The 57,671-nt window shown below is 40.3% G+C and carries 60 protein-coding genes (1 of these 60 running past the window's edge); 28 read left to right on the forward strand and 32 right to left on the reverse strand.

All coding sequences use genetic code 11. The features are described 5' to 3' along the window. On the forward strand, positions 1 to 1,158 hold the 3' portion of the coding sequence (locus ABC361_RS09585) for a motility-associated ABC transporter substrate-binding family protein (protein ID WP_413073773.1). It extends 831 nt beyond the left edge of the window; only the last 1,158 of its 1,989 coding nucleotides appear in the window; its start codon lies off the left edge, out of view; it ends in the stop codon at positions 1,156 to 1,158. A 24-nt stretch (positions 1,159 to 1,182) separates the two neighbouring features. Here ABC361_RS09585 and ABC361_RS09590 read toward each other — a convergent pair whose 3' ends face one another. The 7 genes from ABC361_RS09590 to ABC361_RS09620 all read right to left on the reverse strand — a co-directional run bounded on the left by ABC361_RS09590 (position 1,183) and on the right by ABC361_RS09620 (position 9,082). Then, entirely contained in the window at positions 1,183 to 2,538 is a 1,356-nt protein-coding gene (locus ABC361_RS09590) for an aminotransferase (RefSeq protein WP_413073774.1), read from the reverse strand. Between the two features lie 18 nt (positions 2,539 to 2,556). Further along, complete coding sequence (locus ABC361_RS09595; RefSeq protein WP_413073775.1) at positions 2,557 to 3,780, reverse strand: Zn-dependent hydrolase; 1,224 nt, start codon at positions 3,778 to 3,780, stop codon at positions 2,557 to 2,559. Further along, entirely contained in the window at positions 3,781 to 3,990 is a 210-nt protein-coding gene (locus ABC361_RS09600) for a hypothetical protein (protein WP_413073776.1), read from the reverse strand. A gap of 9 nt (positions 3,991 to 3,999) precedes the next feature. Then, on the reverse strand, positions 4,000 to 5,412 hold the full coding sequence (gene hydA / locus ABC361_RS09605) for a dihydropyrimidinase (protein WP_413073777.1): 1,413 nt from the start codon (positions 5,410 to 5,412) through the stop codon (positions 4,000 to 4,002). Positions 5,413 to 5,424: 12 nt separating this feature from the next. After that, positions 5,425 to 6,699, reverse strand: a complete 1,275-nt coding sequence (gene preA, locus ABC361_RS09610) for an NAD-dependent dihydropyrimidine dehydrogenase subunit PreA (RefSeq protein WP_413073778.1) — start codon at positions 6,697 to 6,699, stop codon at positions 5,425 to 5,427. A gap of 11 nt (positions 6,700 to 6,710) precedes the next feature. Continuing rightward, a complete protein-coding gene (locus ABC361_RS09615) occupies positions 6,711 to 8,057 on the reverse strand; it encodes an NAD(P)-dependent oxidoreductase (RefSeq protein WP_413073779.1) in 1,347 nt (448 codons plus the stop codon). A 329-nt stretch (positions 8,058 to 8,386) separates the two neighbouring features. Beyond that, entirely contained in the window at positions 8,387 to 9,082 is a 696-nt protein-coding gene (locus tag ABC361_RS09620) for a GOLPH3/VPS74 family protein (protein WP_413073780.1), read from the reverse strand. 281 nt (positions 9,083 to 9,363) lie between these two features. On the opposite strand from ABC361_RS09620, the gene ABC361_RS09625 reads away from it, so the two are divergent. The 4 genes from ABC361_RS09625 (at position 9,364) to ABC361_RS09640 (ending at position 12,501) form a co-directional block, all read left to right on the forward strand. Then, positions 9,364 to 10,758, forward strand: coding sequence for a M28 family peptidase (locus tag ABC361_RS09625; protein ID WP_413075749.1), 1,395 nt, complete (start codon positions 9,364 to 9,366; stop codon positions 10,756 to 10,758). Positions 10,759 to 11,047: 289 nt separating this feature from the next. After that, positions 11,048 to 11,281 carry a helix-turn-helix domain-containing protein gene (locus ABC361_RS09630; protein ID WP_413073781.1) on the forward strand — a complete coding sequence of 78 codons (234 nt, stop codon included), beginning with the start codon at positions 11,048 to 11,050 and terminating at the stop codon, positions 11,279 to 11,281. Positions 11,282 to 11,535: 254 nt separating this feature from the next. Then, positions 11,536 to 12,312 (forward strand): hypothetical protein, encoded by a 777-nt coding sequence (locus ABC361_RS09635; protein WP_413073782.1) that lies wholly within the window; start codon positions 11,536 to 11,538, stop codon positions 12,310 to 12,312. Positions 12,313 to 12,330: 18 nt separating this feature from the next. Then, positions 12,331 to 12,501 carry a hypothetical protein gene (locus ABC361_RS09640; protein ID WP_413073783.1) on the forward strand — a complete coding sequence of 57 codons (171 nt, stop codon included), beginning with the start codon at positions 12,331 to 12,333 and terminating at the stop codon, positions 12,499 to 12,501. A 198-nt stretch (positions 12,502 to 12,699) separates the two neighbouring features. Here ABC361_RS09640 and ABC361_RS09645 read toward each other — a convergent pair whose 3' ends face one another. Beyond that, the gene (locus ABC361_RS09645) at positions 12,700 to 13,056 is read right to left on the reverse strand and encodes a hypothetical protein (RefSeq protein WP_413073784.1); all 357 of its coding nucleotides are present in this window, start codon (positions 13,054 to 13,056) and stop codon (positions 12,700 to 12,702) included. 269 nt (positions 13,057 to 13,325) lie between these two features. On the opposite strand from ABC361_RS09645, the gene ABC361_RS09650 reads away from it, so the two are divergent. From ABC361_RS09650 to ABC361_RS09660, 3 genes are all read left to right on the forward strand, one after another. Then, positions 13,326 to 14,027 (forward strand): GntR family transcriptional regulator, encoded by a 702-nt coding sequence (locus ABC361_RS09650; RefSeq protein WP_413073785.1) that lies wholly within the window; start codon positions 13,326 to 13,328, stop codon positions 14,025 to 14,027. 233 nt (positions 14,028 to 14,260) lie between these two features. Then, positions 14,261 to 15,337, forward strand: coding sequence for a tartrate dehydrogenase (locus tag ABC361_RS09655; protein ID WP_413073786.1), 1,077 nt, complete (start codon positions 14,261 to 14,263; stop codon positions 15,335 to 15,337). A 113-nt stretch (positions 15,338 to 15,450) separates the two neighbouring features. Further along, positions 15,451 to 16,725, forward strand: coding sequence for an SLC13 family permease (locus ABC361_RS09660; RefSeq protein WP_413073787.1), 1,275 nt, complete (start codon positions 15,451 to 15,453; stop codon positions 16,723 to 16,725). Between the two features lie 137 nt (positions 16,726 to 16,862). On the opposite strand, the gene ABC361_RS09665 is transcribed toward ABC361_RS09660, so the two are convergent. After that, positions 16,863 to 17,171, reverse strand: a complete 309-nt coding sequence (locus ABC361_RS09665) for a winged helix-turn-helix transcriptional regulator (protein ID WP_051990764.1) — start codon at positions 17,169 to 17,171, stop codon at positions 16,863 to 16,865. 191 nt (positions 17,172 to 17,362) lie between these two features. Here ABC361_RS09665 and ABC361_RS09670 point away from each other — a divergent pair, with 191 nt between their 5' ends. The 9 genes from ABC361_RS09670 (at position 17,363) to ABC361_RS09710 (ending at position 27,056) form a co-directional block, all read left to right on the forward strand. Then, on the forward strand, positions 17,363 to 18,211 hold the full coding sequence (locus tag ABC361_RS09670; RefSeq protein WP_413073788.1) for an aldo/keto reductase: 849 nt from the start codon (positions 17,363 to 17,365) through the stop codon (positions 18,209 to 18,211). A 13-nt stretch (positions 18,212 to 18,224) separates the two neighbouring features. Beyond that, positions 18,225 to 19,406, forward strand: coding sequence for an iron-containing alcohol dehydrogenase (locus tag ABC361_RS09675; protein WP_413073789.1), 1,182 nt, complete (start codon positions 18,225 to 18,227; stop codon positions 19,404 to 19,406). Between the two features lie 508 nt (positions 19,407 to 19,914). After that, entirely contained in the window at positions 19,915 to 20,883 is a 969-nt protein-coding gene (locus ABC361_RS09680; protein WP_413073790.1) for a LacI family DNA-binding transcriptional regulator, read from the forward strand. Between the two features lie 162 nt (positions 20,884 to 21,045). Next, entirely contained in the window at positions 21,046 to 23,196 is a 2,151-nt protein-coding gene (locus ABC361_RS09685; RefSeq protein ID WP_413073791.1) for a glycoside hydrolase family 3 N-terminal domain-containing protein, read from the forward strand. A gap of 18 nt (positions 23,197 to 23,214) precedes the next feature. Further along, positions 23,215 to 24,453, forward strand: a complete 1,239-nt coding sequence (locus ABC361_RS09690) for an extracellular solute-binding protein (RefSeq protein WP_413073792.1) — start codon at positions 23,215 to 23,217, stop codon at positions 24,451 to 24,453. Then, entirely contained in the window at positions 24,454 to 25,380 is a 927-nt protein-coding gene (locus ABC361_RS09695) for a carbohydrate ABC transporter permease (protein ID WP_413073793.1), read from the forward strand. Between the two features lie 10 nt (positions 25,381 to 25,390). Then, a complete protein-coding gene (locus ABC361_RS09700; protein ID WP_413073794.1) occupies positions 25,391 to 26,218 on the forward strand; it encodes a carbohydrate ABC transporter permease in 828 nt (275 codons plus the stop codon). A gap of 256 nt (positions 26,219 to 26,474) precedes the next feature. Next, entirely contained in the window at positions 26,475 to 26,684 is a 210-nt protein-coding gene (locus ABC361_RS09705; RefSeq protein ID WP_413073795.1) for a hypothetical protein, read from the forward strand. Between the two features lie 213 nt (positions 26,685 to 26,897). Then, positions 26,898 to 27,056, forward strand: coding sequence for a hypothetical protein (locus ABC361_RS09710; protein WP_413073796.1), 159 nt, complete (start codon positions 26,898 to 26,900; stop codon positions 27,054 to 27,056). 371 nt (positions 27,057 to 27,427) lie between these two features. Here ABC361_RS09710 and ABC361_RS09715 read toward each other — a convergent pair whose 3' ends face one another. Then, complete coding sequence (locus ABC361_RS09715; RefSeq protein ID WP_413073797.1) at positions 27,428 to 28,249, reverse strand: SMI1/KNR4 family protein; 822 nt, start codon at positions 28,247 to 28,249, stop codon at positions 27,428 to 27,430. Between the two features lie 375 nt (positions 28,250 to 28,624). Between ABC361_RS09715 and ABC361_RS09720 the strand changes: the two genes are divergently transcribed. From ABC361_RS09720 to ABC361_RS09740, 5 genes are all read left to right on the forward strand, one after another. Then, on the forward strand, positions 28,625 to 29,704 hold the full coding sequence (locus ABC361_RS09720; RefSeq protein ID WP_413073798.1) for a DUF91 domain-containing protein: 1,080 nt from the start codon (positions 28,625 to 28,627) through the stop codon (positions 29,702 to 29,704). 84 nt (positions 29,705 to 29,788) lie between these two features. Then, positions 29,789 to 29,971 (forward strand): hypothetical protein, encoded by a 183-nt coding sequence (locus ABC361_RS09725; protein ID WP_413073799.1) that lies wholly within the window; start codon positions 29,789 to 29,791, stop codon positions 29,969 to 29,971. 171 nt (positions 29,972 to 30,142) lie between these two features. After that, positions 30,143 to 30,520 carry a hypothetical protein gene (locus tag ABC361_RS09730; RefSeq protein ID WP_413073800.1) on the forward strand — a complete coding sequence of 126 codons (378 nt, stop codon included), beginning with the start codon at positions 30,143 to 30,145 and terminating at the stop codon, positions 30,518 to 30,520. Positions 30,521 to 30,689: 169 nt separating this feature from the next. After that, entirely contained in the window at positions 30,690 to 30,911 is a 222-nt protein-coding gene (locus ABC361_RS09735) for a hypothetical protein (protein WP_413073801.1), read from the forward strand. A 1,293-nt stretch (positions 30,912 to 32,204) separates the two neighbouring features. Further along, positions 32,205 to 33,089, forward strand: a complete 885-nt coding sequence (locus ABC361_RS09740) for a serine hydrolase domain-containing protein (RefSeq protein WP_413073802.1) — start codon at positions 32,205 to 32,207, stop codon at positions 33,087 to 33,089. Positions 33,090 to 33,416: 327 nt separating this feature from the next. Here ABC361_RS09740 and ABC361_RS09745 read toward each other — a convergent pair whose 3' ends face one another. From ABC361_RS09745 to ABC361_RS09815, 15 genes are all read right to left on the reverse strand, one after another. After that, positions 33,417 to 33,545, reverse strand: coding sequence for a hypothetical protein (locus tag ABC361_RS09745; protein WP_413073803.1), 129 nt, complete (start codon positions 33,543 to 33,545; stop codon positions 33,417 to 33,419). Further along, a complete protein-coding gene (locus ABC361_RS09750; protein ID WP_413073804.1) occupies positions 33,542 to 34,627 on the reverse strand; it encodes a response regulator aspartate phosphatase in 1,086 nt (361 codons plus the stop codon). The genes ABC361_RS09745 and ABC361_RS09750 overlap by 4 nt, the downstream gene beginning before the upstream one ends. 357 nt (positions 34,628 to 34,984) lie before the next feature. Beyond that, positions 34,985 to 36,346, reverse strand: a complete 1,362-nt coding sequence (gene ulaA, locus ABC361_RS09755) for a PTS ascorbate transporter subunit IIC (protein ID WP_413073805.1) — start codon at positions 36,344 to 36,346, stop codon at positions 34,985 to 34,987. Positions 36,347 to 36,366: 20 nt separating this feature from the next. Then, complete coding sequence (locus ABC361_RS09760; protein WP_413073806.1) at positions 36,367 to 36,633, reverse strand: PTS sugar transporter subunit IIB; 267 nt, start codon at positions 36,631 to 36,633, stop codon at positions 36,367 to 36,369. Position 36,634: 1 nt separating this feature from the next. Continuing rightward, positions 36,635 to 38,716: a BglG family transcription antiterminator gene (locus ABC361_RS09765; RefSeq protein ID WP_413073807.1), complete on the reverse strand. Its 2,082-nt coding sequence runs from the start codon at positions 38,714 to 38,716 to the stop codon at positions 36,635 to 36,637. Between the two features lie 283 nt (positions 38,717 to 38,999). Then, entirely contained in the window at positions 39,000 to 40,322 is a 1,323-nt protein-coding gene (locus ABC361_RS09770; RefSeq protein ID WP_413073808.1) for a TRAP transporter large permease, read from the reverse strand. Continuing rightward, a complete protein-coding gene (locus ABC361_RS09775; RefSeq protein ID WP_413073809.1) occupies positions 40,323 to 40,841 on the reverse strand; it encodes a TRAP transporter small permease in 519 nt (172 codons plus the stop codon). Then, positions 40,838 to 41,869 (reverse strand): DctP family TRAP transporter solute-binding subunit, encoded by a 1,032-nt coding sequence (locus ABC361_RS09780; protein ID WP_413073810.1) that lies wholly within the window; start codon positions 41,867 to 41,869, stop codon positions 40,838 to 40,840. Before ABC361_RS09780 ends, ABC361_RS09775 begins: the two co-directional genes overlap by 4 nt. A 65-nt stretch (positions 41,870 to 41,934) precedes the next feature. Beyond that, positions 41,935 to 43,320, reverse strand: a complete 1,386-nt coding sequence (locus ABC361_RS09785) for an FAD-binding oxidoreductase (protein ID WP_413073811.1) — start codon at positions 43,318 to 43,320, stop codon at positions 41,935 to 41,937. After that, positions 43,308 to 43,637, reverse strand: a complete 330-nt coding sequence (locus ABC361_RS09790; RefSeq protein WP_413073812.1) for a Zn-ribbon domain-containing OB-fold protein — start codon at positions 43,635 to 43,637, stop codon at positions 43,308 to 43,310. The genes ABC361_RS09785 and ABC361_RS09790 overlap by 13 nt, the downstream gene beginning before the upstream one ends. 3 nt (positions 43,638 to 43,640) lie before the next feature. After that, positions 43,641 to 44,780: a thiolase C-terminal domain-containing protein gene (locus tag ABC361_RS09795; RefSeq protein WP_413073813.1), complete on the reverse strand. Its 1,140-nt coding sequence runs from the start codon at positions 44,778 to 44,780 to the stop codon at positions 43,641 to 43,643. Continuing rightward, on the reverse strand, positions 44,777 to 46,261 hold the full coding sequence (locus ABC361_RS09800; RefSeq protein ID WP_413073814.1) for a class I adenylate-forming enzyme family protein: 1,485 nt from the start codon (positions 46,259 to 46,261) through the stop codon (positions 44,777 to 44,779). Before ABC361_RS09800 ends, ABC361_RS09795 begins: the two co-directional genes overlap by 4 nt. Further along, entirely contained in the window at positions 46,258 to 46,740 is a 483-nt protein-coding gene (locus ABC361_RS09805; RefSeq protein WP_413073815.1) for a PPC domain-containing DNA-binding protein, read from the reverse strand. The genes ABC361_RS09800 and ABC361_RS09805 overlap by 4 nt, the downstream gene beginning before the upstream one ends. A gap of 24 nt (positions 46,741 to 46,764) precedes the next feature. After that, positions 46,765 to 47,538: an SDR family NAD(P)-dependent oxidoreductase gene (locus ABC361_RS09810; protein ID WP_413073816.1), complete on the reverse strand. Its 774-nt coding sequence runs from the start codon at positions 47,536 to 47,538 to the stop codon at positions 46,765 to 46,767. Between the two features lie 20 nt (positions 47,539 to 47,558). Further along, positions 47,559 to 48,323 carry an IclR family transcriptional regulator gene (locus ABC361_RS09815; RefSeq protein WP_413073817.1) on the reverse strand — a complete coding sequence of 255 codons (765 nt, stop codon included), beginning with the start codon at positions 48,321 to 48,323 and terminating at the stop codon, positions 47,559 to 47,561. A gap of 194 nt (positions 48,324 to 48,517) precedes the next feature. Between ABC361_RS09815 and ABC361_RS09820 the strand changes: the two genes are divergently transcribed. Further along, positions 48,518 to 48,844, forward strand: a complete 327-nt coding sequence (locus ABC361_RS09820) for a hypothetical protein (RefSeq protein WP_413073818.1) — start codon at positions 48,518 to 48,520, stop codon at positions 48,842 to 48,844. Positions 48,845 to 48,898: 54 nt separating this feature from the next. Continuing rightward, complete coding sequence (locus ABC361_RS09825; protein ID WP_375078548.1) at positions 48,899 to 49,057, forward strand: hypothetical protein; 159 nt, start codon at positions 48,899 to 48,901, stop codon at positions 49,055 to 49,057. A 962-nt stretch (positions 49,058 to 50,019) separates the two neighbouring features. Here ABC361_RS09825 and ABC361_RS09830 read toward each other — a convergent pair. Together ABC361_RS09830 and ABC361_RS09835 are read right to left on the reverse strand one after the other, a co-directional pair. Beyond that, complete coding sequence (locus tag ABC361_RS09830) at positions 50,020 to 50,532, reverse strand: hypothetical protein (RefSeq protein ID WP_413073819.1); 513 nt, start codon at positions 50,530 to 50,532, stop codon at positions 50,020 to 50,022. Positions 50,533 to 51,116: 584 nt separating this feature from the next. Continuing rightward, positions 51,117 to 51,425 (reverse strand): hypothetical protein, encoded by a 309-nt coding sequence (locus tag ABC361_RS09835; RefSeq protein WP_375078543.1) that lies wholly within the window; start codon positions 51,423 to 51,425, stop codon positions 51,117 to 51,119. Between the two features lie 95 nt (positions 51,426 to 51,520). On the opposite strand from ABC361_RS09835, the gene ABC361_RS09840 reads away from it, so the two are divergent. After that, positions 51,521 to 52,378, forward strand: a complete 858-nt coding sequence (locus ABC361_RS09840) for a hypothetical protein (RefSeq protein WP_413073820.1) — start codon at positions 51,521 to 51,523, stop codon at positions 52,376 to 52,378. A 345-nt stretch (positions 52,379 to 52,723) separates the two neighbouring features. Here the strand turns inward: ABC361_RS09840 and ABC361_RS09845 are convergent, their stop codons facing one another. Together ABC361_RS09845 and ABC361_RS09850 are read right to left on the reverse strand one after the other, a co-directional pair. Further along, positions 52,724 to 53,017, reverse strand: a complete 294-nt coding sequence (locus ABC361_RS09845; RefSeq protein WP_413073821.1) for a hypothetical protein — start codon at positions 53,015 to 53,017, stop codon at positions 52,724 to 52,726. A 150-nt stretch (positions 53,018 to 53,167) separates the two neighbouring features. After that, complete coding sequence (locus tag ABC361_RS09850) at positions 53,168 to 53,329, reverse strand: hypothetical protein (protein WP_413073822.1); 162 nt, start codon at positions 53,327 to 53,329, stop codon at positions 53,168 to 53,170. A gap of 329 nt (positions 53,330 to 53,658) precedes the next feature. Between ABC361_RS09850 and ABC361_RS09855 the strand changes: the two genes are divergently transcribed. Next, the gene (locus ABC361_RS09855; RefSeq protein ID WP_375078539.1) at positions 53,659 to 54,258 is read left to right on the forward strand and encodes a TetR/AcrR family transcriptional regulator; all 600 of its coding nucleotides are present in this window, start codon (positions 53,659 to 53,661) and stop codon (positions 54,256 to 54,258) included. 69 nt (positions 54,259 to 54,327) lie between these two features. After that, positions 54,328 to 54,993 carry a hypothetical protein gene (locus ABC361_RS09860; protein WP_413073823.1) on the forward strand — a complete coding sequence of 222 codons (666 nt, stop codon included), beginning with the start codon at positions 54,328 to 54,330 and terminating at the stop codon, positions 54,991 to 54,993. Positions 54,994 to 55,308: 315 nt separating this feature from the next. Here ABC361_RS09860 and ABC361_RS09865 read toward each other — a convergent pair whose 3' ends face one another. After that, on the reverse strand, positions 55,309 to 55,506 hold the full coding sequence (locus ABC361_RS09865) for a hypothetical protein (protein WP_413073824.1): 198 nt from the start codon (positions 55,504 to 55,506) through the stop codon (positions 55,309 to 55,311). Positions 55,507 to 55,673: 167 nt separating this feature from the next. Here ABC361_RS09865 and ABC361_RS09870 point away from each other — a divergent pair, with 167 nt between their 5' ends. Then, the gene (locus ABC361_RS09870; protein WP_375078536.1) at positions 55,674 to 55,862 is read left to right on the forward strand and encodes a hypothetical protein; all 189 of its coding nucleotides are present in this window, start codon (positions 55,674 to 55,676) and stop codon (positions 55,860 to 55,862) included. Positions 55,863 to 56,313: 451 nt separating this feature from the next. Here ABC361_RS09870 and ABC361_RS09875 read toward each other — a convergent pair whose 3' ends face one another. Beyond that, positions 56,314 to 56,676 (reverse strand): GrpB family protein, encoded by a 363-nt coding sequence (locus tag ABC361_RS09875; RefSeq protein WP_413073825.1) that lies wholly within the window; start codon positions 56,674 to 56,676, stop codon positions 56,314 to 56,316. A gap of 86 nt (positions 56,677 to 56,762) precedes the next feature. Further along, positions 56,763 to 57,524: a class I SAM-dependent methyltransferase gene (locus ABC361_RS09880; protein WP_413073826.1), complete on the reverse strand. Its 762-nt coding sequence runs from the start codon at positions 57,522 to 57,524 to the stop codon at positions 56,763 to 56,765. Positions 57,525 to 57,671: the final 147 nt, after the last annotated feature.

The following is a 57,671-nucleotide window of genomic DNA, read 5'->3' on the forward strand; positions in this document are numbered from 1 at the left end:
GGAGACGGGAAATCTGCTTTTATCGGCGACTCATCCCCTGTAGAAGATATCACTCCGAAATATCGAAATGAAGAACACGGTGGACAAAAACGAACGTATGATGGTTTTATTGATCGCGACAATGGCCCATTGCTAGTGAATGTCGTGAATTGGCTCGCGGAGCAAGAGGACTATCAAACGTTTTCAGACATTGATTTGCCGTTAGACGAGCCATCTCCTATTTTAGATATGGAGACACCGGAGCAATCAACGGAACCTCAAATGGAACCATGGCGTGCACCACAGTCTGGCTACTTATGGTATGACCAAAGCACGTTCGCTGACGGAGCGTTTGGTTCGGATGAAGCCCCTCCAGTTGAGATTAGCTATGAGATTGAGACACCTAGCGTACTTCCAGTCGATGGCACACCTTTTGAAGTGAGGATACGTCTTTTAAACATGAATCCGAATCAAGAAATAAACAATGCTGACATGCAAGTCTATCTTCAAGGAGGAACGGCAGTCTCGCAAATTCAACAAGCAGACGGTTCTTGGCCGAATGGCTTTGGGTATCAACATGTAGGTGCGATTAAGGCAGATGCATCAGGGAGTGCGGAAACAACCGTGATGATGCGTCTCGGCAATGGTGTAACAGAAGGGCAAGCCAACATTAGACTGCGTGTCGGCGCGGGCAATAATGTTCTGACTAAAGCAGTAACGATTGGTCAGGGAAGCAGTGAAGAGGTGCCACCAATTGAAGAAGGGACATATGAGCTCAACTATGCTGAGACACTTCCTTTAGGAGGGGTGCCTTTTCCAGTAGAGGTCATCCTTAATGACCTAGAACCAGGTACGACGATCACAAATGCGCAAATTCAAGTGTATCTAGCTGGTGGTCAAGCCATCTCGCACATTCAACGAGAGGATAGTGCCTGGCCGTCACATTATGGGTACTTTAATGTAGGTGAGATTACGGCCGACCAAAACGGCCGCGGGAGTAAAACCATTCAAATGCGGTTAAACCCATCCATTCAAGCGGATAAAGCGCAGATTAGGCTTCGTTTAGGTAGTGGAAACAATGTCTTAACAGAAGCGGTATCCCTTGGAGCTGTAAGTACGTCATCAATCAATTTTCTCACATTTCAACCTTACCGTTCTGTCATGGATCTTGCTAGCTAAAAAAAGACCCTCGAGGGTCTTTTTTTATTCATAAGCAGCGAGAACGTCGAAAAGAGTCTGAACTAAGAAACTCAACTCTTCACTCGTTGACGTCAGGGGTGGCGCAATGATCAGGACGTTGCCGCCAGACGGGACGGTATCGCCATTTTTCCCAATAATGAGGCCTTTCTTTTGACATGCCGAGACGATGGCTTTCACATCGACATCATCAAGTGGTTCTTTTGACTCTTTATTTGAAACAAGTTCAATCCCATATAGAAAACCAACCCCGCGAACATCCCCAACGACACGATGAGAAGACAGCTGTTTTAATTTACGTAAAACATCCTCTTCTAATTTTGCGACGTGGTCGACAATCCCTTCTCGCTCGATGATCTCAATCGTCTTCAACGCAACGGCGCACGAAGCTGGATGTCCGCCATACGTGGAAACATGTCGGAAGTGCGATGTGGAGTCATGTTCTTTAAAAGGTTCGTAAATGGACTCTTTCACGCATGTCGCCCCAAGGGGGAGGTACCCTGCTGTAAGGCCTTTAGCAAATGTGATGATATCCGGATAAAAGCTTTCTTCATGCATATAGCCAAACATTTTTCCTGTTCGACCGAAGCCAGACACGACTTCATCTAGAATAAGTAAGACATTGTAACGGTCACAAATCTCGCGGACTTTCTTATAGTAAAGCGTAGACTGGGGTGGGATTACACCGCCGCCAGAGATAACAGGTTCCATTATAAAGGCAGCTACAGTCTCCGCGCCTTCCCACAGTATGGTTTGTTCAAGGTATTCAGCCGCAAGCAGATCATCATTAGCATCTGACCCGAAGCTACTTCGATAGGCATAGGGGGGAGGAATATGAATAAATCCAGGTACATTGACTTCATATTTCATTTTTCGATTTGCTTGTGCAGTAGCAGCTAAAGCGCCAAGGGAGTTTCCGTGATAAGCACGATAACGAGAAATGATTTTTGTTTTCTCAGGATTTCCAGATTGCTTATGATATTGACGGGCGATTTTAAAGGCTGTTTCATTTGCATCAGAACCACCGTTAGCAAAAAAGGAGCGATAGCCGCCGCCTAGTAATTGATCTAATTTCTCCGCTAGATCAATCGCAGGTTTATGTCCAAATGAGAGAGGAAAGTATGCTAAGGCTTTCATTTGCTCTGTCGCGGCATCAATAATTTCAGATTGACCGTGTCCGAGATTTAAACACCATAGTCCTGACACGCCATCAAAGTAGCGCTTGCCTCCTGTATCTGTAAACCAAGCTCCTTGACCGCTTTCTGCAACCAATGGTGAGGCGTCAGCTTGATACGGTTTTAAGGCGTGCCATACGTGAGCTTGATCTTTCTCGCTGTATGTCTTTTTTGTCTCTGCTTCCATGTCGAAACCTCCCCAAATCTAGTTAATTTTATTTAAAACCGTTTCATAAAGAATCGTTGCGCCATTTGCGCAGTCTTCCCAAGAGGTGTATTCTTCCTCCGCGTGACTAATGCCCCCAGTACTCGGAACAAACAACATCGCGGTTGGGGCCATACCAGCGATAAACTGGGCGTCATGTCCAGCGCCACTAACCATTCTTTTATATGAGAAGCCATGTGTACGCGTTGCTTCTTCAACGCTGTTTACTAGATCGGAATGAAACCACACAGTGTCTCGTCCCCAAAGCTTCGTCGCTTGAGCAGGGAGAGACGCTTGTTCTACAACTGACAGTATGATCTGTTCCACTTCTTCGATTACTGCCTCGTCCTTATGTCTGGCTTCGATGGAGAAGACGACTTTATTCGGAATGACTGTATGAATATTTGGGGATACGGAAAATCGTCCCATTGTATAAACAACCTCTGAATCGAGAGCAGGAAGCTTTTCGTGAAAAGCAGTCAGACATTGAGTAGCTGTCGTTAAAGCATCGCTTCGCATCGTTTGCGGTGTTGTACCTGCATGGTTGGATTTGCCTGTAATCTCAATCTCATAACAGCACATTCCAACAACACATTCGACAACACCGATCTGTAAATCTTCTTGCTCTAGAACTGGACCTTGTTCAATGTGCAACTCAATAAATGCTTCTGCCTTGTTGAGGCGGTTCTTTTTATCGCCAACGAAACCACTGGATTGAAGTGCCTCAGCGAACGTCACGCCAGAAGGATCTTGTTTTGTGAACATTGCATCTTTATCAAATTTACCGGAGACGATTCCTGAAGCCATCATAGAAGGCTCAAAACGAGCCCCTTCTTCATTGGTGAAATTAATAATGCCTACAGGTCTGTTAGGTTCGATTCCTTGCTCAATCAGAGTGGTGACGACCTCTAGTGCTGCTGCAACGCCAAGCACGCCGTCAAATCGTCCACCTTTTTTTACTGTATCTAAATGAGAGCCCATATAAATAGGGGACTTCTCTGGGTGCTTCCCCGGAAGAACGGCATACATGTTCCCGAGATCATCAACTGTGACATGTAACCCTAAAGCTTCACATTGTTCTTGAAAATACGTACGAGCCTTAATGTCCTCGTGCGATAAAGCTAAACGGGTGACACCGTTGTTTAGTGTTTTGCCAAAAGTGGAAAATGTGCTCAAAGAAGCCTTTAAACGTTCCATACTGATGCTCGTTTTTTTGGTCTCCATTTACTTTTCTCCTTTATGGAAAAATAATGTTGACGCGTATTTTCGTGCGTTTGCGTTTCCGATTGTGATTGTATGCTGATCTTGTTGGTTGTTGACAAACTGAACATCTGAACCATTTAAATGATCGGTAATCGCTGCAATCGTAAACCCACCTGTAATATACTGGTCAATTTTTTCGCGTTCTTCTTCGTAGTGGATCTGTTCTGCCATAAAGTCCTCCTATTGTTTCACTTTTTCATTCGAGAGGGTAGCGCCATACCGTGCTCGTTTAATAAATGAACCATCTCCTGGGGAACCGATATACGTCCCGTCTTGGATAATCACTTGGCCACGTGATAGGACCGTTTTCGGTAAGCCTTTTATGCTCATTCCTTCAAATGCGTTGTAATCAACAGCTAAATGGTGCGTTTTTGCAGATAACGTGCGTTCTACTGACGGATCAAACAAAACGATATCTGCGTCTGCGCCAACTGAAATGGTTCCTTTTTTCGGATACAAGCCAAATAATTTTGCTGCTCTTGTCGAGGTCACATCAACAAATTGATTTAAACTGATTCTACCTTTCTCCACACCTTCTGAATAAATGACGCTCATACGATCTTCGATGATCGGACCACCGTTAGGAATTTTAGTAAAATCATCTTTACCGAGACTTTTTTGCCCATCAAAATCAAACGAACATTGATCACTTCCGACTGTTTGTAGTGCGCCTGTTTTTAAAGCGTTCCACAAAACGTCTTGATGCGCTTTAGGGCGGAGTGGAGGGGACCATACGTACTTCGCTCCTTCAAAATCTGGTTTTCGTAAAGCATCTTCATCAAGAACTAAATATTGTGGACACGTTTCACCCCAAATATCAGCACCTTGCTTTCGAGCTTCTTCAATTTGTTTGACTGCTTCTGCGCATGTAACGTGTACAACGTAAAGCTGAGAGCCGGCTAATGAAGTTAATCGACACGCCCGTCCAGTCGCTTCACCTTCCGCTTCAACAGGACGGGTCAGGGCGTGGTAAATCGGATCGGTCTTGCCTTGTGTGAGGGCTTGTTTTGTCAAATAGTCAATAACGTCCCCGTTTTCCGCATGAACCATGACGAGCGCTCCTAATTCCTTTGCTTTGATTAACGTTTCAAATAACGTGGCGTCGTCTGCTTGAAACACATTTTTATATGCCATAAACACTTTGAAAGATGTAATGCCTTCATTGGAAATCACGTCAGGAAGTTCTTCTAAGACTTCATCTGTCATTTCACCAATCATTAAGTGAAAGCTAAAATCAATCGCTGCTTTTCCTGATGATTTGTTATGCCACGTTTGAATCGCTTCTTGGAGCGGTTTGCCTTTTTCCGTCAAACAAAAATCGACAATGGTTGTTGTACCTCCGAATGCAGCACCTATTGTTCCTGTTTCAAAATCATCTTTCGTTACAGTACCGCCGAAAGGCATGTCGAGATGGGTATGGGGATCTACGCCACCTGGGAATACATAACATCCAGTGGCGTCAATCGTTTCATCCACGGTGCCAAACGCAGCGGCTTCACCAATGGCTGCAATTTTGTCGTTTTCAAGCAAAAGATCTGCTTGATACGTTTCTGAAGCTGTGACAATTGTGCCGTTTTTTATAAGTTTTTTCACGGTTATCACTCCTTAAGATTGAGAGGTTTTCAGAGAGGCTAATGCGTGTTGACGTTCATTCCAAGACATAGGCGGTAACCCGTTTTCTTTTACGACCATATCAATCGCGCCGTCTACCGGGCAAACAATGGAACATAAATTACAGCCGACACACTCGTCTTCGTTTACCTTTAAATACGGCGCACCGTTTTCATCTGTTAGACGTTCAATGCATTGATGAGCAGTGTCTTCGCAAGCGATATGACATTTGTTGCAGTTAATACACACGTCTGTATGGATATTGGCAACAACTTGATGATTTAAATTGACATTGCCCCAATCTGAGTAGGTTTGAACGGATTTTCCTGTAAGATCTCGTACAGACGCAAGGCCCATATCATCAAGATAACTGGATAAACCATCAATCATATCTTCAACGATACGAAACCCATGGTGCATAGCAGCAGTACAAACTTGGACATTGGTGGCTCCCATTAATAAAAATTCAACCGCGTTTTGCCAAGTAGAAATGCCGCCAATTCCTGAGATTGGAACATGAACGTTAGGGTTACGGGCACAATCTCCTAACATGTGTAAGGCGATTGGCCTTACGGCTGGCCCACAATAGCCGCCGTGGGTGCCAAGTCCATCAACATTCGGAACGGTTTGCCACGAATAGATATCCACGCCAGCAAGACTATTGATCGTGTTAATCATACTTACAGCGTCAGCGCCACCTTGAACAGCTGCTTCAGCGGTCACGGTAATGTCGGTAATATTCGGTGTTAGTTTGACGATGACAGGGGTCTGGGCGACTTCTTTTGCCCATTCGGTTTGTTTCCTCACTAGTTCTGGAACTTGACCAGATGCGGCACCCATTCCGCGCTCCGCCATGCCGTGCGGACAGCCAAAGTTAAGTTCTAATCCATCTACACCAACTGATTCTACTTTCTTCACGATTTCGTGCCACTTGTCTTGCTGTGGTTCGACCATCAATGATGCGACAATGGCATGGTCTGGAAACCGTTTTTTCGTTTCTTCAATTTCCCGTAGATTTGTTTCAAGAGGGCGATCAGAGATCAATTCAATATTGTTAAAACCCGCTACACGTTGACCATTAAAATGAACAGCCGCAAAACGGGAGGTTGAATTAATAATCGGTTCACCTAATGTTTTCCAGACAGCGCCACCCCAACCAGCTTCAAATGCGCGTTGAACTTGATAACCAGAATTTGTAGGTGGTGCACTTGCAAGCCAAAACGGATTCGGGGACGAAATTCCTGCAAGATTGCAATATAGATCAGCCATCATTTGCCTCCTTATGCGCTTGTTTCTGAGCGCTTTCCAAGTAGTTGTTCGTGAATTGCGTATGCAGTTTGTTTTCCTTGTTCAGCAGCAGAAACAACCATCGCTTCACCTTGCCCATCACCGAAAATGACGTCACCGCATGCATAAATCCCTACAGCAGTGGTTTGGAATTGTTCATCAATGGTAATCACACCTTTATTGGTCATCACTTCAGCATGATCAAGCCAGTCGTAGCGAGATTGTCCAATTGCTTTGATGATGAAATCCACTTCTATTCTTTTCACGTTCCCGGTTGGAATAGGGCGTCGTCGACCATCTTCAGCTGGATCTCCTAACGTCATTTCCATACATTCAATGGCTGTAACCTGTCCATTTTCGTCTTGAAGAATTTGAGTAGGTGAGTGGAGCCATCTAAATTCCACGCCATCTTGTTTGGCAAATGTATATTCAAAATCATAAGCAGTCATTTCTGCTTCCGTCCGGCGGTAAAGAATCTTCACGTTATTCGCTCCTAAGCGAACTGCACATGTTGCACCATCAATAGCAGTATTTCCTGCACCGATAACAACACCACGTTTTCCGTGAAAGTCTTTTGAGAGAGCGCCCGTTTTCGTCGCTTTAACAAATTCAATTGCATCATACACATCTTGAGCGTCTTCTCCAGGGATGCCTAGCATCGGTACGTTCGCCATGCCAACTGCTAAAATGACGGCATCATAGGAGTCTTGTAATTCTTTTAACGAGATATCTTGTCCAACGGTTGTATTGGTTTGAATCGTTACACCGACGGACTTCACCTGTTCTACTTCCCAAAAGGAAATCCGTTTTGGTAGACGAAACGAAACAATGCCATACGTATCTAAACCGCCAGCTTCTGTATCCTTTTCAAAAATGGTAACGCTGTATCCAAGCAAAGCGAGTTCTCGTGCAGCCGATAATCCTGCAGGACCACTCCCGACAATCGCAACCTTCTTATGAGTTTGTTTGCCTGCTTTAAAAAGGATTTTGTCATTATGAATCGCCCAATCAGTGGCAAAACGCTGTAATTTCCCTATAGATATGGCTTTAGAAGAGTGATTTAACACACATGCCCCTTCGCATAATTCTTCAGTAGGACAGACCCGTGCGCAACTTGCACCAACAGGGTTTGCTTCCATAATGGTTCGAGCCGATCCAAGTAAATTTTCTGTTGTAATTTTTTTAATAAACGTAGGGATATCAATGCCAGTAGGACAAGCTGTGATACAAGGCGCGTCATAGCAGTAAAGGCATCTTGTCGCTTCATCCATTGCTTCTTGGTTGGAGAAAGGTGGTTCGACTTCTTCAAAATTGAGCTGTAACTTGTCTAACAAATGCATGTAAACGCCTCCTTTTTGTAAAATTACAAAGACATGCTACATCTTGCGGTTGTTGCATGAAACGATCTACTTATAATATAAGCGGAAAATTCTAAATTCAACAACAGTGTTAGATTATATGTTACAAAACGTGAAAAATGAATGGAAAGACGAGCCTCCTTTCCTGAATGGTAGGAACGGTCTCATGGTGATCGAATCATTGGGGGAGTGTGTAGATCTTTATTGAAGGGAATCGTGATGAATAGTACTAGTATAACCATAGACAAGCATGAAAAGCTAGATAGAACCATATGACCTGTCCTGAGAAGGAGACAGGTCAAGAGAATAATCTATGAATCTGAAGAAGAGCTGGAAGATGTAATAACAGCTGTTGTTAATGCGACCCCTAACGATGCGTGAATGGTATCCGTCGTGACTTTGACAGCTTTTGATACTGGTAAGTCATGCGTAAGTCGTTTGAGTTGTTTTTCAATGTCGGTTGCTTGTTTACGGTCAGGAAAAATAATATGAATCAATTGACTTGAATGTACGAGTGATAAAAGCGTCACTACTCGCTCATCTTCTTTATTAAGAGCCTCGTTTTGTTCTGTTTTGGTAATCACGTCGGAGAAACGATTTTGTACAAGTTCAAGTAGATTTCCTTGTTCAAAATGATACGAATACGATGGGAATAAACCAAAGACACGTTTTTCTTTTAACGTCAGATAGTTTGATTGATCGAGCTTTTCTCCAATTTTGTGGGGCATATTCTTATATGTAGTAGGCAAAGACGACACCCAATGCTTTGCAGATTTCGGCTTTTTTTCATTCATGAGTGCTAGCGTCTCATTCAGAAGGGGGTCTTCAGCATCCTTTTGTAAGATCACAATTTTCTTCTGCTGTACTTCAACATAGGCATGTAACATAAGGTCAGCAAGTAGAGCACCTGCCAAAGAATAGGGCAAAGATGTTGTTGTTCGCGCATAAGGCTTATTTGTCTTTGGGTCAATTGCTAACATAAACAGTTGTTCCGCAAGTAATTGCATAAACAGTACTCCTTCACATGAAATTATTTTTGTTTTCTTACGAATAGTATGACGAATGATTTCATTATAAGCAAATGAATGATCTTACAATATACAATCTTATTGGGAAATATATAATTTTCGACTCATTTTATAGGTGGAAATTGCGCGGTATTTGAAGAAGAAACGTTTATATTTTAATCTGTTCTTCAACTTATTTCCCAAAAGGATATTCTCTAAATGAAACGAAATGCTTAAGGGAGATTAAGGAGGATGATGAATTGAGACGATTACAGAAATCTATGGCCGTTGTTGCACTAACAGCACTTCTCTTTACTGGTGGATCTGTTTCAAGCCCGCAAGCAGATGCATCTAGTAGTAAAGGGCAGACTGTGGAGGCTTCTCTACACCAGTTTGATTTGGACAAATTATTTTTAAAGCATTTTAACGCAGAGAACACGTACGATCATATTTATCATTTAAGTGAAACAATCGGACCGAGAGTAGCGGGCAGTGAGGAAGAGAAAGCGGCAGCTGCGTATTTAAAAAGAGAATTCCGCAAGAACTTGTATGTAGTAAAAGAGCAAGAATTTTCCATTCCTGATCGCTTACAAGGAACATTAGAGGTCAGCGGAGAATCCATTGCGATTGGTACTGCGACTGGAGCGGCACCTACAAGTGAAGCAGGATTAACGGCAGCACTATATGATGCAGGATTAGGCGCGCCTGAAGAGTTTAGTGAAGAAGCAGAAGGGAAGATCGCATTAATTTCAAGAGGAGGCACGACATTTGCAGAGAAAGCATCAAACGCTGTAAATGCTGGAGCCGTCGGCGTGATCATTTACAATAATGTTGACAGTTTAGTACCGTTGACGCCAAACCTTGCAGGGACAGAGATCTCAATACCAGTTGTAGGCGTTAGTCGTGAAGATGGGCAACATCTGTTACAAGAGCAAGAAGCAACAATGACATTAGAAGCATTAACAAATCAAACGTCTACAAATGTAATCGCAACTCGAAAACCGCTAATTTCCAAACCTAACCCAGAGATTGTCTATATCACCGCGCATTACGATAGTGTCCCAGGCGCACCGGGAGCAAATGACAACGCATCGGGAACAGGTACGATGCTTGAGATGGCTCGTGTATTAAAATTCCTACCAATTGACAAAGAAATTCGTTTTATTGGTTTTGGTGCTGAAGAAATTGGCTTAGTTGGTGCGAGGGAATACGTCAATCAACTTTCTGACAAAGAAATTGAGCGTAGCGTCGCAAACTTTAATATGGATATGGTCGGCACCAACTGGGAGAGAGCCGATACGTTGTTTGTAAACGTAACAGACGGAGAGCCAAATCTTGTATGGGAAGCCTCGCAAAAAGCAGCTCAAAAATTAGGTTATGAGGACGAAATTGGATTAAAACGAGGCGGCTCATCTGACCATGTTGCGTTTCACGAAGTCGGCATTCCATCTGCTAACTATATCCGCCAAGAGCGTGCCACTGGTTCATTAGAGCCATGGTATCACACACCTTTTGATACAGTTGAGAATATAAGCGTTGATCGATTACAAGTAGCAGGTGAAATTGTTGGTCAAGCTGTTATCAGTACGATTAAAAAAGAGTTTAAGTGGAACAAAGGGAAACGTGGCGAAATGAACAACCTTAAAGATGAAGAGATTTACACAGAAATCAAATAAGTTAGAGCCTGCTCGTTTTTTAAGCAGGTTTTTTTACGTTATACTAAAGGGAGATTTCATAGTAGGGAGGGATTTACGATGAAACAAAAGACAAAACTCCTTATGTTAAGTGGACTAATCATCTTGTTACTCTTCATAATAAGTATCGCAATAACGGTATCTGTCATCCAAAACCCGACAACAAATTAATAAAGAAAACGACTTTAAACGAATTTAACATTCCTTAAAAGGGAAAAGTGGTACAATTATCTTAATATGACGAATCATTCTAAATCTTGGAGGGATGTAAATGGAAAAAATTACAGAACAAGATTTGCAAGTCATGATTGAGAAAATGGTACAAATGAGGAAGCAACTAGGGATTAGCCGCGCAGAATTATCGAAGCGTACCGGCCTTAATCAACGAACGATAAGAAAAATGGAAGCAAGTCTAAATCGAACGTATGCCTATGATTACTTAAAAATTGTGGATGTCTTAACGATGCAAATGCTCGAAAATGATTTAAAAAAGGGTGTGCTTTAGAACATCGTTGCTGATAGAAAGGATGGTACGCCATGCTTTCTTTTTTATGTTTTTATCGAAGCAGAGAATACTTTATCGGACTTTTTGCCCTTAAATAGGCGAACAAAACCTAAAAAATCATCAAAATGATTTTTGGGATTTGCTTCCTGTGCGTATACCCTGTAAGATTAATCATCCGTCACTAATTAAACGAACGAACGATATAGATGATCGCATAGACAATAGAATATGACACACATTTAGAAAGGAGACGGATGTTTAGTCCAATCGATTGGTTTCGCCTGTTTATGGCAGCGCTTTTTATTCTTCCAATCGTAACGGTTATTCGGGAATCAGGCTATTATTTGGCTGCAACCTTGTTAAAAGGCGAAAACAAGCACTTAATCATTGGTAGTGGCCCCACGTTATTTAAGATTCCTACAATAGAAGTTAGACGATATTTTTTTATGTTTAGTTGGATGGAGTACGACGAATTAAAACCTAGTAACCGCATTTGGCATGGGATAATCTATGCTGCACCGATCATTACGACAGGGACCTTTGCAGTTGTCGTTAATTCACTAGTGTTGAATGAAGTGCTACCAGCTAATATTTTCTGGACCACGTTTATTTTTTACTGTTTCTATTACATGCTTTTTGATGTTATTCCTGTCTATTTACCAGATGGACAGCCGACAAATGGCAGGGCGATCTTTGACCTTATTTGGCATGGTGAACGCTCAGACTATAAAAAGCTACGATTAGAAAAGGAAAAAAATGAGCATTCAGATACTAAAGAAACGAAAACAAAGCGTAGTAATACTGATGCACAAGAGGACACGATGGAAAACCGTGATCGAGATGATCAAGAACGCGGCGACCACACAAATCCTGAAAAAACCGAAGAAGAAAAAGAAGAACAAGATCACCTTACTAAACAGGAGCAGAATACAAAAACGAAGCGAAGTTATACCGATTCTCAAGAAGAGACAAAAGAAAATCGAGATCGAGATGAAAAAGAACGTGACGATCACACTCAACCTGAGAAGTGATAAGGAGTGTAAGCCCCAATGTTTAAAGTTGTACGAAATGTAGATGGGGTAACTGAAACATTTAAAGATGCAACTAGCCATCTGGAAATTTACTTTGATGATTATGCTACTGCTGAAGTACAAGCCAGAAAATTGAATTTAGATTTAATCTTACTTGATTCAGACGACTGGCGAGTAGAGAAGGTATAAGACTATATGACAAAGAACTTGGTTCACGAAACCAAGTTCTTTTTTAGGGTGGGTGCAATTAGACTTATTGATTACATTAAAATGACCATGATAATCACCTTTAAGATTGGAGACGACTCTCACGGAAGCATATTGAATACAAAATAAGACCCCGCTTTTCAGCGAGGTAAGTGATAAATGTTCAAAGTTACGTAAAGATTAATCAATAGCTGTATAGGTGACTGTGTTTGTTGACATAGTTGACCCATACTCTAAAGTGATTCTTACCCGTTGGTTGTTGGCATAAGCTTCTTCAATAACCTCTTGAGCATCAACCATGTGAGTGCCATTAGCAAAAGTAGCTGCTAATCCGGCCCAACCTGGTAATTCTCCCAATGCTGCGCCAATGTTTCTTCCGTTTTGCATGCTTTCCCGCATGCCTGCAACTTCATCTCTTGAAAGATATTGATCAATGGTTTCACCTTGTACTGCCTCAGCGTAATTTTGTGAGCCGCTTGTTTGACCAAAACTCGCTACACCACCAAAGGTTAGTACTAAAGCTACGGGAATTGACAATAAAAATTTGGTGTTAAAACTTCTATATCTAATTTTTAACGCCTCCTTATATACTTGTTACCCCAGAAGATTATACCAAAACTTAAAAGTGGAAATTCTTTGAGAAAAATATATAAACGATTAATCATTTTGAAAACAAAGTAGCAAAATAAAAACAACTATTATACTTTTTCAAAAGGTAATGTAGATAAATTTAGAGGTTGATAGTAGTATGATGATAAAAGTCTTATAAGTGAGCGTATTAAATAGAAGATTATAGGAGAAGCCTCATGAAAATGAACGTTTCATTAGAAACATTAAAAGAGAAAACACAAAATTTAGAGCGTGTTAAGTTACCGCAACAAGCCTATCTTATTTTGAGAAAAGCTATAAGAGAGCTTCATTTTGCTCCGGGAAGTATGTGTTTAGAGCGAGAGGTTTCTGACTTTCTAGAAATGAGTAGAACACCTGTCAGAGAAGCTCTTATCCGTTTAGAAACGGAAGGTTTCATTCGTTTAGTACCTCGTAAAGGGTTTGTAGTAGAATCAATCAATCCTGAAGATTTACAAGAAATTTATGCCGTAACAGTAGCCCTCGATGGAATCGCTGCTGAAGCTGCAACGGAACAAGTGTTTGAAAACGATTTAATTAGACTTCAACAGCTAATTGATAAACAAATAGAAGCCCTAAATAGTGAAGATTTGGCTACTTGGTCTCGCCTTGATGATGCGTTTCACCAAGAGATTATTAATTTGGCTTCAAATAGTCGTCTTTCCATTACTTATGAATCATTTGATGATCAATGCCATAGAGCTAGACTTTTTACAATAAATGAACGGCCATTACCTGAACAATCCATTCAAGAGCATAAAGCAATCATTGAATGCATGCGAGCTAAAAACGGACAAGCTGCTAAATACATTATGCAAGAACACCGAAATCGCTCACATAAAGAAATTTTAAACGTTCTACGAGAAAAAGAACGTTTGTAACTAAAAATTGGATTAAAAGTATAAAAGAATAAGCAAACTGTTGCGAGGATTTATCTACGCAAATCATTGTCATACCAAAAAATAAACCCTATTCCAATGTGAATAGGGTTTATTTTTATTTTTAATTAATACATTATTGGTTAAATTAATCTATTTTAACGAATTAAAATAGAGTATTGACATTTAACGTATACATTAATTACACTGAATATATTAAATTGGAGGTGGATCGAATGACTAAAACGTATAAATTAGCTGTCATTCCTGGAGATGGAATTGGAAAAGAAGTCATTGATGCTGGCATGAAGGTTTTATTACATATGGAGAAGCAATCAAAGGGTGCTTTCGTTTTTGAAAGCGATTACTTTGATTGGGGTAGCGATTATTATCTAAAACATGGTCGCATGATCCCTGAAAGTGGGGTCGATCAACTGATAAACTATGATGCCATTTATTTTGGTGCCGTCGGAGATCGAAGAGTGCCAGATCACGTTAGTTTATGGGGATTACGAATTGCAATATGTCAAGGGTTAGATCAGTGGGCGAACATTCGACCAGTTGAATTTTTGCCTGGTATCCCTCATCGTTTGGTGCACCCTAACCCTGAAAGTTTAAATTGGATCCTTGTGCGAGAAAATTCAGAAGGAGAATACTCTGGAATCGGTGGTAGAAATTTTAGTGCTCGACCTGACGAGCGTGAAGTAGCCATTCAATCGTCTGTCTTTACTGAATACGGCTGTGAACGTATTATCCGTTTTGCTTTTGAGCTTGCCCGTACAAGAACCCGAAAAAAGGTGACGAGTGTTACAAAAAGCAATGCCCAACAATATGGCATGGTCTTGTGGGACGAAGTTTTTACACGAGTAAGCAAAGATTATCCAGATATTGAAACCGATCAATGGTTAGTTGATGCAATGGCCGCTCGATTTGTGTTGCATCCAGAAGATTTAGATGTCGTCGTTGCTTCTAATCTATTTGCAGATATTCTGTCTGATTTAGGGAGTGCATTAGCTGGTAGTCTTGGTATTGCTTCAAGTGCAAACTTACAAGTAGATAAACGCTTTCCAAGTATGTTTGAATCTGTCCACGGTTCTGCACCAGACATTGCTGGTCAAGGAATTGCAAACCCAATTGGTACCATTGCAAGTGCAGGATTACTTCTCGATGATCTAGGCTTACATGATGAAGCCGCGAAACTAAACCAGGCCATAAGACAGACTACATCAGAAGGTGTGGTAACAAGGGATATAGGTGGTACGTATACGACTGAAGAAGTGACTAATTCAATTATCAAAAACCTTTCAACGTAATTCTTTGTCTATGTGTTCGGTACTTAGATTATTGTCTGAGTACCAAACACGCACTAAAAATTATGAAAGCGTATTCATTGCGGAGTAAAAATATGGGAAGCAGAGGTGAGGAAATGAGTCCAGAAATTATAACAATCCTGTTCTTAATTTTTGCAATCGTAATGTTTGCTATGGAGAAGATCCCATTACCTGTGACAGCTATGATTGTTGCTGTTGGTTTAATTCTTACTGGGGTATTAGAACCAAGTGATGCCTTTGGTGGGTTTGTTGACAACAATGTGCTCCTATTTATGGCTATGTTTATTGTTGGGGCGGCTTTTTTTGAAACTGGTATGGCTCAAACAGTAGGGGGCATAATCACAAAGTTCGCTAAATCAGAGAGAATGTTAATCGCTGTCATTATGATCTTAACAGGTCTCATGTCCGGTTTGTTATCAAACACTGGGACCGCTGCTGTATTGATTCCTGTCGTTATTGGCTTAGCTATCCGATCAGGTTTTGCCCGTTCAAGACTGTTGCTACCACTAGTATTTGCGGCAGCAATGGGTGGGAATCTCAGTCTCATCGGCGCCCCCGGTAATATGTTTGCTCAATCGGCATTGCAAGATATTGGTCTTTCTTTTGGTTTTTTTGAGTATGCAAAAGTAGGTTTACCAATATTAATTATTGGAATTTTATATTTTTGTTTCTTTGGATACCGCCTGCTGCCTAATCGTAATGATGAGCAGGTAGATAACGATTCTGTATTTAATCAAAAGGTCAATTATTCTGCTGTGCCTGCATGGAAAAGATTTCTTGCCCTAATTATTCTCGTAACGACCGTTCTTGCTATGATTTTTGAGGATACAATTGGTATCCCTTTGCATGTTTCAGCTTGGACAGGGGCATTAATATTAATTGCCACGAGAGTTATCACTGAAAAATCCGCGATAAAATCAATCGATATGGGAATTATCCTTCTATTTGTTGGCTCATTAGCACTTGCTAGGGCAATTGATCAATCTGGAGCAGGAGAGTTGATTGCGAACACATTTATTGGTGTAGTTGGAAACGAACCTTCACCATATTTATTACTATTTCTCATTTTAAGTCTTTCCTCACTTATGACTAACTTTATGTCCAATACAGCAACGACTGCTTTGCTTGTTCCAATTAGTTTATCGATTGCAGCATCAATTGGCGCAGATCCAAGAGCGGTTCTTATGGCAACAGTCATAGGAGGTTCATTAGCATTTGCAACACCAATTGGCATGCCTGCGAATGCAATGATTTATAACATTGGAGGCTATCGATTTATCGATTATGTTAAAGCTGGTGTTCCAATGATACTCGTTGCCATTATTGTTTCGATGATTTTACTTCCTATCTTTTTCCCTTTTTATCCATAAATGAAATCGATTACAACTTTAATGTCTATAATTCTGTAGCCTTTGATCGAATCACAAAATAAAAGATGGGCGAGGAAAATTTTTCATGCTGGAAATTAAAAATGTCTCTTAATTTATTGATTGTGCAAACCAAGCCCTTACTTCGCGGACCACTCCTTACCCCATTTTTTCATTTCTTTAATAATTTTATGAAACGATTCGCCTTTTTCGGTAACTGAATATTCGACTGTCACGGGAACCGTTGGGATGATCGTGCGATTGATCATGCCTTCGTTTTCGAGATGACGCAATGATTTCGTTAGTGCGGTAGGGCTAATGCCATTAATGAGCCGAGATAACTCATTGAACCGTTTTTTCTCATCGTACAGTTCTCTTAAAATAAAGAAAGACCATTTGTTTCCAATAACTTTTAATGCAGCTTCGATTGAACAAGGTACGTCACTCATTGTTCCGGTCAACTCCCTAGTATAAAAAGTGTAGTATGTACACATAAGTGTATAACATAACAAATAATTCACTCCTTTTATTTTATTAGTAAACGTTTAAAATAACAATGAGAGATCTTTTCTCCGTTTTTATATGAAAGCGGATTCGAACGAACTGGTTTACAATCAGGCAGTGAGGGAGTAGATGGAAGATGAATAGCGTTACGTTAAACAATGGGATAAGCATGCCACAGCTTGGCTTCGGCGTGTGGAAAGTAGACAATAACCAGGCAGAGGAAGCTGTTACATATGCGCTTAATACGGGCTACCGTTCCATCGACACAGCGATGATTTATCAAAATGAAGGTGGAGTCGGAAAAGCGATTGCCGCGTCCTCAGTTCCTCGCGAAGAGCTTTTTATCACAACGAAAGTGTGGAACGCTGATCAAGGATACGATTCGACGATTAATGCGTTTGAGCAAAGTTTAGAAAGATTAGGACTAGACTATGTTGATCTCTATTTGGTTCACTGGCCAACGCCAAAATTTGATAAGTATGTGGAGACGTACAAAGCACTGGAGAAACTGTATCATGACGGGCGCGTGAAAGCGATTGGCGTCTGCAATTTTGAAGTTGAGCATTTGGAACGAATCCTTGACGAGTGCGACGTCGTGCCTGTTTTAAACCAAGTGGAGTGTCACCCGTACCTGGCTCAAACGGAGCTAAAGGCGTTTTGTGAAAAACATGCTATCTATCTAGAAGCGTGGAGTCCGCTTGATTCAGGTGGAGAAGTGCTTCAGGATGAACAAATTCAAGCGATTGCTTCTTCATATAACAAATCAGTCGCACAAGTCATTTTGCGCTGGCATCTTCAAAACAAGACGATTGTCATTCCAAAATCGGTTACGCCAAGCAGAATCGAAGAAAACTTGGATGTGTTTGATTTTGAATTAACGCCTGACGAGATGAATGTCATCCACGCATTAGATCGTGGTCAGCGCCGAGGAACGCATCCGAACGAAATGAACAAATTTCAACCGCTATATCAACCAAAATCGTAAAGGGGTAGAAACGATGAATGAACTGTCTTATTATTACACACCAACGAAAGTTGTTTTTGGAAAAGCTGCTGAACATCAGGTCGGAACAGAACTCGAGAAACTTGGAGTAAAAAAAGTATTGCTTCATTACGGTGGGAACAGCGCGAAAAAATCAGGTTTGTTGGATCGGGTTAAGGATTCATTGAGCGAAAACGGCATTCAAAGTGTCGAGCTTGGCGGCGTAGTTCCAAATCCGCGCTTGTCGCTTGTATATGAAGGCATCGAATTAGTGAAAAAAGAAGAGCTCGATTTCATCCTCGCGGTAGGTGGAGGAAGTGTGATTGATTCGGCTAAGGCGATTGGGTACGGTGTGGCGAACGAAGGCGATGTATGGGAACTGTATCAGTCCAAACGTCGAGCAACAGCCTGCTTACCGATTGGGACGGTCTTAACGATTGCCGCTGCCGGGAGCGAAATGAGCACCGGTTCCGTTATTACAAAAGAAGAGGGCTGGGAAAAGAGAGCCTATGATGATGACTTAGGTCGTCCGGCCGTCTCCTTTTTAAACCCTGAATTGCTTAAGACGCTTCCGTGGTACCAAACGGCAGCGGGAAGTGCTGACATTTTAATGCATACGATGGAGCGTTATTTTAACCAAAGCACGAATATGGCTTTGACTGATGGATTAAGCGAGACGATCTTGCGGACCGTGATGGAACAAACGATGATTGTAAAAGAAGATCCGCAAAATTACGAGGCGCTTGCTGAACTAATGTGGGCCTCAAGCATTTCGCACAACGGTCTTACTGGTTTCGGTACGGACGGGGGCGACTGGGCGACTCATATGTTAGAGCATGAACTTAGCGGCATCTTCGACGTAACCCACGGCGCAGGTTTAGCTGCGATCTGGGGAAGCTGGGCGCGCTATGTCTACCAGAATCGACTCGATCGCTTTGTGAAATTTGCCGTCAACGTCATGGGGGTTACGCCTGAACAAACAGACGATGAGACCGCAATTGCTGGGATTGAAAAGATGGAAGCCTATTACCGCAGCATTGACATGCCGGTATCCGTCTCTGAAATGGACGTTCACTTGACGGATGAACAGATTACAGAAATGGCCGATAAGTGTACGGAGGCAGCAGGTGGAACTATTGGCGTTGTTAAGCCGTTAGGCAGAGACGATATGATTGAAATCTATCAAGCTGCACGATGATGGTTTGGGTGGAAGTAGGAAGAGACCTTTGTTTGGTGAAGGTCTTTTTTTTGTGAACACATACTCTAAAGTTTAAGGCAAGGCCATCGAAGATTACAGTAGTTGTTAGCTAGCGACAACAAGCAATCAAAGGGGATCATAAATACTAAAAAAGATTTTGCCCTTTTCAGCATTGAATCTTTAAGGAAAAAATCTTTGGTCTCATCAGTGTAAGCCTTGCGCCCCAAACCTGTTGTAAAAGAGAGCTTACACAGTAAGTCAAACATTCTTTTTAAAGAGTAAAAGACAACTCAACTGGCGATGAGGCTTTTCCTAATTCAAAGAATACAGAAAGTGCTAAGATCATGTCACGAAGAGATGGTTTAAGTCTCAGATGTGAAATCTTTAGAACGGTTTTTACGATGAACTTATTAGGGCTAAAGACGCTTTTGTGGAATGCCAAACATTGACAACGGTCTAAACTGCTGTAACATAGAAACGATACCACTCAAAAGGGGGACATGCGTACATGGTAAGCATTCGAGACATTGCAAAAAAAGCAGGCGTCTCTATGACGTCTGTTTCGTATGCGTTAAACGATAATCCAAAAGTGTCGAAGAAAACAACGGCACACATTAAGCAAATTGCCGCAGAGTTAAACTACCGTCCAAACGCCGCTGCCCGTACACTCAAAGCAAGAAAAACGAGAAAACTGGGCGTCTTTATTAAAGAGAACAAAGGGATCTTTTACGGCGATATCTTAGCGGGTATTATCGAAACGAGTGCACAAGCTGGCTTTGATACGGTTGTGTGCACGGGCGAAAATGCCACCGATGCACTGGCAGATGGCTCCGTAGATGGGGGTATTGTCATGGATGATTTGATCACCTCAGACGAAATTATGAGACTCGCTGATGGTGGCAAGAAGATGGTTGTGCTCGATCGCACGTTTTACCACAAACATGTGCGACAAGTGTTGCTTGATAATCAAAAAGGAGCCACGCAGATGATTGCTCATCTTCAGGCGCTTCAAGGGGAGAAAACCTTTATAGTTACGGGGAGCCCGAACAATTTTGATAGTCAAGAACGATTAAAAGCGGTTCAAGTATTTTTTAGTAACCATGCACCTACGTATCCAGTTGACATTTTGGAAGGCGAGTTTGAGCTAGATGGTGGGCTGGACGCTGCGAGACGCATTCATGCTCAGTGGGATGGCAAACCCATCCGTGTTTTTGCGCTATCAGATAGCATGGCGGTTGGAATGCAGCGCTATTTTCAAGAGAAGGGGTTGACGATCGGGAACGATATCAAACTGGCTGGTTTCGATAATAGCTTATTAAGCCAGTATATTACGCCACCATTAACGACCGTGGATTATTCAACAAAAGAGTGGGGCAATGAAGCTGCTCACGTGTTGATGGCTTTAATCGCAGACGAAGAAGCGCACGATTCCCTTATCGCAACGACTTTAATGATACGGGCCTCTACCCATACATAATGTGGCGAGGCCTTTAAAATTTCTCTTGCATTCTGTTTTCATTCAGACGTATACTAGTCACAACATAGAAAGTGAAACGTTAAACCTAATAAAAATAGATGGTATGTATATTTTTTTGCATATAAGGTGAAACGTTTCACCAAAAAGGTATGAGGTGTACGAATGAAACAAGAACAACTTGAACAATTGCTTTTGAAGATGAGCGTTAAAGAAAAAGTGGGGCAACTTACCCAGTTTGCAGGAGCCTTTTATATGAAACATGACGATGGCACCCCGGTGACGGGACGAATTGAATTTCCAGTAGAGGACGACATGCTTGACGTTAGCGGCTCGGTTTTAGGGATTGCTGGATTTGAAAAAGTCAAAGCCATTCAAGAAAACCATTTACATCGTAGCCGTCTCGGGATTCCGTTGTTGTTTATGGCGGATGTAATAAACGGATTTCAGACCATCTTTCCGATTCCCTTAGGACTTGGTGCGACGTGGGAGCCATCGCTTATCGAAAAATTGCAAGCGGTTGCATCAAAAGAAGCATCAAGCGCAGGTTTACATGTAAGCTTTGCACCAATGGCTGATTTAGTGCGCGATCCTCGGTGGGGACGGGTTATGGAATCGACTGGAGAAGATCCTTATTTAAATGAACGCTTTGCTGCGGCGACCGTTAGTGGTCTTCAAGGGCGTAGCGAGACGATTTCCAATGATCATATTGGCGCATGTGTCAAGCATTTTGCAGCGTATGGGTTGTCAGAAGGCGGACGTGACTATAATACCGTGGACCTGTCAGAGCGAGAGTTAAGAGAAATGCACATGCCTGCATATAAGGCGGCTCTTCAAGCAGGCGCAAAATTAGTGATGACGGCCTTTAATACGGTTAATGGCATGCCGGCAAGTGGGAATGCACCGTTATTACGAGGGATGTTACGAGACGAACTCGATTTTGAAGGCGTCGTCATTTCCGATTTTGACGCTGTGGAAGAGTTGGTGGCACACGGGGTAGCAGAGAACGAGTCCGTTGCGGCACAAAAAGCCCTACAAGCAGGGGTTGATATTGATATGATGAGTCTTTCCTATGCGCGATCGTTATCGTCTCTTGTGGAACAAAACCTCATTGATGCGTCTCTTCTCGATGAAGCTGTTCTGCGCGTGCTTGAATTAAAAAACGAGCTTGGTTTGTTTGAGGACCCGTATCGCGGAATGAGTGTAACAAATGAGCAAGCCGTGCTGAATGCAGCAGAGCATCGGAAATTAGCATGTGAAGTGGCAGAGAAAAGCATGGTATTGTTGAAAAATCAGAACGTTCTCCCACTAGAACGAAACAGATCGATTGCGCTTGTAGGTCCTTATGCCGATAACCCCGATTTGTTGGGGGAATGGTCCATTTTTGGCAATATGGAGGAGACCAAGACGCTAAAAGATCGCTTGCCAGACGCACGTTATGCGCAAGGGTCGGCACTTTATCACCGGGAAGAAACGCTGCTACTTGAAGCCCTTGACGTCATGGCTCAGGCAGATGTGATCGTGCTCGCTTTAGGCGAAGGGCGAGATCGAAGTGGAGAGGCGAGAAGTCGGGCATCGATTACGCTTGCGCCTTGTCAAATCGAGCTCTTGAAAAAGGCACATGAGACAGGAAAGCCGGTTGTTGTGACACTATTTAACGCACGACCAATAGATCTGACCGACGTAGAACCTTATGCTGATGCGATTTTAGAATGTTGGCATCCTGGTTCTGAAGGAGCACAGGCAGTCGTGAATGTGTTGTTCGGCAAGACCAATCCAAGCGGAAAATTAACGATGTCGTTTCCACGAGCCACAGGACAAATTCCGGTTTATTATAATGCCTATAAAACGGGTCGCCCGTTACCTGAAGGCAGTGAGGAGCGTTTCTATTCGCGCTATATTGATATTCCAAACGAACCGCTTTACCCGTTTGGCTTTGGACTGAGCTATGCTGCGTTCACCTATAGCAATCGCCGAATCAGTCAGTCGGAGTTGAATCCATCGTCTACGTTAATCGTTTCAGTCGATGTAACCAATACAAGTCTTGTTGCAGGGGAGGAAGTGGTTCAGCTCTATATCCAAGATGTGGTCGGTGAAGTCGTGCGGCCGGTAAAAGAATTAAAAGGATTTGAGAAAATCTCGCTTTTACCGAATGAAACAAAAACCGTTTCATTTGAGATCGATTCGGAGATGCTTCGTTACCATCATAGTGATTTATCTTATGCGAGTGACCCTGGGCTGTTTCATGTATGGATGGATGGAAGTAGTGTCTGTGAGGACGAAGGAAAATTGACGTTTACGTTTCACACGTCTTAAAGGAGAGGGGTATGACCAGTGAAAAAACGTTTTTTAGGCACAGCCGGGCTTGCTATGTTGTTGGCTGGGTGTTCCACAGCAGATGATGAGGGAGTAACCCTGGACGTTTGGGCGATTGGTTGGGAAGCGGAACAGCTTGTCAATGAAGGCTATATCCAAAGATTTGAAGACGAAAACCCAGGTGTCACGGTGAATTTGCAAGCCATTCCGTGGGGGAACATCTATGATAACCTGCTAACCGCAGTCGCATCCGGCAATGGCCCAGATGTCGTACAAATGGGGACGTCCTACATGGCTGATTTCGCGAGCACAGGATCGTTCTTGCCTTTGGACGCTTATGTGGAGGACTTCCCAAACTTAGACCCTGATCATTTCTTTGAAGGTGCAGTCGATTCATCGATTTACAACGGAGAGCTCGTCGCCGTTCCGTGGTACGTCGAAACACGCGTTCTTTTCTACCGAACCGATTTACTCGCAGAGGTTGGGTATCCTGAAGGACCAGATTCTTGGGAAGAATTATACGATGCGGCAACAGCTTTATACGATCGAGGTGATGGGTTGTACGCCATGACCATACCAGAAAATGACGACACGCTTCCGTATATTTTTGCTTGGCAAAATGGGGTTGAGTTTGAAACGGCTGATAAAGGCGTCGACTTCTCGGATCCTGCTTTCGTTGAATCCGTCGATTTTTATACGCGATTTTTCAAAGAAGACCTTGCGCCACTTGGCCTCGGTTTAGATCCGATGCAATCGTTTGTAGACGGCATTCAACCGATGACGTTTGAACCGCCATTTCGCTACCAACAGCTCATTGATAATTATCCGGACTTTGATGATTGGGATACACGAATGATGCCAGGGAAGGAAAATAACCTGTCTGTCATTGGTGGGTCAAATATGGCCATCTTTGAATGGACCGACCATCCTGAAGAAGCGGTTACGTTCCTTTCGTTTCTGACCGATCGCCAGACGCAGATTGATTATTTTACTGATGTTCGAGTGCTGCCTCCGCGTATGGACGCGTGGGACGATCCTGCGCTTCAAGAAGATGAGCGGTTTTACACGTACTATGAACAGCTTCAAAACGCCAGGGCACAGCCGCAAGTCTTAAACTGGAATCGAATCAATGATGAATGGAAGCGTTCAGAACAACGAATAACGAGAGCAGGCGCTGACGTGGAAGAAGAGATTGAAGATTTTCGATCGCGCATCGAACCAATGATCATAACCGATGATGGCAAGGAGGCCAATTAAATGGAAATCGTGCGAAAGAAAGCAATCAAACCATCTCATGAGGGGAAACGCCCCATCTCGTCTGTTCCCTATGTGTTTATTGCGCCAGCTGTACTCTTACTGCTCGTTTTTGCAGTGCTTCCCATTATCATCGCACTCGGCATTAGTTTTACAGACATGGATTTGCGTGGGATTTCTAACTGGACCAACATTTCCTTTGTCGGAATTGAAAATTATCGTGTCTTAATGTCCGATCCGATTTTTTGGACCGCCATGTATAATACGTTTTTTTATGTCATCATTGGCGTGCCGCTTGTCATTTTTAGCTCGTTAGGGGCCGCTTTATTGTTGAATTATAGTGCAACGAAAGTGTTTCGCTTTTTTCGGGTCATCTATTATATGCCGGCAATCACCAATATTGTCGCGATTGCTGTAATCTGGGGGTTTCTCTATAACGTCTCCTACGGGTTGTTCAACCAAATGCTCAGCGTCTTTAACGCAGGACCGATTCCGTGGTTAGAAGATCCAACAATCGCCAAGCTCTCGCTTATCCTGTTAGCTGTTTGGAAAGGCATTGGGATTAACATGTTGATTTACTTAGCCGCGCTTCAATCAATTCCAAAAGATTATTACGAGGCGGCAACGATTGATGGGGCGAGTCGCGTTCAGCAATTTTTCAAAATTACGTTTCCGCTGTTAGGGTTTGCGACATTCTTCATTACCGTGACCACACTTATTGGTTGGCTGCAATTTTTCGAAGAACCGTTCGTCATGACAGAAGGGGGACCATTAGATGGCACAATTTCGATTGCGCTCTTTATCTATCAAGCTGGTTTTAGCTACAGCAATTTTGGCTATGCTGCCGCTGCGTCCTTTGTGCTCTTTATTATTATCATCATCGCGACACTAATACAGTTTAAACTACGCCGTAAACAAGGCGAGATGTAAGGAGGAGGCCATGGCAACGAAACAACGCTCAAAAGTCGAAAAAGGTTTTGTATCCGTTCTTCTCATAGGAATCGGGTTTATTCTATCCATTCCGTTTATCTGGATGCTTCTCTCGGCGTTTAAACCCAATCCAGAGCTTATTCAAATACCGGTCCGTATTTTCCCAGAAACATGGACATTTGAAAACTTTACTCGTCTCTTTACAGAGATGAATTTTGGTACCTATCTACGCAATACATTGATTTTAGTTGGATGTGCTCTGATCGGGCTTATCTTCAATGCAATGGCAGGTTATAGTTTTGCGAAGTTCGATTTTAAAGGCAACCGGCCTTTGTTTTTCTTAGTGCTTGCGACTATGATGATTCCCGGACAAGTGACCATGATTCCGGTTTATCTCATCCTTAATCAAATGGGGTTAACGAATACCATGCCCGGCATCGTGTTACCTGGTCTTGTGGCCGCATTTAGCATCTTTTTGTTCAAACAATTTATGACCACCATTCCTGATGCCTTATTAGAGGCGGCTAGACTTGATGGAGCGGGGGAGTTTTTTATCTTTTTTAAGTTGGTGCTTCCAATGGCAAAATCGATTCTCGCCGTTCAAGGAATTTTGGCGTTTATTGGCGCATGGAACAGTTTTCTTTGGCCTCTCATTGTGGCCAATTCACAAGAACTTTACACTCTCTCGGTCGGACTTGCGCTCTTGCAAGGACAGGCAGGGGAAAACTACGCCTTGCAAATGGCTGGTTCCGCAGTGATGGTTGTGCCGATTTTAATCATCTTTGCGATTTTTCAAAAGTATATTGTCGATGGGTTTACCATGTCAGGCATTAAATAGCGGGAGTGTTTTAAACGAATATAAGACTGATACAGTTCAATGTGTTGGTCAGTTGGTTTGTGAAAAGGTGGCCGCAATTTGATGAAGAGAATGATCGCGAATATGGAAAGCGGCAAGTGACTGCTTTTCATATGGATCGTTCTCTTTTTTTGTCTAGCAAAGTATGGACTCGATTCGGTTAGACTGCGAAAGAAAGTGTTTTGTTTTTCACTTTTTGGGAATATCATCCATAAGTCGAAATGATGGAGGATCTTATATGGCTTCTTTTAAAGAAAGAGCGCGACATTCAAGATTCCAAGGCATACTGGGTACTATTTTTGTCCTCCCTATTATTGCTGTTCTCGGTTTACTAGACGTTATTCCAGTTTCTAATACGCTGTCATGGCTAGCTCTAGGTGCATTTGTTGTCGGTGTAGTCGTATTTATTGTTTCTTTTAAAGGCAAAAACCCAGCAGACGAATCATGACACAAAGCCATTCACGTCGAATGGTTTTTTAAATGTTTAGTTTATGGATACTACGAAGTATATCGAACTACAACGGAACTTTTTAATGCTCAATAAAAGGTGCATTTTGCTTGCTGGAGAACTGAAATTTTTCTAAAAAGAATGGAATCATGGATGCATAGCACACACTGCATAAAGACCTATTTTATGTTATTGTGATCGTGAGGTGAAAAAATGTCCAGAAACCAGAAAGCGCTGTTCGTAATTGCTATGGGTGTGGCAGTTGGTGTTTTAGGTTATTTTCTCGTAATGAAAGTGTGGTTACCCAATATGATGGGGCCGACTGAAATTAATTTTTCCTCCCTTTTTCGTTTTATTTACTCTACACTTTGACAAAAAAAAGGTGAGTGAAACCTGTGTAATGGGTTTATTGGAGCGTTTGCACCTAAAACGAAAACGATTAGCTGCTTCTCCATAGCTAATGAATTAAGCGTAACATTAAAGATGTAGGTAGTGAAAATTGAGTTAAAAAGCGATTAATGGGATGCCTTTTTATAGATGGCAATAGGAACGTCGAGGTAATCTCTTCAGTTCAAACATGTACACCTCACCAAGTGGCGAGGCTTAAGGGACTATATGTACAATAAAGCCATGAGGGCCATTCCATGAACCTGCCTTGGATAGTCAGCATTTACCCTAATTGAATTTTTTATATACTTTAAATAAAAAGAAACCGCAATTTTGGTTTTTTTTGCTATGTGTATTCATTTTTTCTGGATATGTAGCTGTTCAATTTTTTCTGCGTATTTCTGTATCTCATAATCTCTGTGATTTTTCATGATAGAAATTGAATCAGTTATTGTTTTGTCTTTAGCAATAATTTCTGAATTAGCTTTATTTATTGTTTTGTACAACTCTTCAGCAGCCTCTGAGATAATACCTTCATTGAAATCACCTTTGGTATTAATTACCGTGTTAATTTGCACAAGCAGCCAATTTGTATCTGTGTTAAGGTCGTTCGCGTATTGAATTAGAGCAAAACTTTTATCGCTGATTGTTCCGTGTTCAAAAGCTTCTTCAGCTTCTTCAACAGAAAAATGAGTTTTATCACCCTCAAAAATAATATCGTCTAAATTGATTTGGTCATTTTCGCTATTGCCGTAGAGATTCTCTATAAAATCTTCAAAGTTATCGGCAAGAATAAAGTCTTCTTCTGTTTCAACATCGAAGTAGGTTACGACTGGGTTCATGCTCTTTCTATAATCAAGTGCAATCCAAATCTCACCTTCACCGCTGAGTAGTACAATATTATCAGGTAAGCCCCATTCATTTTTGAAATATTCGCTTTGTAAGATTCCCTCATCAGAATCTTTACTTGCGCCCATAAGGTAATTAATCGTTATAGTGTTTTGGTCAATTGTTATTTTGTTTTTATTTAAACTACCGCCATTTTGAAGCATCATTAAATTCTTATAGCTCTGAGGTAGTTTTAACCCAATTTTATTTTCAACAATAGTAAAATCATCGCTTTTTACTTCTTCTAACTGATAAGGATCCATAACCATATCCTTAAATAAATTCACCATTTTAAAACCTCCTAAGTACAATTATTTTAACAGATATTGGTTTGAGAAGGGATGAGGATTGGATACAACTCGATAGAGACTGCTTTAAGAGATTAAAGGATATAAAGTGAGTCTTACATAAAAAAGAAATCGAAGGATTAAGTTCATGGAGGTGCATACTGGGGAGTATAAGACGATAATATAGTAGTTAAATTTGTCCATTACACTACGCATTTGCTTTCACATACAAACAAATAAGGTCTCGAATCATCGGGCTCCATCTATAATGATTGTTGAAATGTCGTTCGTAGAAAGTACTATCGTGAAAAGTGTCAATCGAATCACGATGGGACATGTGCTATAGTAAATCAAACTGAGTGAATGAGGGGTGGCGTGATGCCGGTAGAAGTAGGGGTTTGGAGAGTGTCAGGTGAACAAGTAGATAAAGTTAATTTTTCATCTATTGAGTCCGAACGACGCTTGGAAGAAATTTTGATTAAAGATCTAACCGTCCTATCTGAAGATTTAATCTTAATTGGGAGTCAAGTTTTAACCGATTACGGTAAATTCATTGACTTGCTGGCGATGGATGCAGAAGGGGATTTACATATCCTTGAATTAAAACGGAACCGAACACCGCGTGATGTCGTCGCTCAAACGCTAGATTATGCTTCCTGGGTGGAAGGGTTAACGTTTGAACAAGTGATTGAACTGTTTGAACAAAAGAACGAAGGAGCGCGACTCGAAGAAGCATTTGAAAGCAAATTTAATGAACCATTGCCAGAGACGCTAAATACCTCACATCAGATGACGATTGTTGCTTCTTATTTAGATGTGGAAACGGAGCGTATCATTGGCTATTTATCGTCTCACTACAATGTGCCCATAAATGCCGTTTTCTTTCGTTATTTTGAAAGTGAAGGCAATGAATACATCACCCGAAGTTGGCTCATTGATCCAAACACGGTGGAGGATAAAGCGGAATATACAGCGAACGAGAAGAAAAAGGAAAAATGGAATAAGCAAGATTTTGTTGTAAACTTTTTAAATGATGTGCCAAATCGAAGCTGGGAAGATGCGCGCACCTATGGCTTTGTCTCTGCAGGGGGTAACCGCCGTTATTATTCTACTTTAGGACGACTATTCGTAGGAGCGAGAGTGTTTGCCTATATGCCAGGTGCCGGCTACATGGGGGTTGGTACCGTGACGGAAACGGTTAAGCCACTGAAAGATGTCACATTTTACATAGATGGGGAAGAGTGTTCCATATGGGATTTGGATCTGCAAGCCAAAGAAATCACCTATGGAGCGGATGATCCCGATGAATGTGAATACATCGTTAAGATCGACTGGACCGCAACCGTACCTGTTGAGAAAGCTTACAAAGAAAAAGGACTAAAAGCGAATCAAAACATTGCGTTTAAACTCAACAGCCAGTTTACCATTGATAAAGTGACCAAATTCTTTAATCTCTAAATCGTCTTAACCGTGTATTTATTCATACTCATAACCTAACTGCAAGAGGAACGCTCAAAATTTTTTGTGACAAGGAGGGGACTTATGGAAGCTGTGTTTTTAATTCTAGCCATTATCTTTTTTGTGTCAGCGCTAGCGGCACTTATTAGTACCGTGTTAAACAAGGGATTTAAATCATTACTTCGTATACAAGATACGAAATGGGTCGGCCTCTTTTTTGCAGGCTACGTGTTAAGCTTTATCGTGTTTCTCTTTATAGCGAATTAGCTTTTTGGCTAGGTAATAAAATGTAATTGGCGCGAGTGTAGATAGTCACTTTGAGATTGCCTGTATTATTGCGGACAGAATAGAGATCCTTTATTATTTAAAAAGAAATGTACCAGAGTAAGGATAAGTAGCAGACGTAATAAAAGTTCGATCTGTAAAAAGGGGATTCACATGCAAATAGCGTATAGCAGTCACGTAGAGACGTTAAACCACTTACCATTTCATATTAATAAGATTAATAGTGCCTTTTGCTTCGAGGAAGATCTAATCCAAACAATCTGTAAAGGAAACGAAGCTCTGTTCAAAAAACATTTCTATTACAAGGCATATTTAGCTGTATTTGAGTTTGATGGAAAATATCCGCTCATTAATGTACTTAACACAGCTTATGTAGTTTCTGAAACACTAGCAGACACGAATGATAAAAATAAGGAAGAACATGAGCTCGAGCAATCCTTGCGCTCCTTTATGGAAGAGCTAGCAGCTATTACTAGCGAAAAACCGATACAAGCGTTTTTAAGCAAGCTTGTTTCGACAGCTATGAATTAGCCGTCAAGTGAGTTATAAAACCCTTCCAAATTAAGTTGGAAGGGTCCTCGGTGTAATAGTTTATCTTTTGGCAATAAAAGATAATATAAGTGTCAATATCCCTTTTTTAATTATAAGAATTTTTTGATATAATAGAAATGGTAAAAAAGATAATAGTTGGAGGGGTTGGATGAAGATCAAGTTAACTTTTGAAAATGGCATTAAAGAAATGGCAAGTCCAAAAGGTAAAAGCACTCATGTGATAGGATTTTTATATAATATGATACATAAAATTGAAGACAATGAAAGTATTGAAGTTACTAACAGTGAGGATGCTTTTTCTAAAACGACATGGCAGAACCTGAAGACTATTGAAATCGAAATCGAGGAAAATGACAAGATGGAACCTTAGTTTTATGTTAAGACAGACCTTACTTAAGGTGGAAAGCTCTCTGTAGTTGTAACGGCTTGGCTGCTTTTTCAAATTCTAATGCAATTACGAATGCATGGTCTTCAGATAAAGATATAAAGGTGATGTACAAATATGTTCTTATTCATTGTTCAAGTTTTAACTGGTCTAATTTATATTCGAGTATATAATTTTGTTCAAAAACACTCGTCCGAAAAGTTTAACCATAAACCACTGGACATTAAATACTTGATTGGCCATCTTTGTGCTTTACTTTTTACAATTTTATTTGCATTCGTTCGAAATGGTCAACCAATTATTAGAGAGTACACTTTAGACCTTGTTATAAATGGGGGAATAGTATTAGCATCAATACAAACAATGTATGGGGTTATACTATTGTTACTTAGGCTTCTGAACAAACGAGAAATGTATGAAAAATACACAAAACCATTGCGATAATTGAATAAAATTATATTTTGGCACAAAGAATCAATTTCAGATTGTAAACCATTACTTTCCATCAAGTTTGGAGTGAATTATATGATCGGTTTCTTGGAGAGCACGTCAGCATTCAGTCATTTAGTGCTATTGTTTTGTTCGTTTATTTTCTACAGGAAACTTAAGAGAGCTAGACAGGAAAGGAAACTCACACGGTTCGAGAGTGTAATAATGGTTTTAATACTGCTTGGTGTGTTTTCTTGGTTTATTTCATTTGTTTTCTTGCTGTAAAGAAACAAAAAAAGTTTTTTCTTTTTAAAAATTCAGTAAAAATATATTTTGAGACAAAGTCCATTATAATGAAACATACAAAAAGAGTGTTGATTTTGGAGCGATGAAATATATACACCCCAGTATTAACTAATGGAAGTAAACGTTCCGTAAACAATAGATGGTATTCAATTAGTCCTAAATTAAAAAGGAAGATTTATTTGTTTAGAGATTTGGAATATGAACACCTATGAAGAAGTAATAACTATTTATAGGCGAAAAATAAAATTTGGCCAGGAAATTCTATAGGTATAGGAAAAGTGCATAAATATAAGAGTAATCCATACTGGATTTCAATGACTGCTTTTTACAAGGATGAAATCAACGGAAGTGTTATGGCTTGGGAGTAGGCAGATGAGAAAAGACTTAATATTAAAAGGGATTTACAAAATGCAATCTTGATTACATAAAGCTTCTCGTTGAAAAAATTGAATCTGCATTAAAACTTTGTAAATCTATTGGCTTTAAAACTAAGAAAAAAGAAAAAGCTATTTGGTAAATATATAAGGGAGGATTCTCAGGCGAATGAAATCTTTAACCGATTTTGAAAAAATAATAAAAAAAGATAAAATTGATAGTGTCCTTGTACAGAAGAATAATACCATGATTTTTGAATATTATCGAAACCAAAAGATGAAAGAAAAACAACATAAAATATATTCTGTTACAAAAAGCATCTTATCCGCATTAATTGGAATTGCGATTGACAAAGGGTTTATCAAAAATATTAATACCCCAATAATTCATTATTTCCCGAAATTTAATAAAGATAAAGAAAATGAGAGAATTACAATTAAGCATCTTCTAACAATGACTACAGGACTACACTGGCCAGGGAATAATGGTATGATACCGAGTAAAAATTGGGTCAAATTTGTACTGCAGCAGGACATTGAATATCCTCCTGGAAATGAAATGGTTTACAGTTGTGGTTCTTCACAGTTGCTAAGTGCGATTTTAAAAAAGGCTACAGGATTAGATACTGAAGACTTTGCTAAAAAGTATTTATTTACATCTCTAGGAATAACAGATTACAAGTGGAACCGAGATGCTCAAGGGATAGCTATCGGTGGATTCGGATTAACAATGAAAACGGCTGATATGTTAAAAATCGGTACGCTATATTTAAACAATGGAGTATGGAAATCTAAACAAATCGTGCCATATCATTGGATTGAGGAATCTACAAGTTCAAAGATCAAAACTGATAATCATTATTCATACGCATATCATTGGTGGAACATAACATCCGACAATCAAGTAGGTAGAATTTTTTTTGCGATTGGACATGAAGGACAGTATATTATTGTCGCACCTAACTATCAATTAGTAACAATTTTTACAAGTAGTTTTAAAGATGGTGCAACAAGACCTTTGCAATATTTTAGGGACTATCTATTAGACCATTAAAGGGTAGATGAGAAATCAATCTAAGTTTATACACACTTTAAAGAGAATGTACAAACTTTCTTGTCTCATTCGTACATAGTTTTTTATTCTTGAATACAAACACAGTAGCGGGAAAGGAATTTTATTTATAAGTTTACATAATATACATTACAGGAACCTAAATAAAAATAAGAAGATCCGTCTCAATAACTGAGAATACTTAATGTTTTGAGACAGAATTTAATTTCAATAAAAAGTAAGGCATTTATATCTGCATTAAAGTTTTTTTACTAAGCCAGTTTCAATCTTTGTTTCATTTCCAATTGTCTTCTGTGAAGAATTTTTGATTCACGCATAATCGGTCTTACTTCTCGTTTCAATAGTTGTCTTATCATTTAAACTTGCATTCATGTCCATTGAGATCGGTGTCACTGTTAATAAAGTAATCGTAAGTACAGCAAACAAATACTTTTTCATTCTTGACCATCTCCAATCATTTCTGGTTTTAGTTTTGCATTATAGGCAATCTTAAAGTACTTTATTACATTTTCATTATCACCTTTTTTCTCAAAGATTTCAATTAATTCTTCAGCAAGTTCACGAACTTCAAAGAAAAACCCTGACTCATTTAATTCATTTATTGACTCATCAACCATATTGTCATCGTTGGTTATGTATAATCCTTCTATAAACTTGCAACGAGTTTGGAATTCGAAGTTTTTGTAATATTGAACACTAGCCTTAGCTTTTCTAAATGACTCAATTGCTTCTTCAATTTTACCAAGTTTAAATCGAGCATGTGAAAGCTCAGTTAGTGCCTTCATGCCATAGTAAGAATTTCTGATTTCCTCAATCTCTAGTGTTTTTTCAAAGTAATGTTCGGCCGCCTTATACTCTGATTGAAAAAATTTACTAAGTCCAATTGCTTTTAGTATGATACCTGTTGTTGTTGGAGATGTACTTTCTTCAAGGCACTCTTTTAATATTTGTTCACCCTTCTTATATTGTTTTAATTCTACGTAAATGGCTCCTATCACTTGCTTGTTATTAACAGCGTTATATACCAAGCCTAATCGTCTAAAAGCTGTTTCAGCTTGCTCTAAATAGGAGAGTGCAAGCAGGTGTTGATCTATGCGATAATATGCATATCCCATATAACCTAAGAAATCTGCCTCTTCCATATCGTCTTTAACGTGTTCTAATAAACGTTCGGCTTTTCGAAACATTTTTATCGCAGTTCTATATCTTTGATTATTAAATTCGTCTTGTCCGCTTATAAAATAATAAAGATACTTCAAATAACGATCCATCTCGGACTCCACAAATTTAAATTTGTCCTCAAGGGGTTCATTTATACTACTCTTATCAAGAATGTTATCGTGCCTATACTCTACAAGTGAGTAGTAAGCTAGTATTTTATCATCCTCTTCCATGCTTTTGAGCATTTGTTTTGCTTCGTCTTTTAATAAGATTGCTTCTTCATAAGAATTGGAAAGAATACAGCTATACCATTCTACGATCTTTGCTCCCACTTTTGCCGAGGGGATTTTTTCGTACACGTCATCACCTACTTTTTTGATTTTTCTAATATAGGATAATATTACCATATAAATCATAGGTTGTGTCGAATGATTTAGATTTCCCAACATGAATGTAAATATTGGGAAACACTGCTACAAAGGCAAAAAAAGAACATTTAAGCAAATAGTTTAATCTTAAATGTTTTGTATCATGTTGTAATTCTATATCTTTTGTACGAATCAACGGTGATGTCTTACCCTTCTGACATCCCATCTATCTCCATCTCTACGAAGTCAGACAGGTTAAGTCAATCAAATGTAAATGCATACGTGTAATGATAAAGAAACCAGATTCATATTGAACCTGGCCTCCATATGTCATGTATTTAACTTGCTTTATGAGTGATTTGAATCAGCAGGTTCTTTTCTCGTCTTAATACCAATAAAGAAGAACAAAGCAAGCAGCGCAAGGATTATGAGCGCAAAGATGATAGTTGAATTAATTTGCTGGCTCATTAAGCCAAGTGCGATCCCAATTACCCCAAAGTCTGAATCCCCAAATGTGGTACTTTGGAAGCCGAGGTCACCTAATACTGGTAAGAGAAGAGCTGGTAGGAAACTAATGAATACGCCATTCACCATTGCACCAATAATGGCCCCTCTTCTGCCACCTGTCGCATTTCCAAATACGCCTGCTGCTGCACCGGTAAAGAAATGTGGAACAAGACCAGGTACAATTACTGCTAAACCAAAGAGTGGAAGGAACATCATGCTTATTAATCCAGCAGCAAAGCTGAATAGAAAGCCAATGATGACCGCATTGTTGGCAAACGGGAAAACCGCCGGTGCATCAAGAGCTGGCTTGGCATTTGGAACAATTTTATCTGCGATGCCTTTAAAGGCTGGAACGATTTCGCCAAGCAACATTCTTACACCGGTTAAGATAATGTAGACACCGGCTGCGAAGGTTAGACCTTGCATAAGTGAGAAGACTAAGAAATTCTGGCCATCACTTAATTGGGTTTCAATAAAGCTACTTCCTGTAAAGAAGGCGACCACTAAGAATAAGATAACCATTGTTAAGGAAACGGCAACAGTGGTATCTCGTAGAAAGCCAAGTGATTTTGGTACTTTAATTTCTTCTGTAGATTTCTCTTTATTTCCAACCCATTTTCCAATAGTTGCAGAAGCATAGTACCCGAATGAACCAAAATGACCAACTGCAATGTCGTCAGATCCTGTGATTTCACGAGTAAACGGCTGAAGCATCGCTGGAAGTAAGACCATTAATGACCCTAGGATAATGGCCCCAAGTGCTACTAATGGAACGCCAGACATTCCAGCTGTTGTTAAAATAACCGCTATGAGGCACGCCATAAACATAATATGGTGCCCTGTTAAAAAGATATATTTAAATGGCGTAATACGAGCAAATAGAATGTTTGCCACCATCCCAAAAAGCATAATCATGGCTGTTTCGGTTCCAAACGCATCTTGGGCGATGGCAACAATGACTTCATTATTCGGAATGACACCGTTTACATTGAAAGCGTGGTTGAACATGGCGCTAAATTGGTCTAGTGATTGAGTAATGACCATCGCACCGGCTCCTAAAATAACAAAGCCGAGTACGGTTTTTAACGTCCCAGACACCACATCAGCCACTGCTTTGCGTTGGGCGAGCAAGCCGATGAGTGCAAAAAGACCAACCAGTAATTCTGGTGTACCTAAGAGATCGTTCATGATGAAATCAATCATTGTGATGGACCCCCTTTCTGTTATACGTGTTGGTCAAGAGCTGTACGCAATTCATTCTTGTCTAAAAGATTTTTCAGGCCTACTACATGACGAGACCCATCTTGTAAATTCGAAACAATGTCTTCAGATCCAATATACAAATCTGCTTGCTCAGTTTTCGCTGTCGTCAAATCTGTATGTGAAACATCAGCTTCCTTTTGCAGGTCTTTCAAGATTTGCTTGGCGTTCATCTCCACAATCATAGAACTTCCTAAACCATTTCCGCATACGACTAATACTTTTTTCATTTTAATTTCCTCCTTCATTCTTCTGGTGAAGAACGATTTCAATGTCTTCGGCTGTTGAACTTTCTAAAATACGGTTTACATTTTTTTCATCAGAGAGAAGCTCTGATAATTGCGATAGTGCTTTTAAATGAGTCTCATTATCGATCGCAGCTAATACAATAATTAATCGTGCGTCATGTTTGGCTTCATTTGAAAACGGGACCGCCTCATTGACCTTCAACATACTAATGCCTAACTTTTTCACGCCCTCTTCAGGCCTAGCGTGAGGCATGGCAATGAGTGGTGCAATGACAATGTATGGACCGTTTGTCATGACGTTTTTTATCATCGCATCGATATACGAGTCATCGATGTGTTCTTTTTTCACGAGCGGTTGCGCGGCTACAGAAATAGCATCTTGCCAAGACGAAACCTTTTGCTGAACCGCAATCATACTTTTATCTAGTAGTTCATGTAACATTGGTTTGTACACCTCAAATCTAATACTCGTTGGGCGAAAGTACGGTTCTAATTTACGAGTTAATTCTTCCTTTTGTTGAATGTCGGTATATTGTTCAATAATTTGCATGACACTCTCAAAATCAGAACGCTTCAACCGTGCCGGATCCATAAATTGTTGCAACTCTCGAAAGATGGTCGCCTTTTCAGATTCTCCTAAAATGGCTGGTACATAGATAACGGGAATAGTCGATTGACTGATATAGGTCGTCGAAAAAGCAATATCTACGTTAGGTTCATACGATTTAAACGACCGCACCGGGATGTAATTCAAAAACTCAACTTCCGGCAATAACCCCTCGAGTTGTGAAAAAAGCATTGACGAAGCCGCAATCCCGTTCTCGCAAATGACGACCGCTTTATAGGCTTTGTGGCGCTTCTCTCTTTTCTTATTAATCCACCCACCAAAGTGCATGGCGATAAGAGCAATTTCTTCTCTTGGGATCTCGACGTTTACGTATTGTTGCAGTGGCTGTAACGCTTGCTCCGTTAATGTATACACTTCTTTTAACTGTTGTTCAATAAAGGGTAAATACCGGTTACTTAATGTTTGGTCGTATTTCAATCGATAATAGGCTGGTTTAATGTGAGCAACTAAATTCTTGTACAAACGGTCTTTGTCTTGAAAATTCACACCACTGTTGTACTCAAACTGGGCAATGATGTCTTTGGTGATTTGCGAAATGTCCGTTTGTTCAGTTTGATGAAGACGCGCGGATGCATCTGTTACACGAGAACTTAGTATGCGAATAACAAGCAATAAGCACTCGGAATGTGATAACAACCGAAACCCTTTACGCTGTAGGCGAGCACTTAATTCTGTCACAGCTTTAAAAGCAGGGCTTTGAATCAAAACATCTTGCTCAGCTTGTTCAATCCATATTTCATGTAGCGGACGTTGATAAATGAACAAGAGTGTAAGCCCCAAGGCGAGGCGTACTTGCTGGTTAAATGTAATCGCTAAAGCCATTTCAAGCTTTTTAATCTCCTGCTGTAAAACCACTTCTACATGCTCTGTGGTCGAATGGACTTGATGAAAGAGCATCTTTCTCACTTCATCAAAAGCATCATCTGTCACTGTTTGAAGGATTTGTTGAATCTTTTGCCACAGCGCATACTCGCTACCAGTTAACTGATATCCTTTTTGTTTGTCGTACGTAAGCAAGATGCCATCCTTTTGGAGTTGCTCAGAAAGTGACGCAAGGTCTTTAAAAATTGTCCCTCGACTCACTTGAACGATGTCCATCAATTGTTTTGAAGAAACAAACGACTGTTGAAGGAACAAATGCGCTACAAGGACATAATGTCGTTCTTCCTGACTCAAGCGATAGGCCCATTGGTCTTTTAACGAAATTAGTGTGGATAATCGTTCTTTTGTTGCATGCTCTAAAAATAAGCCTTCTCCATATTTCCGTTGAATGGCTGGAACGTGATTTTCAATGAGCCAATGGTCCACTTCATTTAAATCATGGTATAGCGTACGTTTTGACACACCGAGATTCTCCGCTAACTCGACCGGGTTAATCGGTGACGTTAATGAGTGAAGATAAGATAGAATGGCGATTCTTCTTTGATCTAAAACCACAAAGGTCGCTCCTTACAAAATTCAATTTTGCACATTATCTCAAAGCCATATCTGGAGTATATACGCAATTGTTAAAGGTGTTAATAGCTTTGATTATGCAATAAACGTACAATTCAATTTTGCAAAAGTATACGCTAATGCAGAAAAATTATGCAACAATCGAGAGTCAAACCATTGAGACTAAAAAAAGAATAACGGTAAAACGTTACTCTTTTCTGGGTTTTGATCGATATCATGCTTACCCTCTTTTACGTTCAACATGTGCGTACCCGCTCTTACTATCTTACACACCTAATAAATTAGGTAATGTATTTGAAATCGCTGGAAAGTACATGACAAGAAGTAAGACAAGAATACTTGCAATCAAATAAGGTCCTATTCCTCGAACGATACTTTCTGACGAGACCCCTGAGATGCCACTAGCGACAAAGAGATTCAATCCGACCGGTGGAGTAAATAGACCAATGGCTAAACCAACTGTCATCATCACCCCAATGGTCGTCGGATCTACCCCTACCTCTAATAAAACTGGCATGAGTAAAGGAATAAAGATATAAAAAGCTGATATGGTGTCAATAAAAGCACCTACGATGAGCAAGATGACGGCCACAAGTAGCAACAGAATGAGAGGGTTCGTAGTGAGCTGTAAAATCGTTGAAGTCATTGTGGCTGCAATTTTTTGTGTTGTGATAATGTAAGAAAAAAGAGAGGCAACCCCAATAATGAGCATGATGACTGCTGACTGAACTGACGCATCTACCAATATCTTTGGAATATGCTGGAGCTTTAATTCTCTATAGAAGAAAAACCCAACCACAAGGGAATAAAATACTGCTACAACAGCTGCTTCGGTGGGAGTGAAAATTCCTGAATAGATCCCTCCTAATATAATGACGGGAATCAATAGACCTAATGAAGCTTTAAGAAATGCTTTTAACACCTCAACACCCGGGGCTTTCTCAACGGTAATGGCAATTTCTTCATTTTCACGCTGTGATTGTTGGTTTTTTTTATTAACAATCATGCTTGCAATTAAAAGGCTTAGGGCAAGGAGAATCCCTGGAACAATCCCTGCAATAAACAAACGTCCAATTGAAATGCTAATAAAGTCACTGGCAATCACGCCAAATACAATAAAGGCAATACTTGGTGGTAAAATAATACCTAGTGAACCTGAGCTTGCTACTAATGCAGAGGCAGAATGGGCTTTAAAACCATTTTTCACGAGAGCAGGAATTAAGATGGCACCCATAGCAGCAACTGTAGCCGGTCCTGATCCAGATATGGCAGAAAAGAAAAAGGCGGCAACGATTGTGACAATTACGATGCCATTTTTTCGGTGACCGAAAGCCAAATAAGCAAAATCAATGAGACGATTGGAAATTCCTGAATACCCCATTATGACCCCAGCTAAAACAAAGAAAGGAATGGCCAACAAAGTAAATGAGGAGATCGATGAATACATGATACTGGGAAGCAGTCCTAGCGAAGACCAGCCTGAATCTAGTAGCAGTACAATGATAGCTGCGATCCCCAATGAAAAGGCTACGGGCAGATTGATAAAAATCAAGAGGAAAAAGATCGCGAACATAATCGCCGTTAACATTTATACTTTCGCCTCCTTCGATTCATTATCCGAATTCGAATCAACACTGCGCTGACCTTTAGTGCGCTTTTTTAAACGATGAAGCATCATTTCGATGGTACGAATGATACAGAATAGCGACCCTATTGGAATGGCTAGCGTAAATAACCATTGAGGAATGGATAAAGCAGGTGTCACCCTTCCCCGTTCCCATTGACTAAGAGCAAGTTCTAAGCCAAAGAGAAGTGTTAAACTCAAAAAAATCAGCATTAAAAGGCTCGTCATCAGAATGAGACCCCGCTGGATTTCAGGCTTAAATTTATCGAAGAAATATTGAAACCCAAAATGTGCCTGGCGTTTAATGGCAATGGATGCGCCAACAAAGGTACTTAACACGAACAGGTTAATCGTTATTTCTTCAGCAAATGCAAAGGATGTATCAAATAAATAACGGGAAAGTACGTTTGCAAATGTTATGAGAGCCATTCCAGCTAAAGAGAACATAACAATCGCATGCTCTAAATACGTTAAGATCCTCATTGTGCGTCCTCCTCGCTCCCATTGGCTTCTCGTAAAAAGGTTTCTAAGTTTTTTGCACCCCATACGTCACGAAAATCGTCATATACTTGCTGAGAACTTTCTCGAAATTGTCCAATTTCGTCATCGGTTGGATAATAAATGTTCATGCCCTTCTCTTCTAATTCTGTCAATTGTGCTTGTTCTTTTTCTCTAGTCCGGTTAATTTGATAGGCATTGGCCTCGGAAGCAACTTTTTTTATGAGTGCTTGGTCCTCAGGTGGTAAAGAATCAAATAGCTCTTTATTCATGCCGAACACGAGCGCATCATACACATAGTTCCACATCGTCATGTATTGTTGTACTTCTATTAAACCTGCCGAATAAGTAACATCCACGGGGTTCTCTTGCCCGTCAATGGTTCCTTGTTGCAGTGCGGTATAGACTTCGGAAAAAGCCATTGTGATCGGATCCGCTTCTTGAGTACGATACAAGTTCGTGAAAACACCCATACTAGGAACTCGAATTTTAAGATGATCCAGGTCCTCAGGACTTGTGATCGCACGTGTATCATTGGTAATTTGACGAAACCCACTTTCACCAAACCCAAGAGGTTCAACGCCCCTCTCTCGTAACATTTCATTAATAATCTCTCCGCTTTGTCCTTGTAACACGCGCTCTGCGTCATCAAAGTCATTAATTAAAAAAGGAGCACTTAAGACGCCGAATCGTGGGTCAATGCCCGCATAAATAATGCTTGAGTTGTAAGAAAAATCTTTCAAGCCATCCATAAGTTGTTCAACGCCTGCCTCAGGATTCCCAGCAGACAGTTGTTCATTGGTATACACATCAACAAGGAAGCGACCGTTACTTTGTTCTTTCAAGTCTTTGGCAAACTTTATGGCCCCTTCATACCAGGTTGAGCCTGGCCCTACGGTTACGCTCATCTTCCACTCATAAACCTCTTCCTCTGTTGTGGCATTACTGCTGCAGCCAGCCACTCCTATGATCGAAAGCATAAGCAGGCATAGTTGTACATATGGTTTAGCCATGTCGCCCTCCTTTTAATTAAAGCGCTTACATTTTTTGGTTGGTTTCATGACGTCTTTCACAGACGTCATGATATATAAATGTTTTTATTGGGGTTAAACAGATTCGTTGGGTCAAGTGCGCGCTTGATCGCTTTCATTACGTGAAGCGCATCGCCATGTTCTTCTTCTAAATACTTTACTTTGCCGATTCCAATGCCATGTTCGCCAGTACATGTGCCCCCTTTTGCTAATGCAAAACGAACGATGGTTTCGTTGTAGGATGCTACGTTCTCAAGTTCTTCTTTATCTAGGGGGTCTACTAATAACAAGGCATGAAAGTTTCCGTCTCCGACATGACCGACAATTCCAGCCTCTATACGCTGTTCCAATGCTGTGTCTCGCGCATGGGACACGGCCTCAGCGAGTGCAGAAATAGGGACGCACACATCTGTTACCATTAGCCTTTTCCTAGGATCACTATGTGTAAAGGCATAGGCCAGGTTATGGCGCGCATGCCAGAGCTCTTGGCGTTCTGCATTGCTTTGGGCTACGTGGAACTGACTCGCATGATAGTCTTGCATGATGCTCTCGCAAAAAGATAGATCATGGTGAATGGAGGAAGCATTCCCATGGAATTCAAGAAATAATGTCGGGTGTAATGGGTAATGAGTGTCATTGTGCTGATTAATTTTTTCCATGGAGTATCCATCAATTAATTCTATTCGGGCTATCGGGATCCCTGATTGCAGAACGGCTGAAACCGAAGATACCGCGTCATGGATAGACGGAAATTGCACACGACCGGCTATTATTTTTTCGGGAATACCATACACTTTAATCGTGATTTCGGTGTAACAGCCGAGTGTGCCCTCTGCTCCAACAAATAAGTTGTTTAAATCGTAGCCAGAAGAAGATTTGGCAGCGCGGTTTCCGCTATGAATGGTCCTTCCGTCTGCTAGCACAATCTCTAAGTCACGAACTTGGTCCCTCATCACGCCATATTTAACAGAGTTCGTTCCACTAGCATTGGTGGCAACCATTCCGCCTATGGTGGCATTGGCGCCAGGATCCACAGAAAAGAAAAGGCCATATTTTTTTAGCTCTTTGTTTAACTGGTCTCGCGTGACACCTGGCTGTACGGTCACTAACAAATCCTTTTCATCAATTGATAAAACTTCATTCATGAGACTGAAATCAATGACAATGCCTTTTTCGTATGGAATGACGTGCCCTTCTAAACTCGTACCTAGGCCATAGGGGTATATTTTTTCATTATACGCTTCGGCAAGTTGAACGATGGTGACGACGTCTTCTGTTGATGATGGATAGACGACGATATCTGGCATGGCTGATACGTGATAAGATTCATCGTTACTATGGAGTGAGCGCTGTGACTCACTAACGTATACTTGATCGTGGTTTAGTTTCGACCGCAATTCTTGCACAATAGGAGAAATTTTTACAGTCGACATATCACGTCCTCCTTTGTGGCAAGGTAAGCTCCTTCTACTTGTTGAATGATTTTGACGGTGTCTCCTATTTGAATCTGTTGATCGGTACAACGGACGGACAAACGTGTATGTTCCTGTATGTCAATGAGTGCAATAACATATGGAGAGAGTGATTGATAGGCATCAGGCGCTGCATGAATGGTTGTATGTGAATAGACTGTTCCTATTCCTTCTACAAACGTTTCTGTAAACTCGTCGCTTAAGCAACGTGAACAATAGATCTTTTCTTCAACCCAACAATGCTTGCAATGTTGGCATGTATAGAGCGGAATTTCCATGTTTTATGCACCTTCCTTTTTAAATAAATGAACGAGTGAATATGCTCCCGTACCGCCTAGATTTTGAGCCATCCCAACTCGAGCATGTTCCACCTGGTTCGGTGCGGTTCCCCTTAATTGCTCAACGATTTGAACAATTTGTGCGATCCCGGTTGCGCCGATGGGATGTCCTTTTGATAATAGTCCACCACTCGTATTGACAGGTATATCACCACCGTGGTTCGTTAATCCTTTTTCAACCGCCTCAAAGCCCGTACCTCTTTCGAAGAAACCTAATTCTTCAATGGCAATGATCTCTGTCATGGAAAAACAGTCATGTAACTCCAAAACATCAACATCGTTTGGTTCCATAGCTGCTTGTGAATAGGCTTGTTTTGCTGCTTCTTCAGTGGCTGGAATACGAGTTAAATCGTCAACTTCTTGCATGATTGGTGTACCAGATGCCTGGCCCGAAGCGATGACTTCTACTCCTTCTCTTGCTACATTTTGAACAACAACAGCTGCGGCCCCATCGGATATCGGAGAGCAATCAAACAAACCAAGAGGGTCAGTAATCATTCGTGCTGAAAGAATCTCTTCTAGTGACGTGGCTGCTTGAAACTGCGACAACGGGTTTTGCCTCGCATAGTTTCTATTTTTAAAAGCAACCATGGCTAAATGAGACTTCGTGGCTCCATATTCATACATGTAGCGATTGGCGACTACACCAAAATAACCTGGAAACGTCAAGCCAGTTTTTGATTCCATGCTACTGTTATCCATCGCATGGTTAACAGCCGATATGACGTGGTTTGTCTGAATGTGGGTCATCTTTTCGCCACCAACCACAAGGACAGTCTTGTATGCACCGGCTTTTAACAATTGATAAGCTTGGCGAAAGGCAATCCCGCCTGATGCGCATGCTCCTTCAGTTTTCATGGATGGAATGTGTCCGAGTCCGAGTTCGGTTACGAGAATGCTGCCTAAAATCTCTTGTTGTGCTAAAGGTCCCCCCATAAAGTTTCCGACGATGATTGCGTCTACTTTGGGTCTACCTGCATCGATTAAAGCTTGTCGAGACGCTTTTAACAGTAACGTCTTGAGTGAATCGTTGCTTTTTCCAAAACGGGTCATGCCGACTCCTGTTACGGCTACTCTGCTCATCGTCTCACCTTTTCGCTATACAAATTTTTAAGTTCTCGTCTTAAGATTTTTCCATAAGGACTCTTTGGAAGAGCCGTCACAATCTCAATATGGGCGGGTTTTTTATAGCTCGCAACATGTTCCTTGCAGTGTAAAATTAATTGAGCGGCGTCAGTGGTAAATCCATGCTTCAAGACGACATGAGCGTAAGCCGTTTCACCCCACTTGTCATCAGGGACACCAAACACACAGACTTCTTTTACCCCTTCATGTTCGTTCAAGACTTCTTCCACTTCTCTTGGATAAATGTTCATTCCACCACTTATAATGACATCATTCTTCCGATCAATCAGGTGAAGATAGCCACATTCATCTGTCCACCCTAAATCCCCAGTAAAAAACCAGCCATCTTTTATCGCGTGTCTCGTCGCTTCTTCATTCTCCCAGTAGCCATCCATGACCAAAGGGCCTTTACAGGTTACTTCCCCAACTTCCCCTTGAGGTACTTCAACGCCTGCTTCATCTCGAATCACCATGTCGACCATTGGACCAACTGCACCACATGAGGACATATGTTGTGGTAATTTGCCTTTTGGCATGATCGTGATTGCCATGGGGGCCTCTACCAATCCGTAAGTTTCCGCAAAAATTGGACCCAGTTGTTGAAGAGCCTCCTGCAATTTCTCAGAGGCGATAGGCGCTCCCGCCATATTAATGCTTTTTAAGAATCTTAATTTCGTCGGATCAAATCCTTCTTCTTGAACCATTAAATTGACGATCGTCGGGACCATGAAAATAGTGGTTACTCGTTGCTGTTCCAGTTGATGCGGTGTGCGTTCAGAATCAAATTTGTCAAAAATGACTTGTTTCAGGCCAAAAAAGAGTGCGCATTGAGCCAGAAAATTGCTTCCATGCGTTAACGGCGCGACGTGACCAATGATATCCTCGTAACCGATCTCACAAGCCATCAGCAGGGATTGAGCCGATGCAATGATCGCTCGGTGAGACAGCACGGCTCCTTTTGGTCTTCCTGTTGTGCCTGACGTGTACATAATCGCAAACGTGTCTTGCTCTGATAACGAAATATTCGGGTATTTTATGTCGTAATGAGATATAAACGCTTTGTAATCTTCTTCAAGCGTTATCGTCACAATGTTAGACTCAACCACATCGGTTAACGCTTTTTCTCCTATTAGTACAGATGCCTTGGAGTGTTGCAAAATGAAATCTATTTCTTTTGGATGTAATTTGATATTAATAGGGACTTTCACGAAACCAGTCATCGCGACAGCGAGGTCGATGACAATATGTTCCGCGCGGTTTGACGCAAGTATGGCGACCCGATCCCCTTTTTGCAGGCCTTTTGCTGTAAGTGCTGATGCGAGACGACACGATTCTTCTTTTAACGCTTGATAAGTCATACTACGACGTTCATCAATAAGGGCAATCTTTTCTGCATGCTGGATAAAAGCCTTTTTAGCTAAACTGGAAAGCGTTATCATTTTATCCTCCTTTCTAGTGGTGCGGCATCGAATCGAATGGTCTTATAGGTGAGACGCTCATCGTACGCTCGTATTGCGGTGACCTCTGGAGAAGAAATGACGGTAAATTCTACTGTAATACAAACTTTATTGTAGCCTCTTAAAAAATGGCCAGCTTGAATACGCCCATCCATTCGTTCCACAATGCCATGTAAATGCATATCCAGATCACCTTGCTCATCTTTACAGATAAAACCCGTTGCTTGAATAAGTTCCACTGGTTCTTCGATCGTTGTGGCAGGCGCATAGCCATCTGGTCTGTTGTGTTGATTCACTTTAAAGACGGTAAAACCCGTTTTGTCTAGCGAACCTATGCATGTTACCATTCCTGAATGGATTTGGTTGTTTTTACAAATCCTCAGAATTCCATCCATCAAGTCTTCTCCCACAAGTAAAGACCCGTATAAAACGTGGTTGTTGGTCGTTATTTGTACACTCATTTTCGTGTCCTCCTCCGTTCATACTTAGCCGATTGCGGAACCTCCACATACTTTTAACACCTCACCGGTCACATAATCTGAATAGGAAGAAGCGAAATAGACGACCGCTCCTGCGATGTCTTCAGGATCCCCCATCCGATTAATGACTTGGTTACTCAGCGGGTAGTCAAGATCTTTTGTTATTTCTGTTTTTATTGGTCCTGGTGCAATGCTATTACACGTAATCCCTAATGCACCAACTTCTTTCGCCACCCACTTTGTTAAGGCAATTACTCCACCTTTGGACGCTGCGTAAGCGGGTCCAGAACGAGCTGATTTCTTTCCATCATGAAACGATAACGGCCCACCCATAATTCCTGAGATCGAACTAACATTAATGATTTTTCCACTTCCTTGATCTTTCATATACGGGTAAATCGCCTCTTTGGTCATAAAGAAGGTTCCTCGTAAATTCGTATTAATATCCCGTGCCCACATCTCTTCTGTTATGTCTTCTAGGTCGAGTCGTGAACAAGTCCCTGCATTGTTGACAACGATATCAATGGAACCAAAACGAGAATAAACATCCTTCATCAATTGTTGAATCACGCCACGATCTTGAATGTCGATACAGACACTCATTACGTCTCCTCGTACATTAGCTTGAGTGGATTCAATTAGACTGGCTGTTTCATGACAATCTAGAATATCGACCAGGACGACGTGTGCCCCCTCTTTTGCGAGAGCACGGGCGGAAGCAGCTCCAATTCCGCGGGAGGCACCAGTAATAATTGCTACTTTTCCTTGTAAACTTGCCATTTCCTCAACTCCTATAGGGTTTAATTTAGAACTTCTGCATTCCAACCAAGTGTACTCGAAATCTTTTGAGCATAATGTAATAGCTGATTAATTGTGATTTTGGTTTTTGCTTCATCAAGTCTTAGTGCGACTCCTGCTACACTTAGTGCTGCGACAACTTTTCCAGTGGAATCATAAATAGGTGCTGCCATTCCTTTAAGGCCTAAAAGGTATTCTTCGTGATCAATGGCAAAGCCCTGTGCTTTAATCGTTGCTAATTCTTCTAGGAGCGTTTCTTTTACGACCAACGTGTTGTCAGTCTTTTTTTCAAGCTTCGTCTTTGATAAGTACTTTTGCAAGAGTGGTTCATCTAAGTGAGCCAAAAACAATTTTCCTGAAGCCACGGTATAGGAAGGGGCTCGGTCACCGGGACCTAACACAATGCGAACGGTTTGAGAGCTTTCCACTTTTGACAAGTAGGAAACAGAATAATTCTGAAACGTTGAGATTAGAACACTCTCCCCTGTTTCTTTTGCGAGCGCTTCCAAAAAAGGTCTTGAATCGCCAACAAGGTCATAATGATTCTCTGCCATTTTCCCCATATCAATAAATTTATAAGACATGCGAATCTTGTTATTAGGAAGTTTTTCGATAATACCAATCTCAGTTAGTGTCACTAAAAACCGATGTACCGTAGTTTGATTTAAATCTAATTCACGAGATAATTCTGTAGCGGTTTTTGGTTCTTTGCACAACACATTGATAATATCAAAAGCTTTTCCCAAACTTTTGTTTTGGTACTGCATATTCAACACTCTTTTCATATAGTGAAAGTTAATTTTCTTTATATGAAAACCATACTCCAAATAAAAAACGCTGTCAACGAAAAATTCTGAACTTTTTACAAAAATGAATGGAACTTATCTGGCTTTCCCGTTATGATAACCTCTATACCGAGTTCTTCAGAAGCGTGAGTCTAAGGTGTGAGTAATAAAAAAACGTGGAACGTCATGTCGTCGGTTGCTTTATTGAGATGAAACAGATGACTCGGAGGTCCATTTCTCTTCTTGTGTTGGTTCTACTTTTAATCTTTAACCTCGTTTTCTTAGATGCGGTTTCTCGAAGTAGTTTTGTATACGATAGTGTGCTTTGGACCGTATATGTATGGTTCATCCCTCTTTCAATCATTCTAATTGTCATCTTGATAATAGTTAGCTTTTTTACAAAAAATGAAAACCGGTCTATAGCAACGTTTGCGATTGTTGTTTTAGGTGTAATCGTGCTTCTATTTTTCTTTTTTGCTTATTTTGGAGCAAATTTTGCTTAAAACAAACATTATTTCATAATGTGAAATACAGAACGATTTGGAGGGGTTTGTTTAATGGATGGTCAATACTTTGTTGGCTGGGGAACATTGGCACTCATCAATGCAGGGATCGCGCAAGGAAAGAACCGTTCTGGACTGAATTGGTTTTTCCTTTCACTCCTATTTGGTCCCTTTGCAACATTTATTCTAGTCGTGATGGAAAAAATAAAATAACGGAAAAAACCGCTTGTTAGGCGGCGTTTTAAGATGCTATCGGGGTACTTGCTGGAGCAATCGCCAAATTAAAAATCATTTGGAGGTAGGAGAAATCCAAACTTATTATGTACTTAGGCTCACTTATTAAAAGCACTACCTTATATATGAAGAACCATTTAAAGCGAGTCCTCATTACTTATTGTTCTTTTATGTTGAATGTGAGCACATCAATTAGAAATAAAAAAAGTAAGCAACTGATTAGTATCCTCGACACAACGATAGGTTCAACTCCGATAAAAATTAATACCATGATGGTGACAAAGATGACGAACCATACTGAAGTAAATAGTTTTGCAGACATCTTATTATATTTTCTGCAGTTCAAGCATTTAACGCGGTTACCGATTTTTCTTAATGCACTCCAACGCGACATTTCATGATTACAGTGTGAACACTGTTGATTGCGCATGGTTTAATTCCTCCCCTTTTTTCTTCGTAAATTCATAGTAATTACAGCTTGGTCCAGTAATGCGATAACGTTTAATTAAACATCTTGTCAAAAAAACGGAAAGAGACCATTTTAATATAAGGAGCAGTTATAATGACAATTAAAAAGCATTATATATTGGGGGTAATCGTTGCAACAATTATAATCTGTTTCACTATGCTGGTAATTGCTAGAGTCTATTTTAATAGTCAAGAAATTACTGCAGCCAGTGAAGAATGCTTCGAGCCAATGGGATCATTCATGTCGAAAAAGGCTTATTAAACCTAACGTATTCGTTTATGTGTGTTCAAGAAGCAAAATGAATGAATACGTGAGGTTTCGCATATATTTTGAGCCCATTTAAACATTAGCCAAGTTCTACGATATCACGTTCGTCAGTTAAATCCATATTTTTTTCTACTAGCCGCTTTAAAATCAATCCAAAGAGAAAAACACATCCATTAATGGGTGTGTTTGAAATGGAGAACCAATGTTAATTGTTGTTCGAAATCACCTCATATGACTCCACTACTGACAGTTTAGCGGACGTTACTTTATCATGCATAAACAAGTTAAATACATAATCCTCATCCATTGAATAATCCAGATTCTCAAATGTGTCAGAATCCTTTTGAGCAATCTGTAATTCATATTCAACGTCAGCATCGCTTGTAAATTGGAGTTGAACACTAGGTGTGCCATTATAGGCACCCACAATTTCTAGGTGGTAACCATTTTCAAATTCTGTGATTGTAATCGGTCTAAACCCTTTATTCGAAATTTGAGTTCCGTACCATTCCTCATTATTCTCAGGTTTTATGATAAGTGTAGAATCATGAGTGTCAGATAGATACGAAGTTAATTCAGACCAACTGTCAAACACTTCATTTGTTTCCGAAGTGCTTTCATCTTCAGAACAACCTACGATAAATAAAGTTAAAAAAACGAATATCAAATTTCTTCTCAAAAGTTCGATTCCACCTTTATTAAAAGTAACGTTTTTCATAAAACCCTACATTTATCAACTTAGCATTTTTGAACTAATACTACTATAAAACCCAGAATTCGGAGATAAAACGCCAAAACATTGGTTAATGAAGAAACATAGAATGTATTGATGGCGGTTTTCAGCAGTTTTTCCATTATCGAGGACCCCTTCTAAAAAGTGGCAATAAAGAAAAGAAGTGGCTCCCCTTTTCCCTCTGATTGTATAATAACAGTAATTGAAAGGAGATATGTAAATGTCTAGCGTTTACATAATTAGAACGTTTTTTTAGTTATTGTTACGTTGCTATCTGCATATTCAATAACCATAATTGATGTAACGATACTTGCCGCGGTCTCATTCGTCTGGTCTCATATTACCATCTACTTTCAAATTTAGATCTACTTTAAATAAACCTTTATAGTAAGAGGTACCTCCTCTTTTATTAGCATTCTCTATAATACTAAATAACCCTTCACTACCTGCCTCATTAACAACAAGAGTACAGCGTTTAGAGTATGGATTGATGCTCTGTAGTTTCCATAAGCTGCGCGCTTCTATTTTTAACATGTTCAAAAAATAACGCTGGTAAATACAGCCTTTAATCACGGTGCAAAATCAATTACGCCAGTAAAAAGTAAGATCAGTAAGAGTACAACGAAGATTGGATAGGACAAAGATAGGATTAAGGATAAGATAGGTAGAAATTTTCTTGCTTCTATTTTCAATGAAACAATTGAAAGAATTACACCAATTGCGGTAAGGGCTAGAACAATGTAATCACCATACTTTGAACCAATTAACACTACTCTTGTAGGAGTGACGAAAGTTAAAAACAAACATGCGATGCCAATAATTAAAGCTAAATATTTTATGAGGCTCCGTTTCTTCCTTAAATCGTTTTTATTTTTCATGTGTAGTTCTCCTTTTAAAGAATCCATTAATACATTTTATTTCGAATGTTTTGTTTAATGTACCACAGACTTATATTCAGGAGGAACTTAAAAGTATGGACATTCCTAAATATTGGGCAGAATCTGAAGTAGATGCATTTGATCCGGTTGGAAAACGAGTCGTTACCTCTGTTTGGCGCTGGTCTGATGAAAGCGAGGAAGTAGCTCAGTCTAAGTCTGATCAAGCAGCGAAGGAACTGAAAGTAAGAATCGAGCAAGGGGAACCACTCCAGCACAAATACTCATATGGCCATTATCCCGTTCGTGAAGAAATTATTTCTACTCATGATGAGCTAAGTTATATTATTACACGTAATTTATATGGGTCGTTTATTTTAAACACACAGAATGTCATGTTTGTAGATATTGATTTTGAACAAAAGACCGACGTAAGCTTATTTAAAGGGTTAAAAGGCTTATTTTCTCGGAAAAAGAAAGCTGTAAGGGAAGATTCTCCAGAGACACAAGCGATAAATCAGCTGAAGCGTTGGATAAATGAGGACGACAAACGTGGTGCTACCGTTTATCGTACATACGGCGGACTTCGTTACATGGTCACACATCAAATATTTGAACCTAGTGGGAAGGAAACAGAGCAAATCCTCGAACTACTTGGTTGTGATCCGAGCTATCGTGTCTTATGTAAGGTACAGAATAGTTTTCGCGCAAGGCTCACTCCAAAGCCTTGGCGCTTCGGAATGGACCGAATTCCCGTTCGTTACCCCTATCGAAATGAGAACGAAAAAGATTCATTAGCAAAATGGGATGTGATATATAAGGAAAAATTAGAAAAGTGGAGTACGTGCGAATATGTTTTGGCTATTGGAAATAAAGTTGTTCACCCTCAGGTAGTGCCTGTTCAAAAAATGCATGATCGTGCAACAAACGCACACGAGAAGTTTCCGTTAGCTTAAATCAGGTTTTATCATTTCGTATGTCTATTAAATGCAAATTGTTTATAATAAGTTCTAATAAAGGGACAAAATTCCCCTCTCGGTGAACAGGTTGAACGCAGCGCAAGTCAGTGCTAGTGTCGATAAGTCAAATTACATATTAGATGGTTATTTTCGAATCCCCTGGTTTAGGTTTAAACGATTAATTCCTAGCTATGGCTGTCTGGATTAAACAAGCACATGAGTTAATTCATGTGCTTTCTTTGATTTCCCTGAATGGTTACTAACCGCTCTGTTTCAATTTCTTCATTTCAAAACTCGTTTCCTTTATTAAGAAGTCAAACCGGCTAGTAAACAGATGATAGCTTAATTCAAATTTTTGTTTCGACCTTTCGTTTGCTTTTGATGTGATCGTAAAGTGATCTGCAAAGGAATGATTGCTAGTAAAATCATACTGATCCCTAGGATTGAATACGCTTGGCCGTCTTCAACATTTATCACTAAGCCATAAACAATAAACGCAATTGCAGCAAATTCTAAGAATAGGACAGGTATAAACTTCACTAACAGGTTCGAAGCTTTTTTGGATAGGGTCCATGCCACAAAGGTGACACTCCCAACTAGTAATAGGGCTAAACATATCGGAACGATAATTTCCATAGAACACCTCCGTTCTTTTAGAGTTAGTGAATAATGTAAATCTCTTAATCCCTTTTAGTAACGTTTGTCGTTGATAAGAATTAAACCTATGATGTTCTTGTCGTAATGACAATTTACCGCTCGAAGCTCATGTAAAAACAGCCTCATTTGCTAAACCTCTTTTTTCTTAGCTTCATGTGTGATCCCGACTATAATAAACGCTATTCCAATCACTAAGTAAAGATATTTTATTAACGATTTTGAGCCTGAAATCCATTCAAATGTGCCGTAGACTAAGAAAAAGATGGCGACCGCAAAGAATAGAATCTTCATTTAAGCACCTCTCTTTTATTCAATACAATTGTTCATCCCCTTACCCTTAAAAACTAAAATAAAACAGTTTCATTAAGATTAGCGCAGTAAACTTTTTCTGAGATGGAAAATGTTAAACTCGCAAGTAGTGCGATCCTTAGATCCCTAAGTGCTCTGGTGATGGTAGTCTCTCATTTCCAATTCTAAATATAGGCAAGGAGGTGCAAATCTCGAATAAAATCCCAACAAGTTAAAGGTTTGACAAATGAAAATGAAGGTTATATGATAAAAACTGATTGGTCGATCAAAATAAAAAACGATTATTCATTTTAGTTTGAGGTGAACAACTATTGGACAACAAACAATACTTCATTGCAGATGCAAGAAAAGAACAGATTATCACGGCAGCAATCGCCGTTGTAACCGAGATGGGCTACATCAATACCAGCCTTTCAAAAATAGCAAAAAAAGCAAATATTAGCACGGGTCTCATCTCCTACCACTTTTCTGGCAAAGAAGACCTCATGCGTCATACGCTCATGTATCTCGTCTTAAAAGAGCGAGCCTTTGTGAAAGAAAAGGTAGAAGAGAAGCAAAGTTATCAGGAAAAGCTTCTGGCATTTATCGAAGCGGGCATCACCTATCAAGGAACGAATAGTACTAATACAAACGCGATGCTAGAAATTGTGTTTAATGGCCGAACGTCTGACAATGTTCCGTATTACATGGCAGAAATCGATCAACGTGAAGAACTGCAGGCTTTGCTTATCGACATTCTTACTAAAGGAAAAGAAGAGAAGGAGTTTGCTGATTTTGATCCTCACGTGACGGCCATTATGATTCGTGCTGCACTTTCATCCGTTGCGTCCTTACCTAAACATGAAAAAGGGTTAACACTTGAAGCATTCAGCGAGAAGTTGATTCGGGGCGTGTTGAAGATGATTAACTAATCATTTATTAAGTCATGTAGCTTCTTCTTGCTACCCACACTTACAAAAAGGAAAGGAAGGTATAGCCTTATGTTTCGTTTTTTTCGCCAACAAAAACGTCGCTTGGCCATCAAGAAAGTGAAAGCGGGAGATGGACATACGCTCAAGCCGTACCGCCTTTGGCATATCTTCACCCATTCCTTGTTTCACATTACGATTACGAAAGAAAACAACGAGCAAGTCCATTATGCTTTAAAATCACGGTATTTCGCCGATGATTCGAGCGTTGATTTATACCATGGCAAGACTCATGTCGCCTACTCGACTCTTCCAGCCTCGATCCCGATTGAGAACGGCATTCTTGAAGTGAAAAGCGGTGGGAGTGGAATTAATCAGATTCGCTATCGAACAGATGAAGCAGAAACGTTTTCCATTTATCCAGACAAACGATCGGTCAGAGGCTGGCGCCTTGGTCTGCATCGACACTTCCCCGTCATCAGCAACTGCCTCGGGTTGTTAGCCATCTTGGTTTTATTAGCATCACTCGCGCTAGGGTTGCCGCAAATCGTTGAGCAAATTTCTGAAATCCCTTGGATAGCTGAACATATAGGAACTTTTCAGTCTCCGATCAATCTCCCAGTCTGGCTAAATGTCGCGATTGGCTTAGCCACTGGTTTTGCCGCAACTGAACGTGCCCTTATGTTGCGCAGTCACTGGTTAATTGATATGGAAACAGGCGGTTCAATTGAAGACTAATTGAAAACAGAAAAGGATGGTTGTTGCCTGTTTAAAAAACGACCACTTTTTAGTTTCATCGCCCTGTTTCCGCTCTTGACCAGTTGTTCCAATACCTAGTCAGCGCCTACGACTGACTCACCAAACAATATCTAGTCATGACGGAGCAGAAGACCCTGAAGACAGCAAACAACGAGAGATAATAACGGCATTGGCAGCTATCTTTAGCAAATGATGAATAAAAAATCGACGTTCATCTTGCGAGGAAACGACCAATTAGGACCAGCCTTAAAGGCTGGTTACAGACCGTAAACATTTGTCTACTTCCTGGATAACTTATTCTTTTTCGTGGTTCAAACGACGGCGTAACGTTAGTGTCGCTATGCTGAAGATAACAAATACTGTCGATGAGCCTGCGGTAACCATCTTTAAACCATTTTCAAGCGGTGGATCAAACAACATAGGTGTTACAATAATTAATATCGCTGCCGCAAGGCTCATTCCTAAAATAGAAAAAGCTAAAACTTTATTCATCTAAACACCTCACAGGAAATTAAATCAATGTACTACTGCAGTAACACCCGCACCACCACCGACTGTATACAGCACATAAACTTAAATACAGCATAAAAAAGGGTATTTCAGCTGTCATAACATCCCCTCTGATTGTATAATTACTGTAAGCGAAGGGAGATTAGTTGATGTCTAATGTTTACTTAATTCGAACGTTTTTTATCTTTGTTTTTTTAGTAATTACTACTTTGCTATCTGTAGATTCAATAACTACAATTGATATAACGATTTTGGCAGCGGCATCATTCGTCTGGTCTTTTCTAATTGGGCAACTTATTAAATTCATTGTGTTTGTATTTAAGCCTTATAACAAGTAGATCTTTAAAAGGAATAAAAGAACAATTCCTTAAAATGTAAGGCTTGTCTATAAAAAAGCTCCGCGTATAAGCAGATCTTTAGACGATAGATAATAAATTAATGATACCTTCAACAAAAAATACCAGAACGCAAAACCCAATTATCGCAATTTGCCATCTTCTGCTCTCTTTCTCTTCGTAAAACATGTTAATGGCTAAAAAGGTAAACGTTAAGACAACAGAAAAATTAAAGGCGATATCCAACCAAATTGATTCTGAAAAAAACGAGTAATTACCACGATTAAACCTATAAATCCAAACAACGGCCATACCCTTCGTGCTACTAAGTTCATGCTCTCACCCCTTGTGCAAATGTTATCATACAAAAAGCGCAAGCCTGCCATGTTATAGTACTGCTAATTTAACATATCTAATGATTAACTTTGATACTTAAATCTCACTCTCGTTTCTTTTATTCAACAAATCTAATTTTTGTTCCGGTTAAAGCATGAGGAAAGATTGATATGGTTTTTCCATAATCCTTGTAGCGAATAGAATGATTGACTAAAAAATGTCTAATCGTCTCTAACTTTTCTACTTTTAAAGTGAATGAGGTTATGACCATGCTTTCATTGAATTCGTCAACATGGTTGATATCACGAACAACTGGCATAATATCGATGACCCGCTTAGCACTTAATCCAACAACCGAGGTGCTGCCGATATGATAGGTAGCAATGATTTCATTTCCAAAAATATCATTTAACCTTGCCTCTTCCTCTGAGAACATTCGAGCCCATCTCTCGTTGTATGCCATGACTTCTACTTTTCGCAAGCACGCTCTCCCCCTCAGTACGTTTTGTATCCCTTGTCGGCTTGATCCCTAGTAAATGTAAAGCTAATTGGTGAATACAAGTAGCATTAATGTCCCTTTTTTAGTTTGAAAACTATAAAATCAGCACACCTAAAATCTTCTTCGAATGAAGGGTATTTCTTTAACATCTCTTTTGATGGCTTTGGTTCTTCGATGCAATCCAAAACAAAGCCGGTTTTAATTAAAGTATTTAGATAAGTTGTTAATGTTCGATGGAACAGCAACATTCTTTCAGTTTCTCCTAATCGTTGTTCATACGCCCCTTCATAAAAATAGTGATCTACGTTCCAATGCAACTTTTCACCGTCTGTTGTTTTCTCCCAACCGCTTTCTGGGGTAATAAAACAAGGATGTAAAATGGAAAAGATAAAACAGCCTCCATCTACTAACAATCGATACATTTCTTGAAATGCTTTTTCGAAATTAGGAAGATCCTGAATAACCATATTAGAAATGATTAAATCAAAACGTTCGTCTCCGAGAAAATCCAAATCCTCACAATTTCCATGTTTGTACTCAATTGATAGATGCTGTGGCGTTCTTCCTTTAGCAATTTCTATCATTCTAGATGAATAATCCACAGCCGTTACATGTGCTTCAGAATTGGCTAAAATTCTGCTTAAATACCCTTCACCACAGCCAGCATCTAAAACGTGTTTATTTTTAACCGTTCCCATAAGCGACAGCAAAGTAGGATTTAAGAACACTTCCTTATGAAGGTCTCCTTGTTCGGTATGCTGTGCTGCATAGATATCTGCGAAGTGATTCCATCTTTTAATTGCTTCTTCTGTTTGACTGTATTGATTCATTTTAATCCCTCCGTACCTGCTTGTTTATGAATCTATCTTTGTGAGTGCTTACATTTTTTGCAAATAAGCTTTCATGTTCGTTCTCCACTACTACTGTCATCTAGGTCTTTCTGTTATGTTTCACACTATCAATAAGTGCGTATAATA

The organism is Shouchella phoenicis (genome assembly GCF_047238345.1).
Taxonomy (GTDB): domain Bacteria; phylum Bacillota; class Bacilli; order Bacillales; family Bacillaceae_D; genus Shouchella.

Bases quoted from the DNA above. Each gene is read 5' to 3' on its own strand.
- ABC361_RS09800 (WP_413073814.1), bottom strand. From the start codon at position 46,261: ATGATAACGCTTTCCAGTTTAGCTAAAAAGGCTTTTATCCAGCATGCA.
- ABC361_RS09670 (WP_413073788.1), top strand. From the start codon at position 17,363: ATGAATAGCGTTACGTTAAACAATGGGATAAGCATGCCACAGCTTGGC.
- ABC361_RS09745 (WP_413073803.1), bottom strand. From the start codon at position 33,545: ATGAAAAAGTATTTGTTTGCTGTACTTACGATTACTTTATTAACAGTG.
- ABC361_RS09730 (WP_413073800.1), top strand. From the start codon at position 30,143: ATGCAAATAGCGTATAGCAGTCACGTAGAGACGTTAAACCACTTACCA.
- ABC361_RS09660 (WP_413073787.1), top strand. From the start codon at position 15,451: ATGAGTCCAGAAATTATAACAATCCTGTTCTTAATTTTTGCAATCGTA.
- ABC361_RS09680 (WP_413073790.1), top strand. From the start codon at position 19,915: ATGGTAAGCATTCGAGACATTGCAAAAAAAGCAGGCGTCTCTATGACG.
- ABC361_RS09835 (WP_375078543.1), bottom strand. From the start codon at position 51,425: ATGAAAAATAAAAACGATTTAAGGAAGAAACGGAGCCTCATAAAATAT.
- ABC361_RS09830 (WP_413073819.1), bottom strand. From the start codon at position 50,532: ATGAAAAACGTTACTTTTAATAAAGGTGGAATCGAACTTTTGAGAAGA.
- ABC361_RS09795 (WP_413073813.1), bottom strand. From the start codon at position 44,780: ATGAGCAGAGTAGCCGTAACAGGAGTCGGCATGACCCGTTTTGGAAAA.
- ABC361_RS09810 (WP_413073816.1), bottom strand. From the start codon at position 47,538: ATGGCAAGTTTACAAGGAAAAGTAGCAATTATTACTGGTGCCTCCCGC.
- ABC361_RS09860 (WP_413073823.1), top strand. From the start codon at position 54,328: ATGTTTCGTTTTTTTCGCCAACAAAAACGTCGCTTGGCCATCAAGAAA.
- ABC361_RS09615 (WP_413073779.1), bottom strand. From the start codon at position 8,057: ATGCATTTGTTAGACAAGTTACAGCTCAATTTTGAAGAAGTCGAACCA.
- ABC361_RS09675 (WP_413073789.1), top strand. From the start codon at position 18,225: ATGAATGAACTGTCTTATTATTACACACCAACGAAAGTTGTTTTTGGA.
- ABC361_RS09640 (WP_413073783.1), top strand. From the start codon at position 12,331: ATGTTTAAAGTTGTACGAAATGTAGATGGGGTAACTGAAACATTTAAA.
- ABC361_RS09870 (WP_375078536.1), top strand. From the start codon at position 55,674: ATGTCTAATGTTTACTTAATTCGAACGTTTTTTATCTTTGTTTTTTTA.
- ABC361_RS09825 (WP_375078548.1), top strand. From the start codon at position 48,899: ATGGATGGTCAATACTTTGTTGGCTGGGGAACATTGGCACTCATCAAT.
- ABC361_RS09790 (WP_413073812.1), bottom strand. From the start codon at position 43,637: ATGGAAATTCCGCTCTATACATGCCAACATTGCAAGCATTGTTGGGTT.
- ABC361_RS09770 (WP_413073808.1), bottom strand. From the start codon at position 40,322: ATGTTAACGGCGATTATGTTCGCGATCTTTTTCCTCTTGATTTTTATC.
- ABC361_RS09620 (WP_413073780.1), bottom strand. From the start codon at position 9,082: ATGCAATTACTTGCGGAACAACTGTTTATGTTAGCAATTGACCCAAAG.
- ABC361_RS09600 (WP_413073776.1), bottom strand. From the start codon at position 3,990: ATGGCAGAACAGATCCACTACGAAGAAGAACGCGAAAAAATTGACCAG.
- ABC361_RS09695 (WP_413073793.1), top strand. From the start codon at position 24,454: ATGGAAATCGTGCGAAAGAAAGCAATCAAACCATCTCATGAGGGGAAA.
- ABC361_RS09595 (WP_413073775.1), bottom strand. From the start codon at position 3,780: ATGGAGACCAAAAAAACGAGCATCAGTATGGAACGTTTAAAGGCTTCT.
- ABC361_RS09815 (WP_413073817.1), bottom strand. From the start codon at position 48,323: ATGCAGTACCAAAACAAAAGTTTGGGAAAAGCTTTTGATATTATCAAT.
- ABC361_RS09720 (WP_413073798.1), top strand. From the start codon at position 28,625: ATGCCGGTAGAAGTAGGGGTTTGGAGAGTGTCAGGTGAACAAGTAGAT.
- ABC361_RS09780 (WP_413073810.1), bottom strand. From the start codon at position 41,869: ATGGCTAAACCATATGTACAACTATGCCTGCTTATGCTTTCGATCATA.
- ABC361_RS09590 (WP_413073774.1), bottom strand. From the start codon at position 2,538: ATGGAAGCAGAGACAAAAAAGACATACAGCGAGAAAGATCAAGCTCAC.
- ABC361_RS09735 (WP_413073801.1), top strand. From the start codon at position 30,690: ATGAAGATCAAGTTAACTTTTGAAAATGGCATTAAAGAAATGGCAAGT.
- ABC361_RS09665 (WP_051990764.1), bottom strand. From the start codon at position 17,171: ATGAGTGACGTACCTTGTTCAATCGAAGCTGCATTAAAAGTTATTGGA.
- ABC361_RS09700 (WP_413073794.1), top strand. From the start codon at position 25,391: ATGGCAACGAAACAACGCTCAAAAGTCGAAAAAGGTTTTGTATCCGTT.
- ABC361_RS09850 (WP_413073822.1), bottom strand. From the start codon at position 53,329: ATGAAGATTCTATTCTTTGCGGTCGCCATCTTTTTCTTAGTCTACGGC.
- ABC361_RS09840 (WP_413073820.1), top strand. From the start codon at position 51,521: ATGGACATTCCTAAATATTGGGCAGAATCTGAAGTAGATGCATTTGAT.
- preA (WP_413073778.1), bottom strand. From the start codon at position 6,699: ATGGCTGATCTATATTGCAATCTTGCAGGAATTTCGTCCCCGAATCCG.
- ABC361_RS09635 (WP_413073782.1), top strand. From the start codon at position 11,536: ATGTTTAGTCCAATCGATTGGTTTCGCCTGTTTATGGCAGCGCTTTTT.
- ABC361_RS09630 (WP_413073781.1), top strand. From the start codon at position 11,048: ATGGAAAAAATTACAGAACAAGATTTGCAAGTCATGATTGAGAAAATG.
- ABC361_RS09880 (WP_413073826.1), bottom strand. From the start codon at position 57,524: ATGAATCAATACAGTCAAACAGAAGAAGCAATTAAAAGATGGAATCAC.
- ABC361_RS09805 (WP_413073815.1), bottom strand. From the start codon at position 46,740: ATGAGTGTACAAATAACGACCAACAACCACGTTTTATACGGGTCTTTA.
- ulaA (WP_413073805.1), bottom strand. From the start codon at position 36,346: ATGATTGATTTCATCATGAACGATCTCTTAGGTACACCAGAATTACTG.
- ABC361_RS09650 (WP_413073785.1), top strand. From the start codon at position 13,326: ATGAAAATGAACGTTTCATTAGAAACATTAAAAGAGAAAACACAAAAT.
- ABC361_RS09685 (WP_413073791.1), top strand. From the start codon at position 21,046: ATGAAACAAGAACAACTTGAACAATTGCTTTTGAAGATGAGCGTTAAA.
- ABC361_RS09725 (WP_413073799.1), top strand. From the start codon at position 29,789: ATGGAAGCTGTGTTTTTAATTCTAGCCATTATCTTTTTTGTGTCAGCG.
- ABC361_RS09740 (WP_413073802.1), top strand. From the start codon at position 32,205: ATGAAATCTTTAACCGATTTTGAAAAAATAATAAAAAAAGATAAAATT.
- ABC361_RS09655 (WP_413073786.1), top strand. From the start codon at position 14,261: ATGACTAAAACGTATAAATTAGCTGTCATTCCTGGAGATGGAATTGGA.
- ABC361_RS09785 (WP_413073811.1), bottom strand. From the start codon at position 43,320: ATGTCGACTGTAAAAATTTCTCCTATTGTGCAAGAATTGCGGTCGAAA.
- ABC361_RS09775 (WP_413073809.1), bottom strand. From the start codon at position 40,841: ATGAGGATCTTAACGTATTTAGAGCATGCGATTGTTATGTTCTCTTTA.
- ABC361_RS09710 (WP_413073796.1), top strand. From the start codon at position 26,898: ATGTCCAGAAACCAGAAAGCGCTGTTCGTAATTGCTATGGGTGTGGCA.
- ABC361_RS09845 (WP_413073821.1), bottom strand. From the start codon at position 53,017: ATGGAAATTATCGTTCCGATATGTTTAGCCCTATTACTAGTTGGGAGT.
- ABC361_RS09625 (WP_413075749.1), top strand. From the start codon at position 9,364: ATGGCCGTTGTTGCACTAACAGCACTTCTCTTTACTGGTGGATCTGTT.
- ABC361_RS09865 (WP_413073824.1), bottom strand. From the start codon at position 55,506: ATGAATAAAGTTTTAGCTTTTTCTATTTTAGGAATGAGCCTTGCGGCA.
- ABC361_RS09760 (WP_413073806.1), bottom strand. From the start codon at position 36,633: ATGAAAAAAGTATTAGTCGTATGCGGAAATGGTTTAGGAAGTTCTATG.
- ABC361_RS09715 (WP_413073797.1), bottom strand. From the start codon at position 28,249: ATGGTGAATTTATTTAAGGATATGGTTATGGATCCTTATCAGTTAGAA.
- ABC361_RS09705 (WP_413073795.1), top strand. From the start codon at position 26,475: ATGGCTTCTTTTAAAGAAAGAGCGCGACATTCAAGATTCCAAGGCATA.